Raw genomic sequence first — 55,955 nt, forward strand, 5'->3', positions numbered from 1 at the left:
GGGTGCGGGGGGTGCTGCGCTGCAGGATGTCGAGACCGGCGCTCTCCGGCATCTCCGGCCAGAGAGTGTCGCACTCCTCGGCGAGGGTGGCGATGGCGGCCTCGAGGCTAGTGGTGGCGGGTGGCGCTGCGGGCGCGAGGGCGACGGGCAGATCGTCGTGGGGCCCGGCTCCGCGGGGGGCGCGCTCGCGCAGGATCGCCCCGCTGCTGGGGTAGCGGATGCCAGCGTCGTTGCACTCGTCCTCGGTGCATAGGTGCGCGTTGCCAACGGCACGTCCCTGGGGCACGGGCTGGTTGAGGGTATCGGGGGCGGGCGGTGCGTAGAGGGTGTGCACGTCGGCGCCCTCGCGGACCCCGGATCCGGTGGGCATGTCGCCGCGCAGGTGGAGGTAGCGGCAGTAGCTGGAGCGGGGGGTGGGCTTGTCCCAATCGGCGAGGATGGTGGCGCGCTCGATGAGCAGGGCATCGTTGGCGTCGGCGAGGTCGGTGTCGGCGGCGGTGAGGCGGTCGAAGTGCGCCCACCAGAATGGCTTGCGCTCGCGCTTGTGGTAGTTGAGGGCGGCGGCGAGCATGGCGGCGGCCTGCCGGGCGGGGTCGCGCTCGGCGCGGGGCGTGTCACCGCAGTGGGCGAGCAGCGACTGCTCGAGCGCGCTGGTGGCATCAGCGATGAGGGTGTCGTCGGGGCCGAGCGGCTCGGTGGCGGCCATCAGGTCGATGCCGTGCTCGCGGGCGTGGCCGAGGAGCCAGTTGCGCAGGTGGAGGGTGGAGTCGCAGTCGTAGCGGTTGTAGTCGGCGATGGAGTCGAGAATGGCGGCGGCCTCGGTGTGCTCGCCGCGCGCCCGAAAGTCGGTGAAGTGGGCGTACTCGACGATGGAGTCGCCGGCGGTGGTGACGTCGCCGCCGCGCAGGTGGGTGCCCATGTAGAGCGGCTCGAGCTTCTTGATGCTGTAGGACGGCTTGCCGACGCGCAGGGCGCGCCGCACGATCGGGTAGAGGTCGATGAGCACGTTGGCGCGCAGGAGGTCGTCGATCTCGTTCTCGCACACGCCGTGGCGGCCCGCGAGGCGGCGCAGCGCGGTCTTCTCGTAGGGCGCGTAGTGGTAGACGTGCATGTCGGGGTGGTGGGCGCGGCGCTTGGTGACGTAGTCGACGAAGTCGATGAGGGCTTGCTTCTCCTCGGCGCGGTCGTGCGCCCAGAACGCCACGAAGGTCGTGTCCATGCCGGGCTGCTGGGCCTCGGGGGCCTCGTCGGGGGCCTCGACGAGGCCGAAGAGGTATTCCAGCCCCCAGTCCGGGTCCGCGCCCTCGGCCCACAGCGGGTCGCCCTCGAAGTCGAAGAACACATCGCCAGGACTGGGCTCGGGGAGCTGACCGAGCGCGTCGGGGGCGTGCAGGAGGTAATAGGGGGTGCCGGTTTCCTCCTCGATGCGCTGCGCCTGCGCTTGGGCCCGCAGCCGCTCGAGCGCGGGCGCCGAGACTCCCGGCACGCGGGCATCGTCGGGCAGGGTGGCGATCGCATCGATGGTGGTGATGCCCGCGGCCATCAGGCGGGAGCGCTGCACGCTGGTGAGCCCGGCGACGAGGCTGGGATCCCGTGCGGCGAGCACGTCCTCGGCGACGAGGTCGCTGTGCACGTTGACGGTGTAGCGGGGGTCCCCCCACAGCACGGGTCCGTTCTCGGCGCCATGCTCGGCGAGGATGCGGTCGAGCCGGTCGCGGCGCTGCCGGTAGACGGGCAGGATGTCGGCGAGCTGATGGTTGGTGACGGTGCCATCGCCGAGGACGAGCCGCGCCGTGCCGGTGGTGGGTATGCCCGCGTGCTCGAGCTGGTCGGCGTAGGCGGCGAGCCGGAGCAGCGCGGTCACGCGGGCGTGGCGGGAGAGCTTGGTGTCGTAGACGGCGTAGCGGGGGCCGTCCCCGCCGCGCTGGCTGGGTTCCCCGGCATCGGGGTCGGCGATGTCCGCCCGGACGAGGAAGTCACAGAATCCCGCGAAGCTCCCGTCGTAGAAGGTGCCCTGGTAGACAACGGGTGCGCCGGAGCGCAGGGCCGCGAGGGTGGCGTGGTGGGCCGCGGTGAGGTCGTCGTGGGTGAACCGGGGCCGCTGGACCTCCACGACCGCGTCGCCGTGCTCGTGGAGGTATTGCTGGAGCAATCGCTTCTCGTGCTCGTCGCCGAGCTCGGCGGCCCGGGCGAGCATGGCGTCCTCCGCCGCCGTGGGCAGGGAGACGCGTCCGAGCTTGGCATCGAGGGTGCGCAGCAGGTCGAACTCGCTGGTGGCGGCGAGCGCGAGGTCTGTCGCGCTGCACACCACCCGGGGCGGGGTGGTGTGGTCGAGGATGAACACGGCGGCTCCAGGATTCGGCCTCGGGGGCGGGCGGTGCGGGATCGCAGACGACCCTACGTGGGTCGCCCGACATTTTCCGCGCTGCCTGTCCCCGAGGCCTGTCCCCCCGCGACCGGCCCGGTCAGCTCGCGATCTGCGCGCGCGGTACGCCCGCCCCGGCCGTGTCGGCGAGGAAGGGCTGGACCGCGGCATGGAAGGCCACCGGGTCGTCGAGGTGCGGGAAGTGCCCGGCGTCCTCGAGGATGACGGCCTCGGCGTGGGGCATGACCTCGCGGTTCTGCTCGGCGTGCAGGATGGGGATCATGTTGTCGTGGCGTCCCCAGATGACCATCGCGGGGATGTGCCGGTAGTCGGGGAAGTGCTTGACGGCGCAGATGGTCTGGCCGAGCGGGCCAATGACGCCCCGGGTGATGCGCAGGAACGCGCGGCGGGCGTCGCGGTCGGCCACGCTGCCGAAAGTGCGCCAGATCTCCAGCGTGCTCGGGCTCGCGGAGATCGGTCGGCCCAGCATGGCGGCGAGCCGTGCGGCCGTCCCGGCGAGGCCGCGCAGCAGCGGGGAGGCGAGCACGGGAAGGACGAGCTCGCTGCCGGGCAGGCTCGCCGCGCGCAGCAGGAGGCTCACCTCGGGGCCGAGGCCGCCGCTGCTGACGAGGCAGAGGCGCTGGACGCGCTCGGGGAACAGGTACAGCATCTGCATGCAGACGCCGCCTCCGTAGGAGTGCCCCACCACGGGGGCGCTGTCGATGCCGAGGTGGTCCATGAGGTCGCGGATGCTCGCCGCGTGGGCGCTGAGCGTGTAGTCGCCCGGGTTCTTGTCGGAGGCTCCGCAGCCGTAGAGGTCGACGGCGATGACCCGGAAATCCTCGGCGAGCCAGCTGATCTGCTCGCCCCAGGACGCGTGGGAGCCGAGCAGCCCGTGGACGAGGATGATCGGGGTGCCTTCGCCGGTGTCGACATAGCGGAGCGCGTCGCCGTGGAATGCCACGGCCTTCAGGGTGTGCTTCATTGGGGGTTCCTGTCCTGTTGCGCTATCGCGCGTGATCAGGTGTGAACTTTCCTGAGGCGCGATAGTTTTCCTAGCTGCACTAAATGCGAATGTACCTTGATCCGCGTTGAGTGCACAAGTGTTCACTGATCGGTCGGCGTGGCCGAGCATTCCTGCGATCCGGCCACCGTTTGGCATCGGTTGCGCAAACCCGGGCCCGCCACCGCCGAGGGGGTCGCGGATCCCGTCTATCGTCCCGCCATAGGCGTTCATCGACCGCTCCCGCGGCAGCACCAAGGATGGGATCCCATGAAGCACCTCGAGCAACGCACGCGTTCCGCGCTCGCCCTCGCCGCCGCCAGCGGCCTCGCCCTCGCCATGCCCGCGCTCGCCCTCGCCGAGCCGGTCGCGCAGCCTGGCCCCGGACCCGCCGGGGCGCCGCTTCCGGGGGAATGCACGCCCGGCGAGGAGCAGGTCGTCTGCGTCTTCGACGCGCCCGGCCGGCACGCCCTGGAGGTCCCCGCCGAGTTCGCGTCCGCGATGATCGTCGCGACGGGAGCACACGCCACGGATCCGGCCTCCGGCGAGATCCTGGACCTCGCGGCCACCGCGACGAGCACCTTCACCGAGCTGTCCGGCATCCTGCGCGTGTTCGTCGCCACCCCCGGCGAGGGCGGCGCCTCCGCGGTGCACACCGAGGCCATCGACCGGGACGCCCGCTTCCTCGTCGCGGGCGGCGGGAACCCGCTGAGCAGCACTTATGCGGACGGAGCAACCTCGTCCGAGGAGGCCGACGCGCCACAGGTGATCATCATCCTTGGCGCCGAGGCGCCAGCGGGCGCTGCTCCGGCCGGGGGTGCCGCCTCGGCGACGGAGTGCCCCGGCCTGTGCATCGAGGCCACGGCGGAGCAGATCTACGAGGCGATCACCACCTTCACCCGCTGAGGCGGGGCCGGGCCGGAGCGGGGGCTGTTCCGCGACGGCGGCGCTGGCTAGTCGTACTTGTTGTCGAGCTGCCACATCACGTACAGGCCGAGGCCGACGATGATGATGAACGCGCTCGAGGGCATGGTGGGGCCGAGCATGGCGCCGCCGAACGGCTGGGCGAGCAGGATCACCCAGGTGCACACCGCGAGGATGAGCGTGATCGATAGCCCGATCGGATTGACGTGCGGCCGCCCCGGCAATCCGCTGGCGTGGAGGTCGAGGTGCAGGGTGGTGCTCCGGGACCGCGCGCGGCGCGCCTTGGCGCGCCGCTCGGCGAGGGCGGCGGCGGCAGCGGCCTTGCGCGGATCCTCGGCGGTCCTCGGTCGCTGCGCGCGCCCGGCCCACGGCCAGCGCTTGGCACTCCGGGCGGGGGTGGCGCGCTCGCGGCGGGCGGTATCCCGGTAGCCGCTGCGGTACTCGTCGATGCGCTGGGGCCTGTGCGCGCGCGGGGAGCCCGCCCGGCCGGGAGCGGGGACGCGCGCGGGCAGGGGCGGCAGGCCGCGGCTGGGCGGCGGGGACGCGCGCCGGCCCGCGGTGGCGCGATGGGAGGTGGTCGAGCGGGCGTCGCGCTGGCGCCGGCCCGGGGCGTGGTGGTGTTGGCGATCCATGCTCCACGTCCTCCCTGGGCTAAAGGTCTACTTTAGGTTTATCGTAGGGCGCTGCCGGGCAGGCCGTCGCGTGTTGGTACGTAATCTTGATCACCCCGTTGCCGCGAGCCTGGCGCGTCGCCCGCCGCGGCATGCTGCGAGGATGCGAATCCGCGGGAATTAGGGTTGACTTGCCTAACTGTGGCGACCACGCAGCACGATACCCAGCCCGCGCCCCCGGCCAGCGACGCCGGGGCCGCTCCCGCGCCAGCGGCAACGGCAGCGCGCGGGAGCGATTCCCGCCTGCTCGCGAGAGCGCTCTCCCGGCACCGCTGGCCCCTGGTCGGCGCCACCGTGCTCGTCAGCCTCCACCAGGCCGCCGAGGCGACCGTGCCGATCGCCATCGGCATCATCGTCGACCGGGCGATCGCGAGCGGCGACATCCGGTTCCTCGTCCTCGCGCTCGCTGCCCTCGGGGCACTGTTCCTGGTTCTCACTTTTTCGTGGCGGTTCGGCGCGCGCATCGTCGTCAGCGCAGTGCAGCGCGAGGCCCACGCCCTGCGCGTCGAGGTCGCGGGGCGCATCCTCGACCCGCGCGGCATCCGCGCACCGCTCAAGGCCGGCGAGCTCACCACCATCTCCACCACCGACGCCGACAACACCGCCTGGTTCCTCGACCTCATCCCCCGGGCCGTCGCCGCCCTCACCGCGCTCGCCATCATCTCCGCGGCCCTGCTGGTCACCACGCTGCCGCTGGGCCTGATCGTGCTGCTCGGCACGCCCGCGATCATGGGACTCGTCCAGCTTGGCTCCCCCGCCCTCATCCGGCGCACCGAGCAGCAGCAGGACTGCGTCGGCCAGGCGACATCCACCGCTACCGACGTGGTCACCGGCATGCGCCCCCTGCGCGGCATCGGCGCCGAGGCCAGCGCCACCGCCCTGTTCGACCGGCGCAGCCAGGCCGCCCTCGCTGCCCGGCTGCGCGCCGCCCGCGCGCACAGCCTCGTCACCGCGCTCGGCGTGACCGCCAGCGCGCTGCTCGCCGTCGGCGTCGTCGGCGGCGCTGGCTGGATGGCACTGACCGGGACGCTCACCCCGGGCGAGCTGATCATCGTGGCGGGCCTCGCGCAGTTCCTCCTCGAGCCGCTCGGGCTGCTCGCATCGATCCCGCCGATGCTCGCCGCCTCGCGCGGGTCCGCCCGCCGCATTGCGCTCGTCCTCGACGCGCCCTTCGCCGCCCCGCCAGGCCCCGGCAGCGCCCCGCCACCCGTCGGCACAAGCCTGGCCCTGCGCGGAGTCTCGCACCACGGCCTTTCGGGCATCGACCTCGCCATCGGCGCGGGCGAGCATGTCGCGGTCTTCGCGCACCACCCTGGCGATGCCGACGCTCTCGCGGCGCTGCTCTCCAGCCACGCGCCCGAGCGCGGCAGCCTGCTCATCGACGGCACCGATATCGCCCGCCTGGGGCTCGCGCAGGCACGCAGCGCCCTGATCGTCGAGCCCCACCACACCGAGCTGTTCGCCGGAACCATCCGCGACAACATCACCCTCGGCCGGGAAGGCGTCGATCTCGACATGGTGCTCGCGGCCTCGGCTGCCGCCGACGTCGTTGCTGCCCATCCCGAGGGGCTCGGCCATGCGGTCGCTGATCGTGGCGCCACGTTGTCCGGGGGGCAGCGCCAGCGGCTCGCCCTCGCCCGCGCGCTGCACGCCGATCCCCCCATCCTGGTGCTGCACGATCCCACCACCGCCGTGGATGCCGTCACCGAGCAATCCATCGCCACCGGCATCCGGGCGCTGCGCGCGGGACGTACCACCGTGACCATCACCCGCAGCCCTGCCTTGCTGGCCGCCGCTCATCGCGTTGTCGAGGTGCGCGACGGGCGGGTGGCATCGATCGCGACGCATTCCTGGCTGATGCAGCACGAACCGGCCTACCGCGCGGAGGTGGCCCGATGAGCGAGCAGCACCTCCTGCCCATTGCCCCGCCCCGCACGACCGCGCGCTGGCTGGGCACAGCGCTGCGCGCGCGGTGGCGGGCCGGGGCGCTCGCGCTGCTCGCCTCCCTCGGCGCGACCATCGCCGCCATCGTACCCGTGCTCGTGCTCGGCATCCTCGTCGACGCCGTGCGGGACGGGGCAGCGGGCACGCGCATCGCCCCCTGCATCGCGATCCTCGTGGTGGCCGCGCTGATGGCGGGAAGCCTCGCCGGGGTCTCCTACTACCTCGTCGCGCGGCTCGGCGAGACCATCCTCGCGCAGCTGCGGGAGCGGTTCGTCGCGACGGTCCTGCGCCTGCCGCTCGCCGCGCTCGATGCCAGCGGCTGGGGGGATGTGCTCTCCCGGTCCGGCGATGATGTCGCCACCATCGGCAAGGCCGTCACGCAGGTGGTGCCCAATCTCGTGACGGCGGTGCTGATGGTCATCCTCAGCATCGGTGCGATGTTCGGCCTCGACTGGCGGCTCGGCCTTACCGGCCTGGTCGCGATCCCCATGTACTGGCTGGCTCTGCGGTTCTACCTGCCGCGCTCGGGGCCGATGTACCGGGCGGAGCGGATCGCGATGGGCGAGCGCTCCGAGGCGCTGGTCAGCAGCATCCACGCCGCGCGAACGGTGCGGGCCTACCAGCTCGAGGCCCGCCAGGTGGGGCAGATCGACGCGGGATCGGCGCGGGCGCGCGACCTGTCGATCTCGGTGTTCGGCCTGTTCACCCGCATGGTGGGCCGGGGCAACCGGGCCGAGTTCACCGGGCTCGCCAGCATCCTCGCGGTCGGGTTCCTGCTCGTCGATGCCGGTGAGGTGACGGTCGGGCAGACCGCCGCGGCGGCGCTGCTGTTCCATCGGTTGTTCAACCCGATCGGCCTGGTTCTGTGGACTTTCGATGACATGCAATCAGCGACCGCGAGCCTCGCCCGCCTCGTCGGGGTGATCACCCACCCCGACGCGGTGCCCGCCCCGTCTCCCGAGCGGCTGGCGGGCGAGCATCGCGTCGAGCTCACCGGGATCCACCATTCCTATGACGGCGCGCACGAGGTGCTCCATGGCATCACGGTGAGCATCCCCGACGGCCAGCGGGTGGCGCTCGTCGGCGCCACTGGCGCGGGCAAGTCCACGCTCGCGCAGATCGCGGCGGGCAGCCATCCGCCGACGCGCGGCTCGGTGACCATCGGCGGGCAGCCTGTCGAGAGCCTTGGTGACCGCCTGCGCGAGGTGGTGGCGATCCTCAGCCAGGAGGTGCATGTCTTCACTGGCACCATCGCCGACGATGTGCGCCTCGCCGACCCGACGGCCACTGATGATCAAGTGGTCGAGGTCCTTGACCGCGCCGGGGCGATGGACTGGGTCCTGGCATTGCCGCTGGGCCTGGCCACCGAGGTTGGCGAGCACGGGCATCGGCTCACCGCCGCGCAGGCCCAGCAGCTCGCGCTCGCCCGGCTCATGCTCGCCGATCCCCCTGTCGTCGTGCTCGACGAGGCCACCGCGGAGGCCGGCAGCGCGGGGGCGCGCGTCCTCGAGGCCGCCGCGCTGGAGGCCTGCGCGGGGCGCACCGCGCTGATCGTCGCGCACCGCCTCAACCAGGCCCAGTCGGCAGATCGCGTCATCGTTCTCGACCAGGGGCGCATCGTCGAGGAAGGCACCCACGCGGAGTTGCTTGCCCGCTCCGGGGCCTATGCGCGATTGTGGGCGGCCTGGGCCGGCGCTGGGACGGGCGCCGGATGAGCCGCCACGGGGCGGCTGCCTGGTGGCGCGGAGCGATAAGCTAGCACTCGTGGGCGCAGAATCGATGGAGCAGCAGCAACCCCCGGTGCTCACCGATGGGGTGGTGACGCTGCGGCCGTGGCGCGACAGCGACATCGAGGTGGCGCTGCGCGGCCATGATGGCGAGGCTCACCGCTGGATCGGCGAGCCCGATTCGAGGCGCATCGCTGATGCCCCGCGCGAGGCCGCCGAGGCATTCCGAGCGGGCGAGCTGCTCTCCCTGGTCATCGAGCACGAGGAGCTGCCCGTTGGGTATGTGGAGGTCCGGCGCGCCGCCGACCGGACCGGCGAGCTGACCTGGATGCTGTTCGCGGGCAACCGGGGCCGTGGCCTGGCCACCCGCGCGCTCGCGCTGCTCGCCGAGTATGCCTTCGACAGCCTGGGCTACGCGCGCCTGCAGGCGCACGTCGATCCCGACGATGCACGCTCGATCCGGCTGGCCACCCGCGCAGGGATGCGCCGCGAGGGCACCTTGCGGCAGGGCGCGATCCGGGCGGGCGAGGAGACCGGCGCGGCCGGGCGGCTGCGCGATGCCGTGGTGCTCGCGCGCCTCGCCGATGACCGGCCCCTCTATGACCCGGCTGGCTTCCGGGAGATCCTCAACGCGTTCCTGCCCCGCAAGCGCGCCATCTCGCAGCTGATCGTCCGCGACGAGCAGGGGCGGGTGCTGCTGTGCCAGCTCACCTACAAGCGGGACTGGGACCTGCCCGGCGGTGTCGTGGAGGTCGGCGAGTCCCCGCATCTCGCCGCGGGCCGCGAGGCCGAGGAGGAGCTCGGTGTCGCGCTGCAGGCAGGCCCCCTGGTGCTCACCGATTGGCTCCCGCCCTGGGGCGGCTGGGACGATGCGGTGTGCCTGGTGTTCGACGGCGGCATCCATGACAGCAGCATCGTCGAGCAGATGGTGCTCGAGGCCAAGGAGATCCGCGGCGCCCAGTTCTGCAGCATCGAGCAGGTGCGGCGGGTGTGCGCCGATTACACCGCGCGACGCATCGAGGCCGCTCTCGCCGCGCTCGAGGGCACCGGCGCCCCGTACACGGAGTCCGGCCGCGCGCCCGGCGAGTGAGGGACGGACCACGAAGGAGCTCGCATGGCGATCGGTGGCGCTACCCTGGCTGACCTCGGGCCCGTCGAGGTGCGCATCGGCACGATCATCGAGGCCCGGCCCAACCCTCGCGCTCGCAAGCCCGCGCTGGTGCTACGCATCGATCTCGGGCCGCTGGGCATCCGCACGTCGAGCGCGCAGATCACCGACCTGTACGAGCCCGAGCAACTCATCGGCAAGCAGGTGGCGTGCGTGTGCAACCTCGAGCCCGTGCGGATCGCGGGCGTCAGGTCCGAGGTGCTCACCCTCGGCGCGTACCGCGAGGATGGCGCGGTGACGCTGGTGACGGTGGACCATCCCTGCCCCGACGGCACCGTCCTCGCGTAGCGGGCTACCCCGCCCGCAGCCGGTCCACCTCCGCCCGCAGCTGCTCCACCTCGCTGCGCAGCTCCACGATCTCGGCGTGGTAGAGGCCGGAGAGCTCGGCGATGTAGTCGCGGTCGTAGAGGGGGACGATGCTGCGCGCGCAGTTCCAGTCGAACGCCTCGATGTCGAGGATGATGCTGCGCTCGGCCTGGGCGGTCATGCGGGTGGTGCCGATCGTCACGAGTCGCTCGAGCAGCCCCGGATCGGTGGCACGGTCGATGACGGTGGCGGTGCCGAGGAGCTTGAGGCGTTGCCGGCGTGGATGGTCGATGAGGATCAGCGCGGCCCGCCCGTTGTGCTCGATATTGCCGACGGAGGCGAACTGGGCGTTGCCGCGCAGGTCCGCGAAGCCGATGCGGTTGCCACCGAGGTGCTGCAGGAAGCCGCGCGGCCCGCTGCGGTACTGGATGTAGGGCCATCCGGCGGGGGTGATGGTGGCGAGGTGGAACTGGAACGCGCGGGCGAGGAAGACGAGCTCGCGGTCACTGAGTTCCTGCGGGCCGTCGTCGGGGCGCTCGAGGTGGGTGCCGTAGGCGACGTAGGAGCCGTTGCGGTGCTGGTGCTCGAGGGCGTGCTCGCCCAGGACGAGATGGTGGTAGCGGTTGTTGATCATCACGGACCATCCGCAGCGCCGTCGCGGCGCGGTGGCGCGGGCGCGTGCCCGGGCCTGCCGGGGGTCCGGTTGCTCTCCTTGACCTCGGCCTCGAGGACGTGGCGGATCCCCCCGGCGAGGGTGTCGCGGGCGTGCTGCTCGAGGTCGCGGAAGGTCGTCCAGTAGCCGTCGTCGAACTCCTCGACTACCTGGAAGGTCCAGCGCCCGTCCAGCACATTGAGCCCGATCAGTTCGGTGCGCAGCCGGTCGGCGAGCTGCTCGTGACCAGCCTCGCCGAGCTGGTCGACGGCGTCGCCGAGGCACTTGTCCGCTCCCCCGATGAGCTGGTGGAACGAGTAGAGGTGGCCGCGGGCGCGCTCGACCATCTCGAGGGCCTCGGAGAGCTTGCCGAGCGCCGCGACGGTCTTGTCGTCGATGCCGTGGGGGCGCCGTCCCCGCGAGCTCCCGGCGGTCGGGTCCCGGCTGGTCATGCGCGATCGATCCGTCGGTTGATGGCGCGCAGTAACCGCAGCGGCGTGACCTGGGCGCTGGCGAACATCGCGCTGGCTTGGGCCCCGACGGGCACATGCACGGGGCGTGGCAGGTGCCAGCGGCGGGGGGTGGCTATGCCCACGATCTTCTTCGCGACGTCCTCGGGGTCGAGCCGCACGCCGAGGGTGCTCATGGAGCTGGTCTTCTCGGTGGCGATCATGTCGGTATCGACGAACAGGGGCCAGACGGCGGTGACGCGGATATCGTCGCGGCGCCATTCGAGGTCGAGGGCCTCGGTGAGGCCGCGGACGGCGAACTTGCTGGCCGAGTAGGTAGCGAGCTCGGCCTGGCCGTAGATCGCGGAGGCGGAGCACAGGTTGATGACGTGCGCGCCGGGCGTCGCCTTGAGGTAGGGGTGCGCGAGGTAGCAGCCGTTGATGACGCCGTCGACGTTGACGCGGGGGGTGTGGTGCTGGGAGTCGAGGGGGATGTCGACGAAGGAGCCGGCGCGCAGTATCCCGGCGTTGTTGACAAGCACGTCGAGGCGGCCGCTGGTGCGGTCCATGAACGCGTCGAGCGCCGTGGTCCAGGAATCGGGGTCGGTGACGTCGAGATGGCCGGGGACGATGCTGTCGCTGGGCGCGCTGCGGGCGAGGCGGTCGGTGCCGGACTCGTTGATGTCGTACGCCCCGACGAGGTAGCCGGAGCGGGCGAAGGCGAGCGCGGTGGCGCGGCCGATCCCGGCGGCGGCGCCGGTGATCAGGACGGTGGGGCGGGTGGCAGGCACGGGCGGGGTACCCCTTCCTCGCAGTGGGCTGGGCCCTTGTTGCCCAGGGATAGCGATGCCAACGCCAGTGATGCCAGCAGTTGGTGATCCCAGCCTAATGCCCCCGATGCCGGTCCGGCGCCTACGTTCCCGCGGCGAGCCGGTAGTGCTCCTCGAGGGAGTCGCGCAGCATCGCGATGTAGTCACCGGGGTGGGCCAGGGATGTGGCATCGGCAATGAAGCCCATGGTGGCAGTATCGCCCAGCGAGGAGAGGTGATGGGCCATGTGCGCGCCGGGGTTGAGCAGCGGGAGCCCGAAAGCGGCCCGGACAGGGGCATCGCCGAGATGCATGGGCTCGCGGCCGCGGGGCACGTTGGCCAGGCTCGTGTTGACCGGTGAGCCGCCCGGTCGTGGCACGAGGCGGCTGGCCGCGGCGAGCAGTCCCGGTGGCAGCGTCCGGATCGCGCGCTCCACAGGGACGCGCGCCCCACCGCTCACGGCCTGCTTGCGGGCGCGCGATTCCGTGGCGATCGCGGCGAGGCGCTCGCGCAGGTCGGCGGTGCGCAGGTCGATGGGGATGATCGCGCCGGTGATCTCGTTGCCGAGCAGCGCCGAGGTGCCTTCCGAGCGCTGGTGGCCGTGCTTCTGGAGCGCGACGGTGATGGCGCAGTGGATGGGCCGCGCGGGAATGGTGCTGTGCCGCTCGAGGTAGCGGCGCTGGGCGCCGGCGACGATGGACAGGGCTACGTCATTGATGGTGGCGCCGGGCGCGAGCTGCCTGATCGTCGAGAGCTGCGCGAGCGGGAAGGGGAACCCGTCGTAGACGCGGTGGGTGTACCCGGTCGCATCGAGGATCGTCCTGGGGCGCGGCTGGAGCGCGGTGAGCGCGGGCCGGGGTTGCTTCGCGGCCTGGCGGGCCTCGAGCACCGATCCGACGATGGTGCGGGCCCGCCGGGGGATGTCGGCGATGGCGGCGGGGACGGAGGCCGTGGATCGCGGCAGCGGGGACGCCACCTCGGTTGCCGCCAGCTCCTGCCCGGCGTGAGGCTGGGCGGGCAGGAGCTGCCGGGCGAACTGGACGACCGCCGCGCCATCGAGCACCGCATGGTCTGCGGAGATGATGAGCGCGGCGGCGTCCTTGAGGGACATGGGCGGGTCGAGCAGGCCAGTGAGCAGGACGATCCGCCACGGCGGGCGATCCTCGTCGAGAGGCTGCTCGGCGATGTCAACGAGGTCCCGGCAGGCGTCCGACCACGTGCGCTCGCCCGAGACCGGCCTGGCCTCCACGTGGCGAGCAAGATCAGGCTCCCCGATGGGCTCGAGGGTGGTGCGGCCGATGCCGAGCGGCGAGGGCCGCGGCACCGCGGCGTACAACGGGTGGTCCTTGAGCACCTTGGCCACGTAGGCCTGGAGCTGCTCGGCGGTCCGGGGCGCCGCCTGGCTGCCTTCGAGCTCGATGAGGTTCATGCTGGCCATATTGCGGCGCGGCAGTCTCCTGGACATGTGCCAGATGAGCGAGCTCGTGTCGTCCAGGTCTGCCATGCCGCCGACAGTAGCAGCGCTGCGCCGGCCCCGCTGGTCCCCCGGCAGAAGGCTAGCGGCGGCTGTTGGCGGTCTCCCAGGCCCGGTCGTAGGGGGTGCGGCCCTTCTTGGCGGCATCCTTGCTGCGGTAGACGATGTAGGGGCGGAAGAGGTAGCCGACGGGGGCGCTGAAGACGTGCACGAGCCGGGTGTAGGGCCACATGGTGAACAGGGCGAGCGCGGCGAGGGCGTGCAGCTGGAAGCTCAGCGGGATCCCCTCCATGAGGGTGGGGTCGGGCCCGAGGTAGAAGATCGAGCGGAACCACGGCGACACCGTCTCGCGGTAGTCGTAGCCCCCGGCGACGATGTTCTCCCACACGGTGTTGACCATGCCGGTGATGATGGTCAGCACGAGCACCGTGTACATGGCGATGTCGCCGCGGGTGGTGGCCTTGCGGACGGCGGGGACAGTGATGCGCCGGTACAGCAGGATCGCGAGCCCGGCCACGACCGCGATGCCGGCGAGGGTGCCCGGGATGACGGCGAGGTAGTGGTAGGCGTGGTCGGAGATGCCCGCGGCCTGGGTCCAGGACTTGGGGATGGCGAGGCCGCCGACGTGCCCGCCGATGACAGCAAGCAGCCCGAGGTGGAACAAGGGGCTGCCGAGCCGCAGCAGGCGTGTCTCGTAGATCTGGGAGGAGCGGGTGGTCCAGCCGAACTGGTCGTGGCGGTAGCGCCAGAGATGCCCGAGGGCGAACGACATGAGCGCGATGTAGGGAAGGATCTGCCAGAGCAGGGTATTCACTGGGGTCCTCCGGGGGTCTGGGGGAAGGCGGGCTGTCCGAGCAGCTCGGGCGCGGAGCTCGTGCCGCAGGCGCTAGCGCTGGCATGGGAGCGCTGGTTCAACGGATGCTCGGCAAGGGTGGGGTCGATGGCGTAGGGATCGAGGCCGACCTCCTCCTCGGGCGGCCCCTCCGCCGCGAGGACACGGATCTCGGCGCGATCGACGGTGGTCAGCGGGCGCAGCGTGACGCACAGGGCGTCGAGGACGCTGGCGTATGGGGAGCCACTGTCGTGCAGGGAAAGCCGCAGCAGCTCGAGCACGGCCCGGTGCCGGGCGAGGATCCGCTCCCCACCGATGGGATCGGTGGTGGCAGCGAACTCGAGGACGGCCGGCAGGTAATCGGGCAGCTCCTGCTCGCCGATATCCACTCCGCCCCGGCGGTAGGCCTGCTTCATCATCAGCAGGGCGGTCCCGCGCTTGCGGGTATCGCCGTAGGCGTAGTAGGTCAGGTGCAGGCTCGAGCGGCGGCGCATGTCGAACGTCTCGACGTACGCCTGGGCGAGGGCGAGCTGGGGGGTGCGCTCGGCGTGGGTGATGAAGGCGCGCAGCGATTCTGCTGCCGGTTCGCTGATCTGGTAGGTGGCGTCGCACAGGTCGCCGAGCATGACGAGGGTGTTGGGCGACGGGTAATCGAGCAGCAGCGCGGCGAGGCGCCACACGAGCCGCTTCTCCCGGTCGCTGTAGGTCTCGTCGGCGGTCCCGGTGCGCCGCAGCATTCCGCGCAGGCTCATGACACGTGCTCCGGGACGATCCCGTCGGTGGTGCGGCCGTCCCAGTTGAGCAGGTTGACCCGGCCTGACTTGTCCGCGGGCGCGGCGGTGTTCGTGTCATCGAGGAGGTGGAACTTGTCCGCCATCGCATCGAACGCCGTCATGCCCGCCGGGTTCATGCCGGGCCCGCCGTCGGTGTCGAGGCTGCACGAGGTGGCGATAGCCTCGAGCTTGTGGGCGTCGGAGGTCGCGCCGGTAGGGATGACGTAGCGCTCGTCGTACTTGGCGACGGCGAGCAGCCGGTACATGGCCTCGACCTCGTAGCTGGTCAGCCTTACCGACTCGGCGATGGTGGGGTCCACTTCCTCGCCGAGGTTGATCTGGCGCATGTGCGAGCGCATCGCGGCGAGCCGCTGGAGAGCAGCGCGCACGGGACCGGGATCGCCGGCGGTGAACAGCTCGGCGAGGTACTCGATGGGGATGCGCAGCGCGTCGATGGCGCCGAAGAGGTTGTCGCCGTCCTCCCCGTCTCCCCCGGACTCGGTGACCGCATCGACGACGGGCGAGAGCGGTGGCACGTACCAGACCATCGGCATGGTGCGGTACTCCGGGTGCAGGGGCAGCGCGACCTGGTAGTCGGCGATGAGCTTGTAGACGGGCGAGTTCTGGGCGGCGTCGATCCACTCGGGCGAGATGCCAGCCTTCTCGCAGGCATCCACGACGCGGGGATCGTGCGGGTTGAGGAACACGTTGAGCTGCGCCGGGTAGAGGTCCTTGTCATCAGGCACCTCGCACGCCTGCTTGACAGCATCAGCGTCATAGAGCATCACCCCGATGTAGCGGAGCCTGCCCACGCACGTCTCCGAGCAGATGGTGGGGATCCCCACCTCCACGCGCGGGTAGCAGAACGTGCACTTCTCGGCCTTGCCGGTCTTGTGGTTGAAGTAGATCTTCTTGTAGGGGCAGCCGGTGACGCACTGGCGCCAGCCGCGGCACTTGTCCTGGTCGACGAGCACGATGCCGTCCTCGGCGCGCTTGTAGATCGCGCCGGACGGGCACGACGCGGCGCAGGAGGGGTTGAGGCAGTGCTCGCAGATGCGTGGCAGGTAGAACATGAACGTCTGCTCGAACTCGAGCTTGATCTTGTCGCCGACCTGCTTGAGGATCGGGTCCTGCGCGATGGCCTCGGGCCCGGAGCCGAGGTCATCGTCCCAGTTCGCGCCCCAGGTGATGGTGGTGTCATCGCCGGTGATTGCGGACTTCGGCCGGGCCACCGGGGTGGTGTCCATCGGCCCGGAGCCGAGGATGGAGCTGTAGTCGTAGGTCCACGGCTCGTAGTAGTCGCTGATCGTGGGCAGGTCGGGGGTGGCGAAGATGTTGGCGAGCCGCTTGAGCCGCGAGCCGGACTTGAGGGTGACGGTGCCGCGCTTGGTCCGCGTCCAGCCGCCCTTCCACCGTTCCTGGTCCTGGTACTGGCGCGGATAGCCTTGGCCGGGGCGGGTCTCGACGTTGTTGAACCAGGCGTACTCGGCGCCGGGCCGGTTGGTCCATGCCTGCTTGCACGTCACCGAGCAGGTGTGGCATCCGATGCACTTGTCCAGGTTCATCACCATGGCGATCTGGGCCATTGGTCTCATTGGCTTGCTCCTCGCGTGGGCAGGGGGTTCGCGGGCGGGCTGGTCGGGGCGCGCATCAGTACTGCACGTCCTGGTCGCGGCGCCGGATGGTGGTGACCTCGTCGCGCTGGTTGCCGGTGGGCCCGTGGTAGTTGATGGCGAAGGACTGCTGGGCGTAGCCGCCGATGAGGTGCGAGGGCTTGATCATGATGCGGGTCAGCGCGTTGTGGATGCCGCCGCGCTTGCCGGTGCGCTCGATGCGCGGCACGTCCACCGCCCGGTCCTGCGCGTGGTACATGAACACCGTCCCCTCGGGCATGCGGTGGGAGACGATGGCGCGTGCGACGACGACGCCGTTGCGGTTTGTCGCCTCGATCCAATCGTTGTCGGCCACCCCGATGCGGGCGGCGTCGACCGCGGACATCCAGATGCCCTGGCCGCCGCGGGACAGCGTGAGCATGTGCAGGTTGTCCTGGTAGGCGGAGTGGATGGACCACTTGGAGTGCGGGGTGAGGTACCGCACGGTGATCGCCGGGGTGCCCTCGCGGGCTCCGACGTTGCCGATGGTGGGCTCGGAGAACAGGGCCGTCATGTCCAGCGGTGGCCGGAACACCGGGAGCTGCTCGCCGAGCTCGGCCATCCAGTCATGGTCGAGGTAGAAGTGCTGCCGGCCGGTGAGGGTGTGCCAGGGCTTGAGGCGCTCGGTGTTGATGGTGAACGGGCTGTAGCGGCGTCCCCCGGACTCCGATCCGGACCACTCCGGCGAGGTGATGACGGGCACGGGGCGGGCCTGGGTGTCGGCGAAGGTGATGCGCTTGCCCTCGTGCTCGGCAGCAAGGTCCGCGAGCTGGGTGCCGGTGCGGGTCTCGAGGCTCTGGAAGCCCTCGGTGGCCAGCCGCCCGTTGGTGGTGCCCGACAGCGCGAGGATGGCCTCGGCGGCGTGGGTGTCCTTCTTGAGCATGGGGCGCCCGGCCGCCGGCCCGCTGGGCACGATGCCGTTGGCGGCCTTGAGGTGCTCGACCTCCTCGTCCGGGAACGTGGTGACGCCCTTGACGGTCAGGCCGATCTGCTCGACCAGCGGGCCGAGCGCGGCCATCTTGTCGGCGACCGCCGCGAAGTCACGCTCGACGACCTGCAGCTTGGGCATGGTCACCCCGGGGATGGGCTCGCACTCCCCTGCCTTCCAGTCCCGCACGATGCCGCCGGGCTGGGCGGTGGCATCGGCGGTGTCATGCATCAGCGGTGTGGCGACTATGTCCTTGCGGGTGCCCAGGTGCTTCTCGGCGAGCCAGCCGAAGCCGCGCGCGATGCGGTGGAACGCCTCGAAGTCGGTCTTGGCCTCCCACGGCGGGGAGATCGCCGGGGAGAACGCGTGCACGAACGGGTGCATGTCGGTGCTCGACAGGTCGTGCTTCTCGTACCAGGTGGCGGCGGGCAGCACGATGTCGGAGAACAGGGTCGTCGAGGTCATGCGGAAGTCCAGCGACAGCAGCAGGTCGAGCTTGCCCGCCGGGGCGTCGTCATGCCACTTGAGCTCCTGGGGGCGGATGCCGGTGGCGTCATCGGCGCGCAGGTTGGTATCCGCGCCGAGCAGGTGCTTGAGGAAGTACTCGTTGCCCTTCGCCGAGGAGCCGAGCAGGTTAGAGCGCCACACCGTGAGCACGCGCGGGAAGTTCTCGGGAGCGTCGGGGTCCTCGCACGCGAACTGCAGGTGCCCGGTCTTGAGCCCGTCGACGACGTGATCGATGGGGTCCTTGCCGAGGCGCTCCGCCTCATCGACGAGGTCGAGCGGGTTGCGGTTGAACGACGGGTAGGTGGGCATCCAGCCGAGCCGGGAGGCCAGCGCGATGTTGTCGGCGGCGGTGCGCCCGGCGAACGCTCCCTTGGCGAGCGGGGACGCCATGACCTCGGAGGTGAAGGGGTCGTAGCGCCACTGGTCGGTGGACAAGTACCAGAAGATGGTGCCCTGCATCTGGCGGGCGGGCCGTGTCCAGTCGAGCCCGAAGGCGAGGGTGCCCCAGCCGGTCAGCGGGCGGCATTTCTCCTGGCCGACGTAGTGGGCCCAGCCGCCGCCGTTGACGCCCTGGCAGCCGGTGAGCAGGGTCAGCGCGAGGAATGACCGGTAGATCTGGTCGGAGTGGAACCAGTGGTTCGTGCCCGCGCCCATGAGGATCATCGAGCGGCCGCCGGAGCGCTCGGCGTTGTCGGCGAACTCGCGGGCCACCTTGATCGCATCCGCGGCCTTGACGCCGGTGATGCCTTCCTGCCAGGCCGGGGTGTAGGGCTCGGACGGGTCGTCGTATCCGGTGGGCCAGGTGCCCGGCAGGCCATCGCGGTGCACGCCGTACTGGGCGAGCATCAGGTCGAGCACGGTGGTGACGCGCTTGCCGGCGACGATGCGGGTGGGCACGCCGCGTTGCAGCAGCTCGGGGGTGTTGGTGTCATAGCGGGGCAGCAGCAGCTCCGCGGCCTCGCTGCCTCCTTCCGCGTCGTGCAGGGTGAGGGTGGGGGTGATGCCGTCGAGCTTGAGGTTCCAGGTGCCCTTGCCCGCCGCGGTGAAGCGATGGCCCAGCGAACCGCCGGGGACGAACGGCTCGCCGGTGGCGTCGTCGAGCAGGACGGTCTTGAAGTCCGATCCGTCGGTGGCGTCACCGAGGTCCGCGGCGGTGAGGAACTTGCCGGGGACGAGCGTGCCGTCCTCGCGCTCGGCGATGGTGACGAGGAACGGCAGGTCGGTGTATTGGCGGACGTAGTCGGCGAACCGGGGGGTGGTCCGGTCGACGAAGAACTCCTTGAGGATCACATGGCCCATCGACATGGCCAGGGCGCCATCGGTGCCGGGACGGGCAGGCAGCCACTGATCAGCGAACTTGGTGTTGTCGGCGTAGTCGGGCGAGACGACGATGACCTTCTGGCCCCGGTAGCGCGCCTCGGTCATGTAGTGCGCATCCGGGGTGCGGGTGACGGGCACGTTGGAGCCCCACATGATCAGATAGCCGGCATCGAACCAGTCCGCGGACTCCGGCACATCGGTCTGGTCACCGAACACCTGCGGCGAGGCCTCGGGCAAGTCGGCATACCAGTCATAGAACGACAGCATCGCCCCACCGATCAGCGAGATGAACCGCGCGCCGATCGCGTGGGAGACCATCGACATAGCCGGGATCGGCGAGAACCCGGCGACCCGATCGGGGCCGTACTTCTTGATGGTGTGCACATGCGCGGCGGCGACCATCTCGGCGGCCTCCCACCACTCGGCGCGCACGAAGCCACCCTTGCCGCGCGCGGCCTTGTAGCGGGCCGACTTCTCCGGGTCCTCGGCCACATCGGCCCAGGCGAGGACGGGATCCTTCAGGCGATCCTTGGCGGCGCGGTACATCTCGAGCAGCGCGCCGCGGACATACGGGTAGCGCACGCGCGCCGGGGAGTAGGTGTACCAGGAGAACGAGGCGCCGCGGGGGCAGCCGCGCGGCTCGTACTCGGGCTTGTCCGGCCCAATCGACGGGTAATCGGTCTGCTGAGCCTCCCAGGTGATGATCCCGTCCTTGACGTAGATCTTCCAGGAGCACGAGCCCGTGCAGTTCACGCCATGAGTGGAGCGGACGACCTTGTCGTAGGACATGCGATCGCGGTAGAACGCATCAGCATCGCGGCCACCAGTCTTGTGGAGGGCGCGCAGATCCTCGGAGGCCTCGCCGCGCTGGAAGTGGCGGCCCATGCGCAGCAGTGAATCGGCGATGTCCGTGGTGCCGCGCGGGGCGGGCGGGTCGGCTATGTCGGTCACGTCGGTCCTCTCGAGCAGCGGCAGGCTGGCCTGGTGAACCGAACTGTATAGACGCTGTGACCTGCGGTTCAATGCCCTACCGGCACCGCACCGGACACTTCGGGCGGACGTGCGATCAGCGCAACACACCAGTTACAGCCAGGGCTCCCGGGCGCCGCGGCATCGCCCGTCCACCTGCAGGGTTAGGCCATCCTGTGTGATGTGGCTCTCCCTGGCGGCCTCCAGCCAGGGAACACAGAATTTACGATCCGGGCGCGCCTTCCCCCGTGCGGATCGTGAAGATCCAGCCACCTCGGCCGTGGCCCCATCTTCACGATCGGGGCCGCCGCGATACGCCGGACGGCTACACGCATGTTGCTGGACCAGCAACTTTCCTTGCCGGTTCGCCGGGTAGTGCGCACCATCGATGGATGCCGCGTTCAAGCGATGGGCACGCGTTCGACAAGAGCTACTGGGATGCTCACTGGCAGGGCGACCGATCTGGCGCTCCCGAAGCCATAGCTGGCAGCCCGCCCAATCCGCATCTCGTGCGGGAGATCGACGACCTGCGACCTGGCACTGCCCTCGATGCCGGCTGCGGCGCGGGAGCCGAGGCGCTCTGGCTCGCGGCGCGCGGCTGGCAGGTGACCGGCGTGGATATTGCTGCCGACGCGCTTGCCCGCGCAGCGGAACGCGCCAGCGCGACGGCGGTGGCCGACCGCGCGCGGTGGGTCAGCGCTGACCTGACCATGTGGGTGCCATCAACGACCTACGACCTCGTCACCACCCACTACGCGCACGCCGCGATGCCACAGCTGGAGTTCTATGACCGGGTCTCCTCCTGGGTCTCCCCGGGCGGCACCTTGCTGATCGTCGGGCACCTCGACCACGACCAGGGGCATGGTGATGCTGGGCCGAGCGCTGCGGCGTCGGTGACCGCAGGAGGCATCACGGCCCGACTCGACCCAGCGGAGTGGGAGGTCGCGACGGCCGAGGAGCTCCATCGCACCGCGGCCAGCCACGGCGGGGCAAGAACGCTCCACGACGTCGTCGTCCGCGCGATCCGTCGCCACTAGCTACTCACCGCGCGGATCGTGAACATCCAGCCACCTCGGGCGTGGCCCGATCTTCACGATCAGGGCCGTCCCGACGCGGCGGACGGCTAGACGCACAGCCCGTCGCCGGTGACGCCGCGAGCGCAGAGCGTGGTCTGCTCGACGGTGCGCAGCACCACCTCGCCGGAGGCGTCCGGGCCCTCGTCATCCATGCCGAACACGAGGATGCGATACCCGAGGACCGAGTCGTCCCCGAGCCCGATCACATCGAGCTGCACCTCATGCAGGTCACCGGATGTCACCGGGCCGGACTGCACGATACGGCTCGGCGGCTCGTCGGAAGCGAGATCATCGGCGACGGCCTGACCGACCTCGAGCACCGACTCGCCCGAGACGCGCCCGATCCGGTCGATCACCGCCGACGTGGTGTCGTCCGTGACGCCCAGGTAAGCGACGTCGCGGGCGGAGATCCAGCCCGTGCCGCCCGGCGCATCGACCTCGAACCAGGTCGTGCCATCGTCGAGCAACCGGGCCTCGCCGGTGGCGACGAGCCCCATCGCATCCGGCTCGAGCTCGGTGACGGTGCTCCCGTCCTCGCCCGGCACGGAGCGCACCTCAGTGGTCTCGTCGTGCGCCACCCCGATCACCGCGAGCTCATCGCCGCTCGCGGGCCCGAACATGGCGGGCTCGCCCGGCAAGCCAGTCGATGTCGTCGTGGAGGCTGCCGTCGTCGTGGTTGCCGGTTCCGCCGCTGCGCTGGTCGTCGCTGTCGCTCCCGCGCCTGGATCCGCCGGATCGCTGCCACAGGCGATCAACAGCATCAGGCTGGCTGGCAGGAGCACGGGCAGGGCTGCGCGACGAATCATCATGCCTGCCGATCCTACCCCCGGGGCCCCGCGCGCGAGCCGCGCCGCGCACCGGCACCATGGAGCCATGCACGCAACAGCGCCTAGCAGGCCGGGAACTCCCCCGCCGGGGTCCTGGGCCGCGCTGTGGGCCCTGTGCCTGGGCTTCTTCATGATCCTGGTGGACTCCACGATCGTCGCGGTGGCGGTGCCGTCGATCATGGCGGGCCTGGGCACCGACATCGCCGCCACCGTGTGGGCCTCGAGCGCCTACCTCCTCGCGTTCGCTGTCCCGCTGCTCATCACCGGCCGCCTCGGCGACAGCCTTGGCCCGAAGCGGGTCTACATAGCCGGGCTCGTGGTGTTCACGCTGTCCTCGCTGGCGTGCGGGCTCGCCGGCACCATCGGCATGCTGATCGCCGCGCGCGTCGTGCAGGGACTCGGCGCATCGCTGATGAATCCTCAGACGATGGCGATCATCACACGCCTGTTCCCCGCGCAGCGGCGCGGCGCGGCGCTCGGGATGTGGGGTGCTGTCGCGGGCGCGGCGACCCTCGCCGGGCCGCTGCTCGGCGGATTGCTCGTCGGAACGCTCGGCTGGGAGTGGATCTTCTTCGTCAACGTGCCGCTGGGCATGCTGGCGCTGGTCCTGGCCTGGCGGCTGGTGCCGGACCTGCCGCGCACCGCCCGCCCGCTCGATGTGCGGAGCGTGCTGCTCTCGGCCACGGCGATGTTCCTGGTGGTGTTCGCGATCCAGGAGGGGCAGCGCTACGACTGGGGGCGGATCCTCGGCCTGGTCACCATTCCGGGGATGCTCACGGTCGGCTTGGCGCTGCTCGTGGTGTTCGTGCTCCGCCAGCACCGGCTCGGCGGCCGCGGTGCGCTGATGCCGCTGTCGTTGTTCGCCCAGCGCAACTTCACCCTGGCCGCGATCGCGATCTCCACGATGGGCCTGGCCATGACCAGCATGTTCCTGCCGCTGATGGTGTACCTGCAGGACGGCCGCGGCCTTGATGCGATGCGCGCGTCGCTGCTCATCGTGCCGGTGGCGGTGCTGTCGGGGGTGCTTGCCCCCGTTGTGGGGCGCGTCATCGATCGCATCGATGCCCGGCTGGTGGCCGTGCCGAGCCTGCTGCTGCTCGCCGCGGCCACCGCCGCGCTGGGATGGCTCATGGCTATCGATGCCACGCTCGGCCAGATGCTTGTGCCGCTCGCCCTGATCGGGCTGGCCAACGCCGGGATCTGGTCGCCGCTCTCGACGACCGCGACGCGCGGCCTCGCGCCCGAGGTGGCCGGGGCTGGCGCCGGGGTCTACAACACCACCCGGCAGACCGGCGCGGTCCTCGGTTCGGCGGGCATCGCCGCGCTCATGGAGGCCCGGCTGAGCTCCCTCGCCACTGCCGGGGACCCGGCCGCGTTCAGCATGGCGATGGGGCAATCGTTGCTGCTGCCCGCGCTCGCGGTCGCCGGCGGCGCGGTCGCTGCGATGTTCCTGAGGCCCGGTCACGATCGGGTGGCGGGACAGTAACCCCCGGTTACCGCGTTCCACGACGGTGTTACAAAACAGTCACGCTTGGCGGGGGCATCGCGCAGGGGCCTGCAGCGATCCCCCCGCCGTGGCAGGGTCGGCCCGAGGAACCTCCTCGGCGCGCCAGCCAGCAGGCTGCCGCGAGCTCCTGGAGAGACCGGCACTCGTGCCAGCAACCGAACCAGCTAAAGGAGCCCACACCGTGGCCGCACATCCGACCCCGAGCCCTGTCCGATTCCCCCGCCCCGCTCGCGCGCGCCGCGCCGCGGCCATCGCGGTCCCCGCCGCCCTCGCCCTGCTCGTCGCCGGATGCTCCAGTGACTCGTTGAGCGTCGACGACCTGCGCGAGCAGGGCTCCATCACCGTCGGCTTCGCCGGGGAGGCCCCTTATAGCTACGAGGACAACGGCGAGCTCACCGGTGGCACCGTCGCCCTGCACCGGGAGATCTTCGGCGAGCTCGGCATCGACGACGTCGAGGGCGTGCAGACCGAGTTCGGGTCCCTCATCCCGGGGCTCAACGCCGGACGGTTCGACGCGGTGAGCGCGGGCATGTCGATCCTGCCCGACCGCTGCGAGCAAGCCCTGTTCAGCGAGCCCGAGATCATGTACACCACCGCCCTGATGGTTCCCGAGGGCAACCCGATGAACCTGTCGGACATGCAGTCCCTCGCCGACTCCGGGGCCCGCATCGCCGCGCTGACCGGTGCGATCGAGGTCGACTACTCCAACTCTCTCGGGATCGACGTCACCCCGGTGGGCGATCCCATCGATGGCATGGACGCGGTGATCAACGGACGTGTCGACGCGTTCGCGCTCACCGGCGTATCGCTGAACCACATGGCCAACGGCCGCCCTGACGCCCCGGTCGAGGTCACCGAATCGTTCGTCGCGGTCATCGACGATGTTCCCCAGATCGGCGCGGGCGGCACCGTGTTCCGCCTCGACGACGAGGAGCTGCGCGACGCCTACAACGAGAAGCTCGCCGAGATCAAGGCCGACGAGCAGCGCTGGCTCGAGCTGATGGAGCCGTTCGGGGTCAGCATCAACGAGCTGCCGCCGCCGGACCTGACCACCGAGGCCCTGTGCGAGGGCGTTCCGGTCACCGACGAGTAGCACTCGATGAGCAACTTCGACGCGCTGCGCGACGCCTTCCCCCGCATCCTCGACGGCATCGTGATCACGGTGCAATTGACGCTCGGCGGGGCGGCGCTCGCGCTGCTCGTGGCGATCGTGCTCGGCCTCTCCGCGCGGGCCCGCCAGTGGCCCGTGCGGTGGTCGGCCCGGTCCATCATCGAGGTGTTCCGTGGCACCTCGCTGCTCGTGCAGCTCTTCTGGCTGTTCTTCGTCCTGCCTGCCTTCGGGGTGCGCCTCGAGCCGATCGTCGTGGGCATCCTCGCGCTCGGCCTCAACTACGGCGCGTACGGCGCCGAGGTGGTGCGCGGCTCGATCAACGCGGTGCCGCGCGTGCAATGGGAGGCCTGCGTCGCGATGGGCTTCAGCCCCGTGCAGCGCATGCGCCGCGTCATCTTCCCCCAGGCGTGGGTGCTGATGATCCCCGCGCTCGGCAACCTGCTCATCCACCTGCTCAAGGGCACGGCCGTGGTCACCACCATCACGTTGCAGGACCTGACGTTCCAGGTGGACCGGCTGCGCGAGACCACCGGCGATACGTTCTTCGCGTTCGGGTTCGCCCTGATCGTGTACTTCATCATCGCGCTGCTGCTCACCTTCGGTGTGCATCTCGTCGAGGCGCGCGCCAAGCACAAGCTCGGTCGTGGCCCCTCGATGCGCGAGATCTTCCGGCTCGACCCCGATACCGTCACCCCCGCGAAGGCACGGTGAGGAGGAGCCATGTGGAACTGGAACACCGCCTGGGACGCGCTGCCCGTGCTGCTCGAGGGCTTCCGCATCACCTTGCTCGCCACCGTGCTCGGCTTCGGCATCGCCGCGGCGCTGGGCCTGGTGGTGGCGGTGCTGCGGATCGGCCTGCCTCGCTGGTTGGGCTTCCCGCTCGCCGCGATCATGCAGTTCATCCGCCTGACCCCGCTGGTGGTGCAACTGCTGTTCGTCTTCTACGCGGCGCCCGCGAGCGTCTCGGGCCTGCAGATCGGCATCATCGTGCTCGGGGTGCATTACTCGGCCTATATGGCGGAGGTGTACCGCGCGGGCATCGAGGATGTGCCCAAGGGCCAGTGGGAAGCGGCCCGCGCGCTCTCGCTGCCCCCGGTGCGAACCTGGCGGGCGGTGATCCTGCCGCAGGCGATCCGCCGGATCATCCCGTCGCTGGGCAACTACGCGGTGTCGATGTTCAAGGACACCCCGTTCCTGTTCGTCATCTTCGTCGCCGAGATGGTCACCCGCGCGCAGCAGTACGGGGCGCAGACGTTCCGCTACGTCGAGGCCATCACGCTGGCCGGGGTGATCTTCCTCGTCGCGAGCCTCGTCACCGCTTACTTCATCCGCAAACTGGAGGATCGCTATGCCCAGCAGCCAGCCTGACCCCGCCGCGAGCGACCCCGGATCACGCGGAACCGGGGATGAACCCATGATCCGGTTCGATAACGTCCTCAAGCGCTTCGGCGACAACGTCGTGCTCGACCACCTTGATTTCGCTATCGACCGCGGCGAGCGCGTCACCCTGATCGGCCCGTCCGGTTCCGGCAAGACCACCATCCTGCGGCTGCTGATGACGCTCGAGACCCTCAACGACGGCGTGATCTGGGTCGGCGGCCAGCCGTTCTCCCACGAGCAGCGCCGCGGCAAGCTCGTGCCCGCCAGCGAGAAGTACTTGCGCGTCGCCCGTCGCCGCATCGGCATGGTCTTCCAGCACTTCAATCTCTTCCCCAACATGACCGTGATGGAGAACCTCACCGAGGCGCCGGTGCACGTGCTCGGCCGCGACAAGGCCACCGCTCGCGACCGCGCGCGCGAGCTCCTCGATCTCGTCGGGCTCGCCGACAAGGAGAACGCGCACCCCACCCAGCTCTCCGGCGGCCAGCAGCAGCGCGTCGCCATCGCCCGCGCGCTCGCCATGGACCCCGAGATCCTGCTGCTCGACGAGGTGACCTCCGCGCTCGACCCCGAGCTCGTGGTGGGCGTGCTCAACGTGCTGCGCGACATCGCCAGCAACACCGACATCACCATGCTGATCGTCACCCACGAGATGCAGTTCGCCCGCGATGTCTCCGACCGCGTGATGATGTTCGACAAGGGCCGCGTTCTCGAGGACGGGCCGCCCGAGCAGATCTTCACCGATCCCGCCCACGAGCGCACCCGCTCCTTCCTCAAGGCTGTCGTCAGCCACTAGGTCCCGGAGCGGATTTCCGTAGCCGCGCACCACAACTGCGCCCTGCCTCTATAGTTGATGCACGCCATACCACTGCGGTAACTGCGGCATGGATCACTTCTGGAGGTCAAGGATGCGGGTAGCAACACATCAACGACGATCACGACGGACCATCAGCGGGATCGTCATCGCGCTGCTCGCGCTGATCGTGCCGCTGCTCGGGGCGGCCCCGGCCTCCGCCGCGCCCCGCCTCGACCGCATCGACTGGGTCACAGACCGGTTCGCGATCGTGCACGTCTACTCACCCTCGATGAACACGGTGATCGCCAACGAGGTGTTCCTGCCCGCCAACCGCGGCGCCGCGAGCCCCTCGGTGTACCTGCTGCCCGGCGTCGACGGCGGCCAGGAGGCCAACAGCTGGTTCCGCTCCACCAACCTCGAGAACTTCTTCGCCAACAAGCACGTCAAGGTAGTCAGCCCCATCGGTGGCCGGTACAGCCTCTACACCGACTGGCAGACCGATGACCCCATCCTCGGCCGCAACAAGTGGATCACCTACCTCAGCCACGAGCTTCCCGCGGTGATCGACGCGACCTTCCCCTCCACTGGCCGCAACGCCGTCGGCGGGCTCTCGCTCAGCGGCGCCGCCGCTCTCGACCTCGGGATCCAGGCTCCCGGCCGCTTCCAGGCCGTCGCCTCCTACAGCGGCTGCCCGCGCGTGAGCTCCCCGGAATCCGTCGCTACCTATGCCGCGGTCGTCGCGTTCGGCGGAGGCAACGTGTTCAACGCTTTCGGCCCGCCCACCGCTCCCGGCTGGTACGAGCATGACCCCTCGCTTAACGCCGAACGCCTGCGGGGCAAGGCGATCTACCTCGCCGCGGCCTCCGGCATCCCCGGTGATCGCGACTTCTCCACCGGCCTCAACCCCGGCCTGCAGGCACTCGGCGCGGGCGTCATCGAGGGCGCGACCGGGGCGTGCACCGCGGCGTTCGCCAACCAGCTCGGCCAGATGGGGATCCCCCACACCTACACCCGCCAGGACACCGGCGCGCACACCTGGGGGCTGTTCGAGCACCAGATGCGCGACTCCTGGCGCGTGCTCGGCCCCGCGATCGGCGCGTAGGACGGGCTCGGCTGTGCCGCGGCGGCGGTAGCCGCGCGGCTGCACGGCGGGGCCGCGGCGGCGGTAGCCGCTCGGCTGCACGGCGGGGCCGCGGAGGTGGCACCCGCTCGGCTGCAGAAGCACCGGAAACTGCCAAACGCGATAGAAGTTATCTCGGATCTGGCGTGGTTTCCGGTGCTTCTGCGTGCGCGAGGGCCCAGCGAGTGCGAGGGCCTGCACTGGCGTGCCGCGGCCCGTGACTACGACGCGAGCGTCTCGGCGCGCTCCTTGGAGCCACGCAGGGTGCTGATGAAATCGTGCAGGGCCGTGGCGCCACCGACGAGCACCGCGGCGGAGAGCACCCAGTCGATGCCGATGGGGACATGCGGCGAGCGGATGGTGACCTCGAACAGTCCGGTATCGAGCGCGGCGAGGAAGAGGAAGCTGAGGCCGAAGCCCACCACCGCGGTGAGGATGCGCAGCTCCCGGCGCGCCGCCCGCACGGCTGATTCCGCGGCCATGACTGCCCCGGCGTCGACTCCCCCGCCAGCGCTGCCCGCCCGTGCGGCCGCGCGTTGCTCCCGCAGGACGCGCTCCGCCGCGATCTTGCGGGATTCGGGGAACGTCGCGCCGAGCCGTCCGAACACGAAGTCGAGGACCGAGACCAGCATCTCGTTGATCCGCTCGACGCCCTGGGCGATCACGTAGAGCACGGCGAGCGCGGACACTCCCTCGACGAACACGAAGTCCTCGTCGGGCGCGATGAGCCAATTGAGCACCAGCCCCGCGATGACCAGCAGGATCGCGACAACGATGCTGCCGAGGACATAGCGTGCGCGGACGGTGTCGTGGGCGACGATGGTACCGGTCATGGTGCTGCTCCTTGCATCTGGCGGCTGCTCGCGCGTCCGAGCGTGTGGTGTCGCGGTGATCGTAGCGGCTCGGGGTGACACGACCGCCCCGGCGCGACGGTTTCCCGGATGGGCACGGCTCGCTGTGATGGCGCCCACACGCTCACGGTGAAAATGCTTGCACCCGTTCATCTTTCGTGCAACAGGTCGGTCACCCCTCGCCGTGGCGGTGGGTGGCTCTGCCATCCTGGCCTAGCGTGGACGCCATGCTCATGAGTCTCCGTGCCCGCCTGCCGGGCGTCGCCCTGGTCGCCGTTCTCGCGGCCTGCGCGCCCGTCGTGCTGACAGCCGCGCCCGCTGCGGTCGCCGCTCCCCTACCGGGCATCGATGCGCGCGAGCCAGCAGAGGCAATGCCCGCTGCGGGTGGCATCGTGGAATCCTCCTCCCTCGATCCGGCGATCCGGCTGCCCGGCGCGGGCCACGCGTACCGCATGACCTACGCCACGACGGGCGCGCGCGGGGAGGCTGTGCTGTCGGCGGCGACCGTTCAGGTGCCCGAGGGCACGCCACCTCCGGGCGGCTGGCCGGTCATCGCGTGGGCGCATGGTACGACCGGGATTGGCGACGCCTGCGCCCCGTCCACCGATCCGGCCGCGGACCGCGACTACCCGGCGTACTGGCTGCGGCAGGGATTCGCGATCGTGGCCACCGACTACGCCGGGCTCGGCACTCCCGGGCCCCATCCCTATCTTCATGCGGGCTCGGCGGCGAGCAGCGTGGCGGACTCCGTGCGCGCCGCCCGCGACCTGAATCTGCGGCTCTCCCGCGATTGGGTGGCGATCGGGCATTCCCAGGGTGGCCAGGCGGTGATCGAGCTTGCCCGGCGGCCGGGCGCGAGCGGCGAAGGGCTGCGCGGCGTGGTGGCGCTCGCCCCGGCCGCCCCCCTGCCCTTGCTGCTCGGCACGGGCACGCCGGAGCCGCGCTCGCTGCCCGGGCATGAGACCGCCTACCTGCTGTTCACCCTCGCGGGGCTCGCCGATGCCTACCCTCAGATACCGGTTTCGGACGCGCTGACGGCCACCGGTCGGGAATTGCTCGCGAGCGCCCGGACCCTGTGCAGCGGTGACCTCGCCGAGAGGGCCGAGGGCGTGGCGCTCGATGAGATCCTTGCCCGTCCCCTGCGCGAGGTGCCAGGCCTCGTCGACGCCGCGACGGCGTACCTCGGGATGCCAAGCACGGGGCATCAGACCCGGATCCTCGTGGCGCAGGGGCTCGATGACTCGATACCTCCGAGCGGCCCGATCGGCCTCGCGGACCGGATCCATGCCAGCGGCGGTCCCATCACGCTGCGCACCTATCCGGGCGTGGACCATGGCGGGGTGCTCGACGCTTCGTCGCGGGATGCCCGTTCATTCGTCGAAGCCGTCCTCGGCCCCGCGCCGGAGCAGGCCCTGCGCGGCAGCGGGCTGGGCGGCTAGCGAGGCCGGGCAGCGCGTATGGGAGGCGGGCTCGGCGGCTAGCGAGGCCGGGCAGCGGGCTCGGCGGCTAGCGGGGATGGGAGGCTCGGTATCGGTGCGGCTCGGCCTTCCCCCCGCGGTCGTGGTGGAAACTTTTCCCGCATGGGGCGGGAAAAGTTTCCATCACGACCGCGGCACCACGACCGCGGCACCACGACCGCGGCACCACGCCCGCGGCACCACAACCGCGGCACCACAACCGGGGCACCACGACCGGGGCACCACGACCGGGCCAGCGCTCGCGCTTCCGGACGGTAACGATTTCGGCGAATGCGGCAACCCGGCGCGGCGCGGTCGGTAACGGTTGAGGGTAGCGGGCATCCGGCTCGCGCACAGGCTAGGAGGCAAGCCCATGTTCGTGGCCCGACGCAGTTTGCTCACCCGATCGCTCGCGGGCGCGGCGGTGCTCGCGATCAGTGCCACCCTGGGCGCGTGCGGCGGGGACGGTGGGAATCCGTTGACCGAGGGCGAGGGCAGCGGCGGGATCGTCGTGGGCTCGGCGAACTTCCCGGAGAGCGTCCTGCTCGCTGAGATCTACGCGCAGGCGCTCGAGGCGACGGGGGCCGAGGTGGAGCGCACCTATAACATCGGCAGCCGCGAGATCTACTACGGGCAGGTCGAGCGTGGCGCGATCAGCCTCATGCCCGAGTACAACGGCGCGCTGCTCGCCTACCTCGGGACGGACTCCTCGGCGCGGACCACCGAGGACGTCAACGCCGCGCTCGCCGAGGCGCTCCCGGAGGGGCTCGAGGTGCTCGAGTCCGCTCCCGCTCAGAACACCGATGCCCTGGTGGTCACCGAGGACACCGCGGACCGGTTCGATCTGGCCACCATCGCTGACCTCGCGCCGGTTGCCGGTGCCATGCGGGTCGGCGCCGCGCCCGAGTTCGCCACCCGCGAGCAGGGGCTGGTCGGGATCGAGGAGACCTACGGAGTGGTATTCGAGGAGTTCGTCGCGACCGACAACTCCGGCCCGATCACGATCACCTCCCTCGCTCGCGGGGACATCGATGTCGCCAACATCTACTCGACCGATCCGGCGCTGTCGTCCCGTCCGTTCGTGGTGCGCGAGGACACCGACTCGGTGTTCGGCGCGCAGAACATCACGCCGCTGGTGGCGAGCGGCACGCTCAGCGACGACGCGGTATCCCGGGCGAACGAGGTGTCGTCCCGGTTGACCACGGACATCCTGGCCGGGCTGCTGGCATCGGTCATCGCCGATCGGCGCGATGTCAACGAAGTGGCTGCCGAGTGGCTCGCTGAGCAAGGGCTCGCGTGATCCGCTTCGAGGCGGTCGGCAAGCGCTACCCCGACGGCACCACCGCGGTGGATCACCTCGATCTGGACGTGCCCGCGGGCACGTTGACGGTGCTGGTGGGGCCCTCGGGCTGCGGCAAGACGACGTCGCTGCGCATGATCAACCGCATGGTCGATCCGACGGAGGGCCGGGTGCTCGTCGACGGGGTGGATGTCGCCACGAGGCGGGCGCATGACCTGCGCCGCGGCATCGGCTACGTGATCCAGAACGCCGGGCTGTTCCCGCACCGCACGGTGCTTGACAATGTCGCGACGGTCCCGCGCCTGCTCGGGGCCCGGCGCTCGGTGGCGCGCAAGCGCGCTGGGGAGCTGCTCGAGCTCGTCGGGCTGACGGCTGGCCAGGGCGATCGCTACCCGGCCCAGCTCTCCGGCGGGCAGCAGCAACGCGTGGGGGTGGCGCGCGCGCTCGCCGCCGATCCGCCGATCCTGCTGATGGACGAGCCGTTCTCGGCGGTGGATCCGGTAGTGCGCGCCGATCTGCAGCGGGAGCTGCTGCGCCTGCAGGGCGAGCTGCGCAAGACCATCGTGCTGGTAACCCACGATATCGAGGAGGCCATCACGCTCGGGGACAAGGTGGCGGTGCTGCGTCCTGGTGGTGTGCTGGCGCAGTACGCCCCGCCCGCCGAGCTGCTCGCCCGCCCGGCCGATGGGTTCGTCGAGCAATTCCTCGGTGTTGATCGCGGTGTGCGGCTGTTGTCGTTCCACCCGGGCGGGGACCTGCCGCTACGTCGCGACAACGTGATCGGGGAGGCGGATACCCCGGTAGAAGCGTGGTGCCTGGTCGTGGATGCGGATGAGCGCCCGCTGGGCTGGCGCCGCGGTGGCGAGGCGTCGCTGCTGCCGATCGGGCATGGCTTCGATCCCGCCACCGATACGCTGCGGGCTGCCCTGGACGCGGCGATGCTCTCGCCCGCAGGGCACGCTGTCGGTGTGGACGGCAGTGGCCGTGTGCTGGGTACCGCGAGCGCGGAGTCGATCGCCGAGCATGTGCGCGCGGTGCATGCCGCTCGGCAGGTGGCGGCGCCGTGACCTGGCAGATCCCCTCCTACCTCGGAACCTTCACGGGGCTGCTGGGCGAGCACTTGCTCATGGCATTGTCGGCATCGTTGCTCGGGCTGGTTCTCTCGCTACCGCTGGGCCTGGCGTGCATCCGCTGGCCCGTGCTGTACGGGCCGGTGCTCGCGGTGGCGAGCGCGCTGTACGCGGTGCCCTCGCTGGCGTTCTTCGTGCTGCTCATCGCGTTCACTGGCATCGCCCCGCTGACGGTGATCATTCCGCTTGGCCTCTATACGCTCTCCGGACTGGTGCCCAATGTGGTCGATGGGCTGCGATCGGTGCCGGAGGTGGTGCGGCAATCCGCCACGGCGATGGGCATGGGTCCGGGGCGGCGGCTTCTCGCGGTGGACCTTCCGATCGCGCTGCCGGCGGTGATGGCGGGCCTGCGCGTGGCGACGGTGGCCAATATCAGCATGGTCAGCGTGGGCGCGCTTATCGGGATGGGCGCGTTCGGATCCTTGTTCACGGCTGCGGCCCAGCTCGATCGGGTGGAGCTCGCGATCATCGGGATCGTCGTCACGATCGCCATGGCGCTGGTGATCGATGTGGTCCTGGTGGTGGCGCAGCGCGTGCTTACCCCGTGGACGCGAGCCGGAGCGGGCGCGACGAGGCGTTGGGGGCCGAGGCGGGCGCTAGCGACGATCAGGCAGGGCGCGGCGGCGAAGGGGGCGGGCGCGTGACTTCCTTGTGGTTCTCCCTGCAGGAGTTCTTCTCGACGAGCAGCAACTGGTCTGGCCCGTCCGGGATCCCCGCGCGAGTGGGCGAGCATGCGGTGTACACCATTCTCGCGTGGTTGCTGGCCGCGGGCATTGCGGTGCCGATCGGACTGTGGACGGGCCACAGTGGACGGGGCGGGCTGCTCGTGGGTGCCTCGGCGAACGCCGCGCGGGCACTGCCCACCTATGGCGTGCTGGTGCTGCTCGTCGTGCTCCTGGGGATCGGGCTCGGACCGGTCCTTATCCCGCTGGTGGCGCTGGCGATACCACCCATTCTGCTCAATACCTACGAGGGCGTGCGCGCGGCGCCTCCGGCGATCACCGATGCCGCGCGCGGGATGGGCATGACGGGCCGCGAGGTGCTGCGGCAGGTCGAGCTGCCGATAGCGCTGCCGCTGATGCTCGTGGGGCTGCGCACCGCCGCCGTGCAGGTGGTGGCGACCGCGACGATCGCCGCCGCGGTCAGCTTCGGCGGTATCGGTCGGTACATCATCGATGGGCTCGCGCGCCGTGACTACACCCTGGTGGTGGGCGGGGCCGTTCTGGCGATGGCGGCGTCGATCCTGGTCCTTGTCCTCTTCGCGGTGGCGCGGCGCGTGCTGGTCTCCCCAGGCCTGCGCTGAGCCGGCCTGCGCTGATACGGTCGCCCACGCGCATGATCACCGACGCGCAGGGGCCAGGGACGCTCATGGTCCCCGGCCCCTTGCTCTCGCGCGATCCGCCTACTCGAAGGGAGTCCCTGTCTGCGGCGTGAGCGGGGTGAAGTCCCGGTTGCCGAGGTGGTTGGGGCGCGGGCGTGTTCCCGCGTATGGCTCGGCAAGGGTGTTCTCGACGCTGTTGAACACGACAAAGATGTTCGCGCGCGGGTACGGCGTGATGTTGTTGGCCGATCCGTGGATCGAGTTCGAGTCGAAGAACAAGGCGCTGCCCGCGGGCCCGGTGAATTGCTCGATGCCGAACTCGTAGGCGAGCTGGGTGACCGCGTCCTCGCTCGGCACGCCGATGCGCTGCGCCTGCAGGGACGACTTGTAGTTGTCCTCCGGGGTCTCCCCCACGCACGGCACGTAGGTGCGGTGCGCGCCGGGCATCAGCATGAGGCCGCCGTTGAATGGATAATTGTCGGTCAGCGCAATAGACATGCTCACCGCGCGCGGAAATGGCATTCCGTCCTCGGCGTGCCAGGTCTCGAAATCAGAATGCCAATAGAATCCCGTTCCGGCGAATCCGGGCATGCAATTGATGCGGCTCTGGTGGACATATACTTCGGAGCCAAGGATCTGTCGGGCGCGGTTGAGGATGCGCGGCGTGCGGATGAGCTTGTCGATCAGCGGGCTGACCTCGTGGACCGAGAAGATCGACCGCACACGGTCGGAACCGCGTTCCCGCACGATCAGCTCGCTCTTCGCCAGCTCCGGGTCTGCCGCGAGGCGTTCGACCTCGGACCAGCAGTTCTGCACGTGCGCTGGGGTGATCAGACCCTCTTCGATGTGGAATCCCTTGTCCTCGTAGCTCGAGAGGGCAGCCTCATCGAAGGGTCCGGACGTCCGGGCGCCCCACACGGTGGGGTGCGGCCGATCCACCGGACCCGAGGGTGCGGCGAGTCGCGAGGGATAGTAATCCTGCACTGCATTCTGCGCTGTTGTCATGCGTCAACTCCTTCCAATGAATGGTAGGCCGAGAGGTATTTCGGCCGATAAGGCTAGCCTGACAAGAAACACGGTAGCGCATTGATTGCCTCCTGCCAAAGAGCTGCCTGGATACATAAGGCATTTCCAGGGGAGGGCGCGTTTAAACATGATCGACACAACTTGGCTGGCGCCGGGGCAGGACGACCACCCTTGCGCTGCGGGGATGGCGGGCCGGTCGATCAGCTCCGGAGCGCGGGCAGCCGCTCGCCGACCCAGGTGGTGAGCACTCCGCCGCGGGGGAGGATCAGCTCCGCGCGGGCCGCGCGCGGGTCGCCATCGAGGACGCTGCTCGCGGAGTTGTCCTCGCCCTGCTCGGGCGCGCGGCGGCCGAGCTCGAGCACGGAATCGAGCGCGGTGGCGGGCCCGAGCGTGTCGCGGGCTCCGAGCAGCAGGGCGTGGGCGAGCAGCGGTGTGCCGTCGTCGAGGTGGGCGGTGGTGGTGCCCCGCCACGAGCCTTGCCCGTCCTCGCCGGTGCGGCCGATCTGGACCCGCTCGCTGATGCGGGCGGTGGCGCCCGGTGCGCTCGTGATGGTGGTGAGGGCCTCGTGCTCGGCGGTGCCAGCCACGATGGTGGGCTCGGGGACGAGATCGAGATGCGCGCCCTCGCGCAGGTCGATGGTCCAGCGCGAGGTGGACCGGCTCGTCGCCCGGCCGGGCAGGGCCACGGTGGCGGCGACGGTGCGGACGGCAAGGCGCGCTCCTGGGCCGAGCCGGAGGGTGATGTCGATGTGGTCGCCACCGAGCGGTGTGATGGCGGTGCCGATGAGGTGAACGGTGCCGGGCCTGGTCTGCCGCGCGGCGAGGCCCCCGGTGGCGTGCACCCGGGGGCCCCGGCCCGCGCTGGCCTCGATGATCAGCTCAGTGCGCATGGACCTCGGTGAGCCTGCTGATCTGCGCGCGCACCCATTCCAGGACCGGCGTGGCCGCGGGATCCTCGGTGAGGGACGTGAACGCGGTGGGCCTGCCCTCGCGTACCTTGCTGGCGTCGCGGTCCATGACCCCGAGGTCGGCTCCGACCATGGGGGCGAGATCGGTCTTGTTGATCACGAGCAGGTCCGAGTAGGTGACGCCTGGCCCGCCCTTGCGGGGCACCTTGTCCCCTCCAGCGACGTCGACGACGAAGATCTGGACATCGATCAGGCCCATGGAGAAGGTGGCGGTCAGGTTGTCGCCGCCGGACTCGACGAGGATCAGGTCGAGCGGTGGGTTCGCGTCGATGAGGTCATCGATGGCGTCGAGGTTGGCGGTGATGTCGTCGCGGATCGCGGTGTGCTGGCAGCCTCCGGTCTTGACCGCGGTGATGCGCTCTTCGGGAAGCACGGCGTTGCGGCGCAGGAAGTCCGCGTCCTCGGTGGTGTAGATGTCGTTGGTGAGCACGGCGAGCGACAGCTCGTCGCGCAGCTCGCGGCACAGCGCCGCGACGAGCGCGGTCTTTCCGGAGCCGACGGGCCCGCCGATGCCGATGCGGACGGGCTCGCCGGGGGCGCGCTCGCGGCGGGCGCGCTCGGGGGCGTGGCTGTGGGGTTCTCCGCCCATCAGGTGCGGGGGCATGGGCTTGCTCCTTCGTGGTCGTGCGGGGGCTGGGGTGCTAGGAGACGAACAGGGGCATCCCGCGCTGGATGTGCCGCTCGGCGAGCACATCGAGCAGGGGGTCGGACAGGGCGTGCAGCCCGCTGGTGGCCTCGCGGGCCGTCTCGTCGCACAGCCGCGATAGCCCGAAGGTAATGATCGCGGCGTCGGCGGGGTCGAGGGCAAGGAGGCGCTGCGCGGCGGTAGCGGAGCTGGTCATCGTGGTGTAGATGACCGCGAGGGCGGCCTGCTGCGCATCGAGGCGGCACAGGCCCGCGACAACACCGGTGATCACGGGCAGGTGCGGGCGGCGGCCGATGCTGCTCCAGTCGTGGCCGGGCCAGGCGCGGCGGGCGAGCCGGGCGAACCCGCGCCCCTGGGCCCGGGAGGCTTCGCGGGCCGCGGCGGACGGCGTGCGGGCATCGGTCTCGGCATCGGCCTGGCACGGGTCCAGCCCATTGACGACGGCTGCGGTGATCGACGCGGTGGTCAGTCCGGTGCTGCGGATGCGGCGAACGAGGAACGCCTCGACGGTGGGCAGGTCGTGGACGAGGCCGCTGGTGATGGCTTCCTCGATGCCGCCGGAATGCACATGGCCGCCGATGGGCAGGCGCGCGTCGGCGAGCGCGAGCAGGTCAGTGAGCATCCGCCGGGCCTAGAACAGGTGGTAGCGCTGGGCGAGGGGCAGTTCTGTGGCGGGCTCGGCCTCCCACACCTCGCCGTCGATGCGCACCTCGAACGTGTCAGGGTTGACCTCGATGCGGGGCATGGCGCTGTTGTGCGGCATGTGCTCCTTGCCGATCTGGCGGGCGCTGCTGACGGGCACGAGGCGGCGGTCGCAGGCGATGCGGCTCGACAAGTGGGCGTCGAGCGCGGCGGGCGCGACGAAGTGCACCGAGGTTCCCGCCGCGACCTCGGGGTAGGCACCGAACATGGGCCGGGGCAGGTAGGGCTGCGGGGTGGGGATGGAGGCGTTCGCGTCCCCCATCGCTGCCCAGGCGATGGCGCCGCCCTTGATGACGAGGTCGGGGCGGAGGCCGAAGAACGCGGGGTCCCACAAGACGAGGTCGGCGAGCTTTCCTGGCTCGATCGAGCCGATCTCCCCGTCGAGGCCGTGCGCGATGGCGGGGCAGATCGTGTATTTGGAGATGTAGCGGCGCACCCGGTTGTTGTCCGCGCCGTTGTCCCCGCCCCCGTCGCCGGGCAGCGGGCCGCGTCGTACCTTCATCATGTGCGCGGATTGCCAGGTGCGGGAGATGACCTCGCCGACGCGGCCCATCGCCTGCGAGTCGCTGCCGATCATCGAGATGGCGCCGATGTCGTGGAGGAGGTCCTCCGCGGCGATCGTGGACGGCCTGATGCGGGATTCGGCGAAGGCGAGGTCCTCGGGGATCGACGGGCTGAGGTGGTGGCACACCATGAGCATGTCGAGGTGCTCGTCGACGGTGTTGCGGGTGAAGGGCCGCGTGGGGTTGGTGGAGCTCGGGAGCACGTTGGGGTGCGCGGCGACGGTGATGATGTCCGGCGCGTGGCCGCCGCCCGCTCCCTCGGTGTGGTAGGCGTGGATGCTGCGGCCCTTGATGGCGCGGAGGGTGGACTCGACGTATCCGGCCTCGTTGAGCGTGTCGGAGTGCAGGGCCACTTGCACGCCCGAGCCGTCGGCCACGCGCAGGCAGGCGTCGATCGCGGCGGGGGTGGAGCCCCAGTCCTCGTGGAGCTTGAGCCCGGAGGCGCCCGCGCGCACTTGCTCCCACATCGCGTCCTCGCTGACCGTGTTGCCGCGGCCGAGCAGGGCGATGTTCATGGGCCAGGCGTCGAGGGCTTCGAGCATGCGGGCGAGGTGCCAGCCGCCGGGGGTGACGGTGGTGGCCTTGGAGCCCTCCGCGGGGCCGGTGCCGCCACCGATCATCGTGGTAATCCCGGAGCCGATGCCTTCTTCCATCAGCTGGGGGCACACGAAGTGGACGTGGCAGTCGATGCCACCGGCGGTGAGGATCTTGCCGTTGCCGGCGATGATCTCCGTGGAGGGGCCGATCACGAGCGAGGGGGTCACCCCGTCCATGGTGTCGGGGTTGCCGGCCTTGCCGATGCCGCTGAGGCGACCATCGCGGATGCCGACGTCGGCCTTGATGATGCCCCAGTGGTCGATGATGATCGCGCCGGTGATGACGGTGTCCGGCGCGCCGTCCACGCGGGTGACGCGGCCCTGGCCCATGGATTCACGGATGACCTTGCCACCGCCAAAGACTGCCTCGTCGCCTGCCCGCTCGGGCCCGCCACTGCGGTCCTCGGTGATCTCGATGAACAGGCTGGTATCGGCGAGGCGGACCTGGTCGCCGGTGGTGGGGCCGAAGAGCTCGGCGTAGCGGGCGCGGCTGATCGACGTCATGAGCGGTCCAGCTTTCCGGGTGGGGTGAGGCTGAGCCCGTGCACCTCGCGGGCCCCTCCGATGGCAACCAGCGACACGGCGTGGGCGAGGCCGGGCTCGAAGCGCACTGCCGTGCCAGCGGGGATGTCGAGGCGGTAGCCGTGGGCGGCGGCGCGATCGAAGCGCAGGGACTCGTTGGCCTGGGCGAAGTGGAAGTGGCTGCCGACCTGGATGGGGCGGTCGCCGTCGTTGATCACCTCGAGGACGGTGCGGGCCGCGCCGGGGCTGAGCTCGATCTCGCCGGGCGCGGTGCGGATCTCTCCGGGAATCATGGGAGGCTCCTTACGAGATGGGGCGGTGGACGGTGACGAGCTTGGTGCCATCAGGGAAGGTCGCCTCGACCTGAACGTCGTGGATCATCTCGGGCACGCCCTCCATCACCTCGTCGCGACCGAGGACCTCTCGGCCGGACGTCATCAGTTCGGCGACGGTGCGGCCGTCGCGGGCGCCCTCGAGCACGTGGTCAGTGATGATCGCGATCGCCTCGGGGTAGTTGAGCGAGAGGCCGCGTTGCTGGCGGCGGCGCGCGACCTCAGCGGCGTAGCTGATCATCAGGCGTTCCTGCTCGTGCGGCGTCAGGCGCATGGATCCTCCTCGATGCCGGGCTGGGGCCGGGCTGGGCGATGGCAACGACGTTAGCAGCCTCCCGGCCGCTGGAAGGCGACGAGCCGGGCGCGCGAGGGGGTGGCGATGGAGGGTTTTACGCAAGGTTTACAGCGGGACGGGCGGTGGGCCCTGCAACTCGACTTGCCTTTGTGGAAAGTACTTGCCAAAATCGCTTCATGAACAACATGGACGGCACTGCTCCCCCTTCCGCGACCGAGGCCGACCGGCTGCTCGGAGAGGCCCGCCGCCTCGCCCGCTCGAGCCACGACGCTGCTTGGCCCTGGATCGCCTTCCTGCTCGGGCTCGGTGCCACGACCTCCATGGCGTTCCTCGCCTTCGGCACGACCACTCGCCCCGATGCGCCCACGGCAGGAAACACCGCAGTGGTGCTCGGCATGCTCGCCTGGGTCGGCGCGCTGATGGCCTTCGCCATCGGTCGGGCGCGCGGGGCAAGGCGCGGGTTCGGGCGTCGCTGGATCCTCTACATCACCGCCTGGGCCGCCACCTACATCATCGGCCTGCTCATCGGCAGCATCTGGTTCGCCGGCAACCTGGCGTACTGGACGATCGCCGCCACCGCCGTCGGAGTGGCCTGCATCGTCGGCGCCGTGCTGGAGTCGCGCCGTGGATGACGCTCAGGCGCCGCACCCGCGCGCCCGGCTCGTCGATCCGCTCCACCATCCTGTCCGGTTCTCGCTGGCCGCAGCGCTCGCGCACGCCGACTCGATGGAGTTCCGCGAGGCCCGGGACCTCCTGCAGGTCTCCGACTCCGTGCTGAGCAAGCAGGCATCGCAGCTCGAGGCGGCAGGGTTGGTGCGGATCAAGAAGGGCCACGTCGGAAAGCGGCCGCGCACATGGCTCTCGCTGACGCCCGAGGGGCACGGCAAATGGCGCCAGCACCTGCAGGCATTGCAAGACATCGCCGAAGGACGCGCGCCGTGAGACGATTGGTCCGAACCCAATCCGTACATGAAGGGGATTGCCGTGGGAATCCTGATCGCAGTCATCGTGCTGGTCGTCATTGTCATCGCCGTCCTGGCCTTCTGGGTCATGGGCATCTACAACGGGCTCGTCACCCGGCGCAATGGCTACCAGAACGCGTTCGCCCAGATCGACGTGCAGCTCACGCGCCGCCACGATCTCATCCCGAACCTCGTCGAGACCGCCAAGGGCTACATCAAGCATGAGCGCGAGACCCTCGAGGGTGTCATCCAGGCCCGCAACAGCGCCGTGACCGCGCAGAACTCCGCGCGCAAGGCGCCGGGCGACCCGCAGGCGATGGGCGATCTCTCCGGCGCGGAGAACCAGCTGACGCAGTCGCTCGGGCGCATGTTCGCCCTCTCCGAGGCCTACCCGGACCTCAAGGCCAACCAGAACATGATGCAGCTCTCCGAGGAGCTCACCTCCACCGAGAACCGGGTCGCGTTCGCCCGCCAGGCGTTCAACGATGCCGTCACCGCCTACAACATCAAGCGCGAGGTCTTCCCGGGCAGCATCATCGCCGGGATGTTCAACTTCCAGCCCGCCGCGCTGCTCGAGGCCGAGGGCCCGGAGACCCGCGAGGTCCCGAAGATCTCCTTCTAGGCCGCCGCTCGCCCGCGCCGCGCTGTGCCCGGCAGCGCGGCGCACCGCGTCCGCCCCGGCAGGACGTTCCGCCCCGCCACCCCGCGCAGATGAGGGTCCACCATGAACTTCTTCGAACGCCAGATCGAGGTCCGCAAGTCCTCGCGCCGCCTCGTCGTGCTGTTCGTCCTCGCCGTGATCTCGATCATCGTGGTGATCAACCTCGTGATCGGAGGCATGTCGATCGCCAACGGGGCAACGCCCGCCGAAGTGGCATCGCTGGCCGTGGTGGTCTCGATCGGCACGGCAGGGATCATCGGTGGCGTCTCGCTCGTGCGCACGCTCATGCTGCGCAACGGGGGCGGCCCGGCGGTGGCCCGCAGCGTCGGTGCGGTCCCGGTGCCGGAGAACACCACGGATCCGCGCCTGCGCCGGTACCGCAATGTCGTCGAGGAGATCGCGATCGCCTCCTCGACCCCCGTGCCGGAGCTGTTCATCATGCCCAACGAGCGCGGCATCAACGCGTTCGCCGCCGGCTACAGCCCCAACGATGCCGCCATCGCTGTGACGGCTGGCGCTCTCGAGCGCCTCAACCGCGATGAGCTGCAAGGCGTCATCGCCCATGAGTTCGCGCACGTCGTCAATGGCGATATGCGGCTGAACATCCGGCTCATCGGCGTGCTGTTCGGCATCACCGCGCTCGCCATCATCGGTCGGCTCGCCTTCTACGCGGGCGGCTCGGGCCGCTCGAGCAAGAACAACAACGCCGTCCCCATCGTTCTCGTCGGCCTAGTAGTCATGGCGGCGGGCTATATCGGGGTGTTCTTCGGGCGGCTCATCAAGGCGGCGGTCTCACGGCAGCGCGAGCACCTCGCCGACGCCTCCGCGGTGCAGTTCACCCGGCAGACCGAGGGGCTCGCGGGGGCGCTGAAGAAGATCGGCGGCCTCGATGAGGGCTCGCGGCTGCGCTCCGCCAAGGCCGAGGACGTCAGCCACATGCTGTTCGGCGAGGGGCTCAGCTTCTCGTCGATGTTCGCCACCCACCCGCCGCTCGTCGAGCGCATCAAGCTGCTCGAGCCCGGGTTCGACGAGAAGAAGCTCGACTCGCTGCGCAGCCAGTGGCGCTCGGCCCCGCCCAACGGGCTCGAGGAGGACCAGCGCCTCGGGCTCGCCGCCCCGCAGGACGGCAACCCGGCACAAGCCCAGCCGCGCCGGTCCCCCGCGCAGCAGCCCCGGCAGGCCACGGGCACCGCGGCCCCGGTGCCGCCGCAACACGTGCGCGTCGATGCCCGGCAACTCGTCGAGCGCGTCGGCGATCCCACTGCTTCCTCCTACGACCAGGGCCAGGCGCTGCGCCGAGCGCTTCCCGAGCCGCTCGTCGAGCAGGCCCACGACCCCGTCGAGGTGATCGCCCTGGTATGCGGGCTGCTGCTCTCCGCCGACCAGCGCGTGCGCGCCGCCCAGCACCAGATCCTCGCGCAGCGGCTCGGCCCCGGACCTGCCGACGCCGCCTGGCACAGTGGCGCGGCCACCGCCGGCCTCGATCCGCGCCTGCGCCTGCCGCTCGTCGAGATCGCCTTCCCTGCCCTGCGCCGCCGCTCCCCCGACGAGCTCGAGCGCCTCATGGCGGTGCTCAGCGAGCTCATCGGCGCCGATGGGAAGGTCAGCGTGTTCGAGTACAGCCTCGGCACGCTGGTGTTCACGGGCTTGCACGAATCGATGCACCACAAGCCCTCCTGGAGCGGCAAGCGGCAGGACCTGCGCTCCGCCGCTTCGGCCATCGCGATGCTGCTCGCCGTCCTCGCGCGGGTGGGCAACCCGGACCCGGGCAAGGCCGAGGCCGCGTATGCATCGGGGATGGCGACGATCCTTCCAGGCTCGGCCATCGCGTTCGCGCTGCCTCCCGAGGGCGTGATCGCGCTCGAGCAGGCCTGGCCAGTGCTCGATGGCCTGCGGGGCGAGGACAAGGCCCGGCTCGTGGAGGCTCTCGTGACCGTGGTGCTGCATGACGAGCAGCTCACCGTCGAGGAAGGCGAGCTCGTGCGCGCGGTGTGCGCGGTGCTGCATTGCCCCGTCCCGCCGCTCGGCGCGATGTCCTGAGCGCAGGTAGCGTGGAGTCCGCACGCCCCCCCGAACCCTGTCGGAAGGACCCCATGAACGGCAACACGATCTCCGTCGAGCGTGTCATCGACGCTGAGCCAGCACGGATCTTCGCGTTGCTCGCTGACGCGTCGCAGCATTCGGTCTTTGATGGCTCCGGCACCGTGAGGGGCACGCGCGGCAGCACCACGCCGCTCGAGCTCGGGTCGAAATTCGGGATGTCGATGAAGTGGGGAGTCGCCTACTCGACGGTCAACACGGTCATCGAGCTCTCGCCGCAGCAGCGCATCGCCTGGCAGACCACCGGGTTCGGCGGCCTCATCGGTGGGCGCATCTGGCGCTACGAGCTCGAGCCCGTCGACGGGGGCACGCTGGTGCGCGAGACGTGGGATATCTCCGAGGACAAGCAGCGCTTCCTGCTCAAGCGCAGCTCGATCCCCGGCGTCACCGAGGCGAACATCACGCGAACCCTGGAGCGGTTGGCCGAAGCGGTCTCCGGGTAGCCGACCGGGCCGACTTACCGGGCGAGGTAGTCCGCGTAGGTTCCCTTCCCTGTCGCATTGGCCGGGCACAGGAGCTTGCCCTCATCGATCGCGGCGCCGACCCTGCCAGGGACGGGCACCACGATGATCTTCTTGCGGCGCGCCCGGCCCGTTCCCGAGGCACTTGCCCGGGCCGCGAGGTACTGCTCGGCGAGGCGCTCGATCGTGGTCTCCTCGGGGCCGCCGATATCCTCGGCCCTGCCATCCACCGGGTTCTCGGCGAGCTCGACGAGCCTGGCAGCGACCTCGCGCACCTCGATCGGCTGGATCCGCGCGCGCGGGACCATCATTGCCGGAAGGCGCTTCTGCGACCGGAACAGCATGGTCGGCAGATCATGGAACTGGGTAGCTCGCAGGATGGTGTGCGGCAGCCGCGATCCCGCGATGAGCCGCTCGACGAGCACCTTGCGCTTGTAGTAGGGCATCGGCACGTCGTCGATCCCGACGATGGAGATGTAGATCAGCCGCGGCGTGCCCGATTTCCGCGCCGCCTCGATGAGGCAGGTGGCCTGCTTGGCGTCGGTGGTGCCCTGCTTTGCCGTGGCGGAGGCGCAGTGGATGATCGTGCCGACCCCGGCGACAGCGGCGTCGATGCCCACTCCCGTCACGAGATCACCCAGCGCCCATTCCGCGCCACCTGCGCGCTCGGGCCGGGCCTTGCGGCTGAGGGCGCGCACCGCGTGCCCGCGCGCCACGAGCTGATCGACGACGTGCGCCCCTAGGGTCCTGGTACCGCCCGTGACAAGGATCATTGTGGCTCTCCCTGGTGACCAGCTGCTGCTGCGTTCCGGTTCTTCCCGATCATTGTGCATCAGCGGGCGCGGATGCGGGGGCCGGGCTGATCGGGCCGCGCCAAGTTGGCACCGGACGATGCGGCGGCTGGCAGACTGGCTCCCGTGAGCCCCGGCGACAACCTGACCCATGCCAGCATCGAGGTCCGTGGCGGCACGATCCTCACGATGGATGACGATGCCACGGTCATCGAGGATTCCTCGATCCTGGTGCGCGATGGCCGCATCGCCTCGATCGGCAGCGACCGCGGCGACCCTCCCGGGGCGGGCGATACGGTGATCGATGCCTCGGGCTGCGTGATCCTGCCCGGGTTCGCCAATGCCCACACGCACCTGGCGATGACGCTGTTCCGTGGCCTCGCCGACGATGTGGACCTGCAATCGTTCCTCGAGCGCGTCGTGGGCGAGGAATCCTCCACGCTCACCCCCGACCGCGTCCATCACGGCGTGCTCGATGCGTGCCGCGAGTCCTTGCTCGCCGGGACCACCGACGCGCTCGACATGTACTGGTTCCCCGACAGCGCCGTGAAAGCGGGCATCGACCTGGGAATGCGCGTGCATACCGGCGAGGCGTTCGCGGGCTTTCCCACCCCCGAGCGGCGCTCGGTGGAGGAGAAGCTCGACGCGCTCACCGCGTCCGGGGAGCGCGTGCCCTGGCTGATGCCGCACAGCGTGTACGCGCTCGACGACGAGCAACTGCGGCGCATCGCGGGGACCGCGGAGCAGCTTGGTTCCCGCATCCATGTCCACGCCGCGGAGAACGCCGGGGAGATCAAGCTCGTGCGGGAGCAGCATGGCGCCACCCCGATCGAGGTGCTCGCCCGCACGGGCCTGCTCACCTCCCGGACGGTGATCGCCCATGCCGTGCACCTGACAGACCGCGATATCGCACAGATCGCCGAAGCGGGCGCCACGGTGGCGCATTGCCCGTGGTCGAACCTGAAGCTGGCCTCCGGGGTAGCGCCGGTGCGCGCGCTCCTCGATGCCGGGGTGCGCGTGGCGCTGGGCACCGATGGCGCGGTGAGCAGCAACAGCCTGGACATGTGGAGCACGTTGCGGCTCGCGGCGGTACTGCACAAGAACCGGGAGAGCAACCCGGCGAGCCTCGGGGCGCGGGCCGTGCTGGCCATGGCGACCCGGCATGGTGCCGAGGCACTGGGCTTGCGGGGCGGCGGCATTCTGGCCCCCGGTCATTCTGCGACGCTGCAGGTCGTGGATCTCTCGGGGCCCCACCACGCGGGCCTGGGCGATGCGTGGTCGCAGCTCGTCTACTCGGCGCGGCCTAGTGATGTGCGCGATGTGCTCGTCGATGGCGAGATCGTGGTGCGGGACCGCAGGCTGTGCCGGGGCTAGCCCTGCCGCGCTAGCCCGTCCCCCTTAGAACAGGTACTGGTGGTGGACGAGGGCGTCGAGGATGAGCAGCGCCCCGGCGACGATGAAGATGATGCGAACCGCTCGCGGGCCGTGGCGGGGGATGAAGCGCGCGACGGTGAGGTAGCGCCGCCGGGCCGCGGGCGAGGTCCGGGTGCCCATGATGAGCACGATGATCGGCGGGATGAGTGCCACGAGGCAGTACAGGATGACGATGAGCGGCCACCAGAAGGGCAGCGGCTGGTGGGCGGCGATCATGGCGAGGCCAGCGAGATAGGGCACGGCGGTGGGGGCCTGCGCGAGGCCGATAGCGACGCCGATGGTCAGCAGCAGGGCGGGGTTGCGGCGAACGCGGATGGCCCAGGAGGGGGCAGGCCGGTCGGAGGAGGGGATCAGGGCGACAGCGATGAGGGTCACGCCGATCGCGAGCTCGGCCCAGTAGCGCAGCGCCGGTGTCATGGTGATCCCTGCCCGGTCGGCGAGGGTGCTGAACCCGAGCACGGTCAGCAGGCCGAACGCGGTGGTCATGGTGAACACGCCGAGCAGGAAGCTGATGGCGCCGGGGATCGGTGACCTGCGGGCGAGGCGGGCGTCGTAGATGATCGCGGAGATCGCCCCGACGAGCAGCACGTCGAGGGAGTCGAGCAGCGCGAACCCGGCGAGGGCCAGTACTAGTGGTGTCATCGCTGGGCCGGGCGGGGGTCGCGGATGCTCACCCGGACCAGCCTAGTCGGCCCGGCGGCGGGTCGTGCCGGGGTTGGCGCCCAGGGACAGTGCCCGGCGATCCCGACGAGCGGCCGGCCCGCGCGCGACCGCGTGGGCATCCCCGGGGCGCTACCGCAAGCGCTCGGCGTCGCGCGCGAGATCGGTGAGCTGGGCCACGAGCTGGCGCACCTCGCCCGGCGGCGCCTCCTCGTCCAGCGCGGTCGCGACGTCCTCCGCGGCGCAGCGCACCGCGAAGGCGCGGTCCGAGAGCGCTGCCGCCTCCTCCGCGGACAGCACGACCGCGTTCTCCGGGATGGTGGTGCCCCGCAGGCTGCTGCGATGCTCGTAGGCGCGCTGGCGGCAGGATTGCCGGCAGTACTGGCGCCGGCGCCCCATGCCTGTATCGATGACTTCCCTACCGCACCAGGCGCACGGGTGCGGTCGCCGTGTTGCTGCTGCCACGAGAGCACACACTAGCGGCAACCGGGCCATACCGGCAGCCCCGCACCGGCAGCCCCGCGCCGGCGCGGCGAAGCGCCCTGCAGGCGGACGCCCGCCAGAGCCGGGGAGTAGGATGTTGCGACCGGGCCGCGGGAACCTTTGCGCCGCCCACGGCGTTGAGCATTATGAACGGTCCGTGACGCTATTCGCGGGCCCACCGGACCCACCGGCTTTCGTGTCCGACGATGAGAGGGTATTACCATGGCAGATCGCGTACTTCGAGGAAGCCGCCTCGGCGCGGTGAGCTACGAGACGGACCGGGACCACGACCTCGCCCCCCGCCGCTACGCCCGCTACCGCACGCCCAGCGGCGAGGAGTTCGACATCCCGTTCGCCGATGAGGCCGAGATCCCCGGCGTGTGGATCTGCAAGAACGGTGAAGAGGGCGAGCTGATGGAAGGCGGCGCGGCCGAGGCGAAGAAGGTCAAGCCGCCGCGCACGCACTGGGACATGCTGCTCGAGCGGCGCAGCGAGGAAGACCTCGAGGAGTTGCTCCAGGAGCGTCTCGAGCTGCTGAAGAAGCGGCGCCGCGGCATCACCACCTGATCCAGCGGCACAACCACAGCGCCCTCCCCCGGAATCGCTCCAGGGGAGGGCGCTGGTGCATCCGGGCACGCCCGGATCCTCCTCGTCAGGACTTGGTCAGCCGCTTGAGCTTGTCGATGCGGTAGCGGATCCCCCACTGCGTGACCTTCAGCAGCGCCTCGCGGACGATGTTGCCGCTCATCTTCGACTCGCCGCGCTCCCGCTCGGTAAAGGTGATCGGCACCTCCGTGACGGTGAAGCCGGCCTGCATGGTCCGCCAGGCCAGATCGACCTGGAAGCAGTAGCCATGCGACTCGACCGCATCGAGGCTCAGTTTCTCGAGGACCTTGCGCCGGAACGCGCGATAGCCGCCGGTGATGTCCTTGAGCGGCGCTCCGAGCGCGAGGCGCGAGTAGATGTTGCCTCCGCGGGAGAGCCATTGGCGGCGCTTTGGCCAGTTCACCACGGTGCCGCCTCGCACGTAGCGGGAACCGAGCACCAGATCGTAGCCGCCGTCGATCTGATCGAGCAGGCGATGCAGCTGCTCCGGCGCGTGGCTGCCATCGGCATCCATCTCGACGAGCACCTCGTAGTCGCGGTCGAGGCCCCAGCCGAATCCGGCGATGTAGGCGGCACCGAGGCCGTTCTTCTCGGTGCGGTGCATCACGTGGATGCGGCCCTTCTCATCCGCGGCGGCGAGCTCATCAGCGAGCTGGCCCGTGCCATCGGGGCTGCCATCATCAACGATGAGCGCGTGCACATGCGGAAGCGCACTGTGCAGCCGCTCGATGATGATGCCAATGTTGTCGCGCTCGTTGTAGGTGGGGATGATCACCAGCGTGCGCGCGCTTGGCCTCGTGTCGGGGCTGCCCCCAGGTGTGCCCGGCGTCATTGTGGTCCTTCCTGCCGCCATGGTGATTGCGTGCGATGTTCCTTGCTGAATCTATCCCGTAAGGGTGCAACGCGTGACGGGCTGGGCCAAAACACCACTGCCCGGCGCCCGCGCGCGTCAGGCTGGCACGGGCGCCCCGGCGTCCTCCCGGGCATGTTCCCGGCCCCGTGCCACGGCAACGGCCAGTGCCAGCACTGCTGCCGCGACGAGGCCCCGCTCGGGCCACGCGCCCAGCCGGGTCGCGACGGTCAAGGTGGTGCTGAGCGGTAGGTCCGCGACCAGCACGTCGCGCTCGAAGATCCCCGATTCCGCGATGATGGAACCGTCCGGGCGCACCAGGGCGCTCACGCCGCTCGTGGCGGCCACGACGACCGCGCGGCCATGCTCGACCGCCCGCACCCGCGACATGGCGAGCTGCTGGTAGGTCATGTCGGGCTCGTCGGGCGTGGTGAACGTGGCATTGTTCGTTGGCACGGCGAGGATCTGCGCGCCCGAGCGCACCGCGGTGGCGAAGGCGCGGTCGAAGGCCACCTCGTAGCAGGTGGCGATGCCCAGCGGCACTCCTCCGGCATTGATCACCCAGTCGCTGTCGCCGGGCACGAAGTTGCCGGCCAGATCGACATAGTCGGAGAACAGGCGGAAGAAGCCGCGCATGGGCATGTACTCGCCGAACGGCTGGATGATGGCCTTGTCATGCCGATCCACCGGCCCCGCGAGGGGATCCCAGGCGATGACGCTGTTGGTGAAGGTGCCGTCCCCGTTGTAGAGCACCGCGCCCACCACGATCGGCGCGCCGATGGTCCGGGCCGCGCCGGTGATGAGGCTCGATGCTTGCGCGTCGCGGAGGGGGTCCACATCGGAGGAGTTCTCCGGCCAGATCACGACATCGGGACGGGGCTGCTCCCCCCGCTCGACCGCGGCGGCGAGCTCCAGAGTCGCTTCCACATGGTTGGATAGCACGGCACGCCGCTGCGCGTTGAAGTCGAGGCCGAGGCGCGGCACGTTGCCCTGCACCGCGGCGACGGTCAACGTCGGCGCCCCGGCGGGAGCGGGCGAGGCCGTGGGGGCCATCGCGGCGGCCGTGCCGAGCACGAGCCCGAGGCTGACCACGGTGGCAGCTCCGGCCTGGATGTCCCGGCGCGCGATGGCCGCTCCGAGCAGCAGCACAGCCATCCCGAGCAGCGCCACGGCCGCGCTGAGCAGGGGGGCGCCACCGAGCGCGGCGACCGGCAGCAAGGGCGATCCCGACTGCCCGAAGGCTAGCCTGCCCCACGGGAAACCGCCGAACGGGAAGCTCGAACGCAGCCATTCCGCTGCCGCCCACACGGCCGGGATCGCCGCGATCGCCGCGTAGCGGGGCAGCCGCCATGCCACTGCGGCGCCTGCGCCGAACAATCCCATGTACAGCGCGCACACCAGGGCGAGCGCGAGCCACGGCAAGGCTCCGACATACATGCCGATCCAGGGCAGCAGCGGGATGAAGAAGCCCGCCCCGGCGAGGAAGCCGTGGCCGAATCCGGCGCGCGCGCTGATCGGGCGCCCTGCCCAGCCGGTGAGCACGCCCACCAGCAGCGCGATGCCCAGCGGTGCCGCGTACCAATGGGGGCTCGGTGGAAAGCTCAGGTACAGCAGGATGCCGGCGAGCACCGAGAGGAGCATCCGCGCGGCTTGCTGCGCTGGCGCGGCTTCGCGCTCCGCCAGGGCCGTGCTGGCGCTCACTGGCCGCGCTCGTAGATCGTGACGCCGTCGCGCACCGTGCGCAGGCACACCGGCAGCGGCGCATCGAGGTCGGGCAGCGGTGGCACGCGGGATCGGGGATCGGTCGACCAGCGCTGCACCGCATTGCTGGGCGCGGATATGACGAGCTCGCCAGCCTCCCACACCGCGTACGAAGCGGGCGCGCCCGGGACGAGAGTGCCCGCGACACCGTCACGGACGCCCCCGGCGCGCCAGGCGCCGCGCGTGGCCGCGGAGAACGCCGCTCGGGGCGAGATGCCGCTTCCCGGGGTCTGGTGGTGCACCGCGGCGCGGATCATCGGCCACGGATCGATCGGCGTGACGGGGCTGTCCGAGCCGAAAGCGAGGGACACTCCCGTGGCCGCGAGCATGGCGAACGGATTGAGAGCGGCGGCGCGATCGGCACCGAGGCGCTGGGCGTACATGCCATCGGGGCCGCCCCATAGGGCGTCGAACACCGGCTGCATGCTGGCGATGACCCCGAGGCGGGCGAGCACCCCGGCTTGCTCGCGGGTGATCATCTCCACGTGCTCGAGGCGGTGGCCGCAGGCGGCGACGGCACGCGCGCCGCATTGCTGCTCGGCCCGCTCGAGCGCATCGATCGCGGCCGTGACCGCGGCATCGCCGATGACATGGAAGCCGGACTGGATCCCGGCCTCGGTGCAGGCGATGAGGTGCGCGGCCATCGTGTCGGCGTCGAGGTAGGTGCGCCCGTACTGGTGCTGGCAACCGATGCCTGGCTCGGCATAGGGATCGGTGAGCCAGGCGGTGCGGGAACCGATGGCGCCATCAGCGAACAGATCACCACCAAGGGAGTCGGCGCCGGTGGCGGCGAGCAGGTCCGTGGCCTCCGCCGCGGTGCCGACGGCCTGGCCCCAGTAGCCGCGCACCTGCACCCCGTGCTTGGTGCCGAGCAGGTCGAGGAAGTCATCGAGCCCGGAGATGTCCGGGCCACCGCACTCGTGCACGCACACCACGCCCCGGGACGCGGCGCGGTCCAGCACGGCGGTGCGCGCAGCGGCCCGCTGCACCGGACTGAGCAGTTCGCTGGCGCGATGGCGCACCAGGTGATGCGCCTCGGCGGTCAGCGGACCCTCCGGGGCGAACCCGGGCGCACCGGTCAGGCCCGCGGTAGCCTCGCGCAGCGGCGTGGACGCGGCCGCGGAGTGGGCGTCGATGCGCACCGCGTACACGGCAAGGCCCGGCGCGGCGACGTCGAGATCACTGGTCGTGGGGGGCTCGTGGCCATCCCATGTGGTCTCGTCCCAGCCGGTCGCCCAGATCACGTGGCCCGGGTGGATGGCGGCGTGCGCGCGCAGCTTGTCGATGAGGTCGTCGCGGCTCGCGCAGCCGGTCAGGTCGAGGCTGGTGAGCTGCAGCCCTGCCGCAGTGACATGAACGTGCGGATCCACGAACGCGGGCGTGACGAACGCGCCGTCGAGGTCGATGATCTCGGCATCGGGATGCAGGGCGCGGCCGGGGCGTTCCTCGCCGAGCCACACGACGGTGCCGCCTGTGACGGCCATGGTGGTGGCGTCGGGGTTGGTGGGGCTGTAGATGCGCCCGCCGACGAGCAACTGGGTGCTCACTGGCGCGGATCCTCCTCGTTCGGGTCCTGCTTCTCCCCTGGCTCGGGCGCGGCCGGGGGCGGCGGGGCGATCTCGCCCTCGATGATCGTGCCATCCTCGGTGGTGGGCCGGGTGGTGGTGTCGACGACCTCGCCGTCGACGATGGTTCCGCCGCGGCGCGGGCCTGCCGGCCCATCCCCCATGCCCGGGAAGCCCATGCCGGTGTAGCCCATCCTGGTGGCGGCCTTGCGCTGCTGGCGCAGGACGAGGTACGGCACCACAGGGCGGACGAGCACACGGGTGGGAGGGAACAGCAGGAGCAAGCCGATGGCGCTGGTGACGATGCCTGGGATCGTCAGCAGGATCCCGGCGATGCCCACGGTGGCGGTGTCCGCGAGGGCACTGGCCGGGGAGCCCTCGCCGTGCATGGCGGCCGAGACCTGCCGCATCGAGGAGCGGGTCTGGGTGGCGAACAGCACCGAGCCGGCGAGGATGCTGCCAAGGATGATCGCGAGGGTCCACCAGAAACCGACCAGCGAGACGAGTCCCGCGATCGCGGCGACCTCGACGATGATGTAGACGAGCAGGATCAGCAGTGGCACGCGTCAGCCCTTTCCAGTGGTGCGTTCGTGCCCTACCAGTGTTCCCTATCCCGCCGCTGCGGGCTAATGCACGGGCCCACGACTGGTCGCGCTCAGGCGCCCGGGGTGACGAGGCCGTTCTCGTAGGCGAACACCACGGCCTGCACTCGGTCGCGCACGCCAAGCTTCGCGAGCACCCTCCCGACGTGCGTCTTCACGGTTGCCTCGGTCAGGTGCAGGGCGGCGCCGATCTCGGAGTTCGACATGCCTGCCGCGATCAGCCCGAGGACCTCGCGCTCCCGCTCGGTGAGTTCCGACACCACCGGCGGCAGGGTGGCCGGTCCCGTGGTGCCCGCGAGCATCCGGTCGAGCAGGCGGCGGGTCACCTTCGGCGAGACCACGGCATCCCCAGCGGCGACGGAACGGATAGCCGAGACCAGTTCCTCCGGCGGGGTGTCCTTCAGCAGGAACCCGCTCGCCCCGGCGTTCAGAGCGCCGAGCACATGCTCGTCAAGATCGAACGTCGTCATCACCAGGACGCGAGTGGCGGAGCAGCGCTCAGTGATCCGCGCGGTGGCGGTCACCCCGTCCATCACCGGCATGCGCACGTCCATCAGCACCACATCGGGGCAGTGGATCTCGGCCTGCCGGACGGCCTCGGCACCGTCCCCGGCCTCGCACACCACCGTCAGGCCCGGGTGGGCGTCGATGATCATGCGCAGGCCCATGCGCATGAGTTCCTGGTCGTCGACGAGAAGAACGGAGATCGGCACCCGCCCAGACTAATGGGCTCGGTCTAACGGGCACAGAATAGTAGGCACAGACTAGTGGGCGCCGTCTCGTACGCCGCTGCCCGGCGCTACTCCGGGCCGGCCGGCAGCGTGGCGGTGACTCTCCAGCCATCGCCGGGCAGTTCCTCGGTGCACAGCGTCCCGCCGAGCACCGCGACGCGCTCGCGCATCCCGACGATGCCATTGCCGCTGCCGTGCCCGTGGCGGCCGATGCCGTTGCCGCCCTGGTCGGTGACCGATACCGTGACGTCCTCCCCCACGCGCTGGACGACCACGGTGGCCCGTGCCCCGTCCCCGGCGTGACGCAGGACGTTGGTCAGCGATTCCTGCACGATCCGCTTGATGCCCAGGCCCAGCGCGGGCGCGAGCGCGTCGATGTCCCCCGTGATCTCCAGCTCTACCGGCAGCCCAGCATCACGCATGAGCGCCGCGGTGCGGGCAAGCCCCGCGGTGCCATAGTCGAGAACCTCATTGGTGGTGGTCTCATCCCGCAGCAGGGCCAGGGTGCGGCGCAACTCGGTGAGCGCTTCCCGCCCGGTCGAAGCGACGGTGCGCAGTGCCCGCTCCGCGATGTCGGGATTGCTGCGCACCGCGTAGGACGCGCCCTCGGCCTGCACGATCATCACGCTCACCGAATGGGCAACCACATCGTGCAGCTCGCGGGCGATGCGGGTGCGCTCGGCCGCGACGGCATCCTCGGCGCGCCGGTCCCGGTCCGTCTCAGCGATCTCCAGGCGCGCGGCGATCTCCTCATGCTGGCGGTGGCGGACCGCGATGACCTCGCCGATCGCCCAACCGAGCAGGTAGAAGCCCGCGAGGTAGAGGACGGTCTCGGGCATCTCGTAGTCGAGCGCGATGATCTTCACCGCGGTGTCCGCGGCGAGGCCGAGGAAATAGAGCGCCGCGATCCAGCGGCGCGAATGCACCACCAGCGAATACAGCGCGACGATCAGCAGCAGGCCCGCGGGGTGGCCCACGGTGTCATTGTCGAACCGGGCCAGGACCAGCGACGAGACGATCGAGGCCAGCAAGATCGCATAAGCGGAGGCTACGGGGGACGTGCGGCGCAGCACGATCGGCGCGCACAGCAGCACACCGAGGGCGAGGAACACGGCCGGATCATCGCTGCGGGGCGCGGCGAGGGCCTCGAACATCACGAAGACAAGCGCGAGCAGGCCGTCTGCGAACCGCGGCTCGTCCCGTATCCAGCGAGTGATGCGCTCCACGATCAGCCAGCCTAGGCGCCCTGGCCGTGCGGTCGCCATACTGGGCGGCATGGATATCGGTCGCCTCGCCCCCGTGGCGTGCCCCGCCGTGCCGTCGCCCGAGCGGTTCACCCGGGCTGAGCAGGCCCTGCTTGGCGTGTCGGTCCTCATGCTGGCGGTGATCGGGTCGATGGTGGTGCTGCGCCACGTCGGCTGGCTGGGCGGCGAGACCACGGTGGACACCCTCTCCTCCGCGATCGGCTACATCGGCCTCGGCGCAGGAACCTGGGCACGGGCCATCGCGCGCCGCCGCGGCATGATCTGCAACTCCGTGTGGGTGGGATTCGCCGTGGCGCTCGCGATCTGGGGCACGGGGACGGTTGTTCTCGCGGTGGTGTAGGTGGGGTGGTTGCGGCGCTGGGCCCGCCAGTGTCGTCGCCACATCCGCGCCCGCGGCCCCAGAGTGCGCAAAACGACACCCCGCCAGCGAAACCGTGTCGCTTTTCGCACACGCGCGAGACGGCTCAACCATGCCCGCTCCCCGACACATCGGCGCGCTCAATACTTGTCGGTGCTTGATGGTGAGATTGCAAGCGTGAACAGCGTTGAACCGCACCCGTCACGACATCGCTCCATCTCGTTCGAGGTCCGCGCGGAAGCAGGCACCGCCTGGCGGACGCGCCGCCACCTCGCGGAAATCCTCGGACACTGGGCCTGACCCGGTTCCCGGCTGGCTGGCCACGCTGAACGACACGCGTGCGTCGGGCGCCCCCGGACTCCCTACCGATGGATTACTGGGAAGGAAACGCAGGAATGAGCGACAAGGTGCCCGCATTGGTCGAGCCTCCAGAGGGGTACAGCGACTGGTTGGCCGCGCTCAAGGCACATGTGCATGCGGCGAGGCAGCGCGCCGCCGTCGCCGTCAATACGGAACTCGTCCAGCTTTACTGGCAGATCGGCCGAGAAATCCTGGGGCGCCAAGCCGAGCAGGGGTGGGGCGCGAAAGTGATCGACCGCCTGTCTCACGACCTGCGCGACGCCTTCCCTGACATGCGAGGCTTCTCCTCCCGGAATCTGAAGTACA

General features: G+C 70.4%; 55 protein-coding genes (2 of these 55 running past the window's edge). 26 read left to right on the forward strand and 29 right to left on the reverse strand.

All coding sequences use genetic code 11. The features are described from left to right. Together HT102_RS09795 and HT102_RS09800 are read right to left on the reverse strand one after the other, a co-directional pair. Positions 1–2,344, reverse strand: partial view of a TM0106 family RecB-like putative nuclease gene (locus HT102_RS09795; RefSeq protein WP_192039242.1) — the 5' portion only. It extends 1,235 nt beyond the left edge of the window; 2,344 of the gene's 3,579 nt are visible here — the first part of the coding sequence; its start codon is at positions 2,342–2,344; the stop codon falls past the left edge of the window. 121 nt (positions 2,345–2,465) lie between these two features. After that, the gene (locus tag HT102_RS09800; RefSeq protein WP_192039243.1) at positions 2,466–3,350 is read right to left on the reverse strand and encodes an alpha/beta fold hydrolase; all 885 of its coding nucleotides are present in this window, start codon (positions 3,348–3,350) and stop codon (positions 2,466–2,468) included. 288 nt (positions 3,351–3,638) lie between these two features. Between HT102_RS09800 and HT102_RS09805 the strand changes: the two genes are divergently transcribed. Then, positions 3,639–4,274, forward strand: a complete 636-nt coding sequence (locus HT102_RS09805) for a hypothetical protein (RefSeq protein WP_192039244.1) — start codon at positions 3,639–3,641, stop codon at positions 4,272–4,274. 47 nt (positions 4,275–4,321) lie between these two features. Here the strand turns inward: HT102_RS09805 and HT102_RS09810 are convergent, their stop codons facing one another. Further along, positions 4,322–4,924 carry a hypothetical protein gene (locus tag HT102_RS09810; protein ID WP_192039245.1) on the reverse strand — a complete coding sequence of 201 codons (603 nt, stop codon included), beginning with the start codon at positions 4,922–4,924 and terminating at the stop codon, positions 4,322–4,324. Positions 4,925–5,206: 282 nt separating this feature from the next. Between HT102_RS09810 and HT102_RS09815 the strand changes: the two genes are divergently transcribed. Genes HT102_RS09815 through HT102_RS09830 form a run of 4 tightly spaced genes read left to right on the forward strand, consistent with a single transcriptional unit; the run spans position 5,207 to position 10,090 of the window. After that, on the forward strand, positions 5,207–6,862 hold the full coding sequence (locus HT102_RS09815) for an ABC transporter ATP-binding protein (RefSeq protein WP_192039390.1): 1,656 nt from the start codon (positions 5,207–5,209) through the stop codon (positions 6,860–6,862). Then, complete coding sequence (locus tag HT102_RS09820) at positions 6,859–8,622, forward strand: ABC transporter ATP-binding protein (protein ID WP_192039246.1); 1,764 nt, start codon at positions 6,859–6,861, stop codon at positions 8,620–8,622. Before HT102_RS09815 ends, HT102_RS09820 begins: the two co-directional genes overlap by 4 nt. Before the next feature lie 49 nt (positions 8,623–8,671). Next, complete coding sequence (locus HT102_RS09825) at positions 8,672–9,724, forward strand: NUDIX hydrolase (RefSeq protein WP_192039247.1); 1,053 nt, start codon at positions 8,672–8,674, stop codon at positions 9,722–9,724. 24 nt (positions 9,725–9,748) lie between these two features. Then, complete coding sequence (locus HT102_RS09830; RefSeq protein WP_192039248.1) at positions 9,749–10,090, forward strand: tRNA-binding protein; 342 nt, start codon at positions 9,749–9,751, stop codon at positions 10,088–10,090. Between the two features lie 4 nt (positions 10,091–10,094). On the opposite strand, the gene HT102_RS09835 is transcribed toward HT102_RS09830, so the two are convergent. From HT102_RS09835 to HT102_RS09870, 8 genes are all read right to left on the reverse strand, one after another. Beyond that, positions 10,095–10,742: a pyridoxamine 5'-phosphate oxidase family protein gene (locus tag HT102_RS09835; RefSeq protein ID WP_192039391.1), complete on the reverse strand. Its 648-nt coding sequence runs from the start codon at positions 10,740–10,742 to the stop codon at positions 10,095–10,097. Then, positions 10,742–11,212 carry a hypothetical protein gene (locus HT102_RS09840; protein WP_192039249.1) on the reverse strand — a complete coding sequence of 157 codons (471 nt, stop codon included), beginning with the start codon at positions 11,210–11,212 and terminating at the stop codon, positions 10,742–10,744. The genes HT102_RS09835 and HT102_RS09840 overlap by 1 nt, the downstream gene beginning before the upstream one ends. After that, positions 11,209–12,000 carry an SDR family oxidoreductase gene (locus tag HT102_RS09845; protein WP_333473373.1) on the reverse strand — a complete coding sequence of 264 codons (792 nt, stop codon included), beginning with the start codon at positions 11,998–12,000 and terminating at the stop codon, positions 11,209–11,211. Before HT102_RS09845 ends, HT102_RS09840 begins: the two co-directional genes overlap by 4 nt. A 121-nt stretch (positions 12,001–12,121) precedes the next feature. Then, the gene (locus HT102_RS09850) at positions 12,122–13,522 is read right to left on the reverse strand and encodes a wax ester/triacylglycerol synthase domain-containing protein (RefSeq protein WP_192039251.1); all 1,401 of its coding nucleotides are present in this window, start codon (positions 13,520–13,522) and stop codon (positions 12,122–12,124) included. Between the two features lie 52 nt (positions 13,523–13,574). Beyond that, positions 13,575–14,306, reverse strand: a complete 732-nt coding sequence (gene narI, locus HT102_RS09855) for a respiratory nitrate reductase subunit gamma (RefSeq protein WP_192039252.1) — start codon at positions 14,304–14,306, stop codon at positions 13,575–13,577. Next, positions 14,303–15,076, reverse strand: a complete 774-nt coding sequence (narJ, locus tag HT102_RS09860; RefSeq protein WP_192039253.1) for a nitrate reductase molybdenum cofactor assembly chaperone — start codon at positions 15,074–15,076, stop codon at positions 14,303–14,305. The genes narI and narJ overlap by 4 nt, the downstream gene beginning before the upstream one ends. Beyond that, positions 15,073–16,692: a nitrate reductase subunit beta gene (narH, locus tag HT102_RS09865; protein ID WP_192039254.1), complete on the reverse strand. Its 1,620-nt coding sequence runs from the start codon at positions 16,690–16,692 to the stop codon at positions 15,073–15,075. Before narH ends, narJ begins: the two co-directional genes overlap by 4 nt. Positions 16,693–16,747: 55 nt before the next feature. Continuing rightward, the gene (locus HT102_RS09870; protein ID WP_192039392.1) at positions 16,748–20,389 is read right to left on the reverse strand and encodes a nitrate reductase subunit alpha; all 3,642 of its coding nucleotides are present in this window, start codon (positions 20,387–20,389) and stop codon (positions 16,748–16,750) included. Positions 20,390–20,865: 476 nt separating this feature from the next. On the opposite strand from HT102_RS09870, the gene HT102_RS09875 reads away from it, so the two are divergent. Continuing rightward, positions 20,866–21,510 (forward strand): class I SAM-dependent methyltransferase, encoded by a 645-nt coding sequence (locus HT102_RS09875; protein WP_192039255.1) that lies wholly within the window; start codon positions 20,866–20,868, stop codon positions 21,508–21,510. A gap of 86 nt (positions 21,511–21,596) precedes the next feature. Here the strand turns inward: HT102_RS09875 and HT102_RS09880 are convergent, their stop codons facing one another. Beyond that, the gene (locus tag HT102_RS09880) at positions 21,597–22,358 is read right to left on the reverse strand and encodes a hypothetical protein (RefSeq protein ID WP_192039256.1); all 762 of its coding nucleotides are present in this window, start codon (positions 22,356–22,358) and stop codon (positions 21,597–21,599) included. Between the two features lie 64 nt (positions 22,359–22,422). Here HT102_RS09880 and HT102_RS09885 point away from each other — a divergent pair, with 64 nt between their 5' ends. The 6 genes from HT102_RS09885 to HT102_RS09910 all read left to right on the forward strand — a co-directional run bounded on the left by HT102_RS09885 (position 22,423) and on the right by HT102_RS09910 (position 28,272). Further along, complete coding sequence (locus HT102_RS09885) at positions 22,423–23,862, forward strand: DHA2 family efflux MFS transporter permease subunit (RefSeq protein ID WP_192039257.1); 1,440 nt, start codon at positions 22,423–22,425, stop codon at positions 23,860–23,862. A gap of 271 nt (positions 23,863–24,133) precedes the next feature. Beyond that, positions 24,134–24,976: an ectoine/hydroxyectoine ABC transporter substrate-binding protein EhuB gene (gene ehuB, locus HT102_RS09890; protein WP_192039393.1), complete on the forward strand. Its 843-nt coding sequence runs from the start codon at positions 24,134–24,136 to the stop codon at positions 24,974–24,976. A 6-nt stretch (positions 24,977–24,982) separates the two neighbouring features. Further along, positions 24,983–25,705 carry an ectoine/hydroxyectoine ABC transporter permease subunit EhuC gene (ehuC, locus tag HT102_RS09895; protein WP_192039258.1) on the forward strand — a complete coding sequence of 241 codons (723 nt, stop codon included), beginning with the start codon at positions 24,983–24,985 and terminating at the stop codon, positions 25,703–25,705. Between the two features lie 9 nt (positions 25,706–25,714). Next, complete coding sequence (ehuD, locus tag HT102_RS09900; RefSeq protein ID WP_192039259.1) at positions 25,715–26,362, forward strand: ectoine/hydroxyectoine ABC transporter permease subunit EhuD; 648 nt, start codon at positions 25,715–25,717, stop codon at positions 26,360–26,362. Positions 26,363–26,408: 46 nt separating this feature from the next. Beyond that, the gene (gene ehuA, locus HT102_RS09905; RefSeq protein WP_192039394.1) at positions 26,409–27,170 is read left to right on the forward strand and encodes an ectoine/hydroxyectoine ABC transporter ATP-binding protein EhuA; all 762 of its coding nucleotides are present in this window, start codon (positions 26,409–26,411) and stop codon (positions 27,168–27,170) included. Between the two features lie 112 nt (positions 27,171–27,282). Continuing rightward, positions 27,283–28,272, forward strand: coding sequence for an alpha/beta hydrolase (locus HT102_RS09910; protein ID WP_192039260.1), 990 nt, complete (start codon positions 27,283–27,285; stop codon positions 28,270–28,272). A gap of 239 nt (positions 28,273–28,511) precedes the next feature. Here the strand turns inward: HT102_RS09910 and HT102_RS09915 are convergent, their stop codons facing one another. Next, a complete protein-coding gene (locus HT102_RS09915) occupies positions 28,512–29,123 on the reverse strand; it encodes a hypothetical protein (RefSeq protein ID WP_192039261.1) in 612 nt (203 codons plus the stop codon). A 245-nt stretch (positions 29,124–29,368) separates the two neighbouring features. Between HT102_RS09915 and HT102_RS09920 the strand changes: the two genes are divergently transcribed. The 5 genes from HT102_RS09920 (at position 29,369) to HT102_RS09940 (ending at position 34,331) form a co-directional block, all read left to right on the forward strand. Then, positions 29,369–30,580, forward strand: coding sequence for an alpha/beta fold hydrolase (locus HT102_RS09920; RefSeq protein ID WP_192039262.1), 1,212 nt, complete (start codon positions 29,369–29,371; stop codon positions 30,578–30,580). A 397-nt stretch (positions 30,581–30,977) separates the two neighbouring features. Next, the gene (locus tag HT102_RS09925; RefSeq protein ID WP_333473374.1) at positions 30,978–31,898 is read left to right on the forward strand and encodes an ABC transporter substrate-binding protein; all 921 of its coding nucleotides are present in this window, start codon (positions 30,978–30,980) and stop codon (positions 31,896–31,898) included. Continuing rightward, positions 31,895–32,965: an ABC transporter ATP-binding protein gene (locus HT102_RS09930; RefSeq protein WP_192039264.1), complete on the forward strand. Its 1,071-nt coding sequence runs from the start codon at positions 31,895–31,897 to the stop codon at positions 32,963–32,965. Before HT102_RS09925 ends, HT102_RS09930 begins: the two co-directional genes overlap by 4 nt. Continuing rightward, positions 32,962–33,672 carry an ABC transporter permease gene (locus HT102_RS09935; RefSeq protein WP_192039265.1) on the forward strand — a complete coding sequence of 237 codons (711 nt, stop codon included), beginning with the start codon at positions 32,962–32,964 and terminating at the stop codon, positions 33,670–33,672. The genes HT102_RS09930 and HT102_RS09935 overlap by 4 nt, the downstream gene beginning before the upstream one ends. After that, positions 33,669–34,331 carry an ABC transporter permease gene (locus HT102_RS09940; RefSeq protein WP_192039266.1) on the forward strand — a complete coding sequence of 221 codons (663 nt, stop codon included), beginning with the start codon at positions 33,669–33,671 and terminating at the stop codon, positions 34,329–34,331. Before HT102_RS09935 ends, HT102_RS09940 begins: the two co-directional genes overlap by 4 nt. Positions 34,332–34,430: 99 nt before the next feature. Here HT102_RS09940 and thpD read toward each other — a convergent pair whose 3' ends face one another. From thpD to HT102_RS09975, 7 genes are all read right to left on the reverse strand, one after another. Further along, the gene (thpD, locus tag HT102_RS09945; protein ID WP_192039267.1) at positions 34,431–35,354 is read right to left on the reverse strand and encodes an ectoine hydroxylase; all 924 of its coding nucleotides are present in this window, start codon (positions 35,352–35,354) and stop codon (positions 34,431–34,433) included. A gap of 221 nt (positions 35,355–35,575) precedes the next feature. Then, complete coding sequence (locus tag HT102_RS09950) at positions 35,576–36,265, reverse strand: urease accessory protein UreD (RefSeq protein WP_192039268.1); 690 nt, start codon at positions 36,263–36,265, stop codon at positions 35,576–35,578. Then, complete coding sequence (gene ureG / locus HT102_RS09955) at positions 36,255–36,947, reverse strand: urease accessory protein UreG (RefSeq protein WP_192039269.1); 693 nt, start codon at positions 36,945–36,947, stop codon at positions 36,255–36,257. Before ureG ends, HT102_RS09950 begins: the two co-directional genes overlap by 11 nt. 37 nt (positions 36,948–36,984) lie before the next feature. Then, the gene (locus HT102_RS09960) at positions 36,985–37,611 is read right to left on the reverse strand and encodes an urease accessory protein UreF (protein WP_192039270.1); all 627 of its coding nucleotides are present in this window, start codon (positions 37,609–37,611) and stop codon (positions 36,985–36,987) included. 9 nt (positions 37,612–37,620) lie between these two features. Then, complete coding sequence (locus tag HT102_RS09965) at positions 37,621–39,354, reverse strand: urease subunit alpha (protein WP_192039271.1); 1,734 nt, start codon at positions 39,352–39,354, stop codon at positions 37,621–37,623. Beyond that, entirely contained in the window at positions 39,351–39,665 is a 315-nt protein-coding gene (locus tag HT102_RS09970; RefSeq protein ID WP_192039272.1) for an urease subunit beta, read from the reverse strand. The genes HT102_RS09965 and HT102_RS09970 overlap by 4 nt, the downstream gene beginning before the upstream one ends. Before the next feature lie 10 nt (positions 39,666–39,675). After that, entirely contained in the window at positions 39,676–39,978 is a 303-nt protein-coding gene (locus HT102_RS09975) for an urease subunit gamma (RefSeq protein ID WP_192039273.1), read from the reverse strand. 197 nt (positions 39,979–40,175) lie between these two features. Here HT102_RS09975 and HT102_RS09980 point away from each other — a divergent pair, with 197 nt between their 5' ends. The 5 genes from HT102_RS09980 to HT102_RS10000 all read left to right on the forward strand — a co-directional run bounded on the left by HT102_RS09980 (position 40,176) and on the right by HT102_RS10000 (position 44,165). Next, positions 40,176–40,631, forward strand: coding sequence for a hypothetical protein (locus HT102_RS09980; protein ID WP_192039274.1), 456 nt, complete (start codon positions 40,176–40,178; stop codon positions 40,629–40,631). Continuing rightward, entirely contained in the window at positions 40,624–40,941 is a 318-nt protein-coding gene (locus HT102_RS09985) for a winged helix-turn-helix domain-containing protein (protein ID WP_192039275.1), read from the forward strand. The genes HT102_RS09980 and HT102_RS09985 overlap by 8 nt, the downstream gene beginning before the upstream one ends. A gap of 42 nt (positions 40,942–40,983) precedes the next feature. Next, entirely contained in the window at positions 40,984–41,583 is a 600-nt protein-coding gene (locus HT102_RS09990) for a LemA family protein (RefSeq protein ID WP_333473376.1), read from the forward strand. Positions 41,584–41,685: 102 nt separating this feature from the next. Further along, positions 41,686–43,662, forward strand: a complete 1,977-nt coding sequence (locus tag HT102_RS09995; protein WP_192039277.1) for a M48 family metallopeptidase — start codon at positions 41,686–41,688, stop codon at positions 43,660–43,662. Between the two features lie 53 nt (positions 43,663–43,715). Next, on the forward strand, positions 43,716–44,165 hold the full coding sequence (locus HT102_RS10000; RefSeq protein WP_192039278.1) for an SRPBCC family protein: 450 nt from the start codon (positions 43,716–43,718) through the stop codon (positions 44,163–44,165). Between the two features lie 14 nt (positions 44,166–44,179). Here the strand turns inward: HT102_RS10000 and HT102_RS10005 are convergent, their stop codons facing one another. Beyond that, positions 44,180–44,956, reverse strand: coding sequence for an SDR family oxidoreductase (locus tag HT102_RS10005; protein ID WP_225443480.1), 777 nt, complete (start codon positions 44,954–44,956; stop codon positions 44,180–44,182). Positions 44,957–45,100: 144 nt separating this feature from the next. Between HT102_RS10005 and HT102_RS10010 the strand changes: the two genes are divergently transcribed. Then, entirely contained in the window at positions 45,101–46,348 is a 1,248-nt protein-coding gene (locus HT102_RS10010; protein WP_333473377.1) for an amidohydrolase, read from the forward strand. A gap of 24 nt (positions 46,349–46,372) precedes the next feature. Here the strand turns inward: HT102_RS10010 and HT102_RS10015 are convergent, their stop codons facing one another. After that, positions 46,373–47,050 carry a GAP family protein gene (locus tag HT102_RS10015; protein WP_192039280.1) on the reverse strand — a complete coding sequence of 226 codons (678 nt, stop codon included), beginning with the start codon at positions 47,048–47,050 and terminating at the stop codon, positions 46,373–46,375. Positions 47,051–47,200: 150 nt separating this feature from the next. Beyond that, positions 47,201–47,563, reverse strand: coding sequence for a hypothetical protein (locus HT102_RS10020; protein ID WP_192039281.1), 363 nt, complete (start codon positions 47,561–47,563; stop codon positions 47,201–47,203). Positions 47,564–47,773: 210 nt separating this feature from the next. Here HT102_RS10020 and HT102_RS10025 point away from each other — a divergent pair, with 210 nt between their 5' ends. Beyond that, positions 47,774–48,118 (forward strand): RNA polymerase-binding protein RbpA, encoded by a 345-nt coding sequence (locus tag HT102_RS10025; protein ID WP_192039282.1) that lies wholly within the window; start codon positions 47,774–47,776, stop codon positions 48,116–48,118. Between the two features lie 85 nt (positions 48,119–48,203). Here HT102_RS10025 and HT102_RS10030 read toward each other — a convergent pair whose 3' ends face one another. From HT102_RS10030 to HT102_RS10055, 6 genes are all read right to left on the reverse strand, one after another. Beyond that, positions 48,204–48,989 carry a polyprenol monophosphomannose synthase gene (locus HT102_RS10030; RefSeq protein ID WP_192039283.1) on the reverse strand — a complete coding sequence of 262 codons (786 nt, stop codon included), beginning with the start codon at positions 48,987–48,989 and terminating at the stop codon, positions 48,204–48,206. Between the two features lie 117 nt (positions 48,990–49,106). Further along, positions 49,107–50,648, reverse strand: a complete 1,542-nt coding sequence (gene lnt / locus HT102_RS10035) for an apolipoprotein N-acyltransferase (RefSeq protein WP_192039396.1) — start codon at positions 50,646–50,648, stop codon at positions 49,107–49,109. A 56-nt stretch (positions 50,649–50,704) separates the two neighbouring features. Further along, positions 50,705–52,315: an amidohydrolase gene (locus HT102_RS10040; protein ID WP_333473378.1), complete on the reverse strand. Its 1,611-nt coding sequence runs from the start codon at positions 52,313–52,315 to the stop codon at positions 50,705–50,707. Next, on the reverse strand, positions 52,312–52,896 hold the full coding sequence (locus HT102_RS10045) for an FxsA family protein (RefSeq protein WP_192039284.1): 585 nt from the start codon (positions 52,894–52,896) through the stop codon (positions 52,312–52,314). The genes HT102_RS10040 and HT102_RS10045 overlap by 4 nt, the downstream gene beginning before the upstream one ends. A 92-nt stretch (positions 52,897–52,988) precedes the next feature. Beyond that, positions 52,989–53,648 (reverse strand): response regulator, encoded by a 660-nt coding sequence (locus tag HT102_RS10050; RefSeq protein ID WP_192039285.1) that lies wholly within the window; start codon positions 53,646–53,648, stop codon positions 52,989–52,991. 86 nt (positions 53,649–53,734) lie between these two features. Then, positions 53,735–54,892 carry a sensor histidine kinase gene (locus tag HT102_RS10055; protein WP_333473379.1) on the reverse strand — a complete coding sequence of 386 codons (1,158 nt, stop codon included), beginning with the start codon at positions 54,890–54,892 and terminating at the stop codon, positions 53,735–53,737. 49 nt (positions 54,893–54,941) lie between these two features. Between HT102_RS10055 and HT102_RS10060 the strand changes: the two genes are divergently transcribed. Together HT102_RS10060 and HT102_RS15960 are read left to right on the forward strand one after the other, a co-directional pair. Beyond that, positions 54,942–55,271, forward strand: coding sequence for a hypothetical protein (locus tag HT102_RS10060; protein ID WP_192039286.1), 330 nt, complete (start codon positions 54,942–54,944; stop codon positions 55,269–55,271). A 413-nt stretch (positions 55,272–55,684) separates the two neighbouring features. Beyond that, positions 55,685–55,955: the 5' portion of a DUF1016 N-terminal domain-containing protein gene (locus HT102_RS15960; RefSeq protein WP_225443481.1), read on the forward strand. Its footprint extends 194 nt past the window's final position; only the first 271 of its 465 coding nucleotides appear in the window; the start codon lies at positions 55,685–55,687; its stop codon lies off the right edge, out of view.

The organism is Lolliginicoccus lacisalsi, from assembly GCF_014841105.1.
In the GTDB taxonomy this organism is placed as follows: Bacteria; Actinomycetota; Actinomycetes; order Mycobacteriales; family Mycobacteriaceae; genus Lolliginicoccus; species Lolliginicoccus lacisalsi.

Bases quoted from the DNA above. Each gene is read 5' to 3' on its own strand.
- HT102_RS09800 (WP_192039243.1), bottom strand. From the start codon at position 3,350: ATGAAGCACACCCTGAAGGCCGTGGCATTCCACGGCGACGCGCTCCGC.
- HT102_RS09805 (WP_192039244.1), top strand. From the start codon at position 3,639: ATGAAGCACCTCGAGCAACGCACGCGTTCCGCGCTCGCCCTCGCCGCC.
- HT102_RS09810 (WP_192039245.1), bottom strand. From the start codon at position 4,924: ATGGATCGCCAACACCACCACGCCCCGGGCCGGCGCCAGCGCGACGCC.
- HT102_RS09820 (WP_192039246.1), top strand. From the start codon at position 6,859: ATGAGCGAGCAGCACCTCCTGCCCATTGCCCCGCCCCGCACGACCGCG.
- HT102_RS09830 (WP_192039248.1), top strand. From the start codon at position 9,749: ATGGCGATCGGTGGCGCTACCCTGGCTGACCTCGGGCCCGTCGAGGTG.
- HT102_RS09835 (WP_192039391.1), bottom strand. From the start codon at position 10,742: ATGATCAACAACCGCTACCACCATCTCGTCCTGGGCGAGCACGCCCTC.
- HT102_RS09840 (WP_192039249.1), bottom strand. From the start codon at position 11,212: ATGACCAGCCGGGACCCGACCGCCGGGAGCTCGCGGGGACGGCGCCCC.
- HT102_RS09850 (WP_192039251.1), bottom strand. From the start codon at position 13,522: ATGGCAGACCTGGACGACACGAGCTCGCTCATCTGGCACATGTCCAGG.
- narJ (WP_192039253.1), bottom strand. From the start codon at position 15,076: ATGAGCCTGCGCGGAATGCTGCGGCGCACCGGGACCGCCGACGAGACC.
- narH (WP_192039254.1), bottom strand. From the start codon at position 16,692: ATGAGACCAATGGCCCAGATCGCCATGGTGATGAACCTGGACAAGTGC.
- HT102_RS09870 (WP_192039392.1), bottom strand. From the start codon at position 20,389: ATGGGCCGCCACTTCCAGCGCGGCGAGGCCTCCGAGGATCTGCGCGCC.
- HT102_RS09875 (WP_192039255.1), top strand. From the start codon at position 20,866: ATGCCGCGTTCAAGCGATGGGCACGCGTTCGACAAGAGCTACTGGGAT.
- HT102_RS09880 (WP_192039256.1), bottom strand. From the start codon at position 22,358: ATGATGATTCGTCGCGCAGCCCTGCCCGTGCTCCTGCCAGCCAGCCTG.
- HT102_RS09885 (WP_192039257.1), top strand. From the start codon at position 22,423: ATGCACGCAACAGCGCCTAGCAGGCCGGGAACTCCCCCGCCGGGGTCC.
- ehuC (WP_192039258.1), top strand. From the start codon at position 24,983: ATGAGCAACTTCGACGCGCTGCGCGACGCCTTCCCCCGCATCCTCGAC.
- ehuD (WP_192039259.1), top strand. From the start codon at position 25,715: ATGTGGAACTGGAACACCGCCTGGGACGCGCTGCCCGTGCTGCTCGAG.
- ehuA (WP_192039394.1), top strand. From the start codon at position 26,409: ATGATCCGGTTCGATAACGTCCTCAAGCGCTTCGGCGACAACGTCGTG.
- HT102_RS09910 (WP_192039260.1), top strand. From the start codon at position 27,283: ATGCGGGTAGCAACACATCAACGACGATCACGACGGACCATCAGCGGG.
- HT102_RS09915 (WP_192039261.1), bottom strand. From the start codon at position 29,123: ATGACCGGTACCATCGTCGCCCACGACACCGTCCGCGCACGCTATGTC.
- HT102_RS09920 (WP_192039262.1), top strand. From the start codon at position 29,369: ATGCTCATGAGTCTCCGTGCCCGCCTGCCGGGCGTCGCCCTGGTCGCC.
- thpD (WP_192039267.1), bottom strand. From the start codon at position 35,354: ATGACAACAGCGCAGAATGCAGTGCAGGATTACTATCCCTCGCGACTC.
- HT102_RS09950 (WP_192039268.1), bottom strand. From the start codon at position 36,265: ATGCGCACTGAGCTGATCATCGAGGCCAGCGCGGGCCGGGGCCCCCGG.
- ureG (WP_192039269.1), bottom strand. From the start codon at position 36,947: ATGCCCCCGCACCTGATGGGCGGAGAACCCCACAGCCACGCCCCCGAG.
- HT102_RS09960 (WP_192039270.1), bottom strand. From the start codon at position 37,611: ATGCTCACTGACCTGCTCGCGCTCGCCGACGCGCGCCTGCCCATCGGC.
- HT102_RS09965 (WP_192039271.1), bottom strand. From the start codon at position 39,354: ATGACGTCGATCAGCCGCGCCCGCTACGCCGAGCTCTTCGGCCCCACC.
- HT102_RS09970 (WP_192039272.1), bottom strand. From the start codon at position 39,665: ATGATTCCCGGAGAGATCCGCACCGCGCCCGGCGAGATCGAGCTCAGC.
- HT102_RS09975 (WP_192039273.1), bottom strand. From the start codon at position 39,978: ATGCGCCTGACGCCGCACGAGCAGGAACGCCTGATGATCAGCTACGCC.
- HT102_RS09980 (WP_192039274.1), top strand. From the start codon at position 40,176: ATGAACAACATGGACGGCACTGCTCCCCCTTCCGCGACCGAGGCCGAC.
- HT102_RS09995 (WP_192039277.1), top strand. From the start codon at position 41,686: ATGAACTTCTTCGAACGCCAGATCGAGGTCCGCAAGTCCTCGCGCCGC.
- HT102_RS10000 (WP_192039278.1), top strand. From the start codon at position 43,716: ATGAACGGCAACACGATCTCCGTCGAGCGTGTCATCGACGCTGAGCCA.
- HT102_RS10005 (WP_225443480.1), bottom strand. From the start codon at position 44,956: ATGATCCTTGTCACGGGCGGTACCAGGACCCTAGGGGCGCACGTCGTC.
- HT102_RS10015 (WP_192039280.1), bottom strand. From the start codon at position 47,050: ATGACACCACTAGTACTGGCCCTCGCCGGGTTCGCGCTGCTCGACTCC.
- HT102_RS10020 (WP_192039281.1), bottom strand. From the start codon at position 47,563: ATGGCCCGGTTGCCGCTAGTGTGTGCTCTCGTGGCAGCAGCAACACGG.
- HT102_RS10025 (WP_192039282.1), top strand. From the start codon at position 47,774: ATGGCAGATCGCGTACTTCGAGGAAGCCGCCTCGGCGCGGTGAGCTAC.
- HT102_RS10030 (WP_192039283.1), bottom strand. From the start codon at position 48,989: ATGACGCCGGGCACACCTGGGGGCAGCCCCGACACGAGGCCAAGCGCG.
- lnt (WP_192039396.1), bottom strand. From the start codon at position 50,648: ATGCTCCTCTCGGTGCTCGCCGGCATCCTGCTGTACCTGAGCTTTCCA.
- HT102_RS10060 (WP_192039286.1), top strand. From the start codon at position 54,942: ATGGATATCGGTCGCCTCGCCCCCGTGGCGTGCCCCGCCGTGCCGTCG.